The organism is Oerskovia enterophila (assembly GCF_044748475.1).
GTDB lineage: Bacteria > Actinomycetota > Actinomycetes > Actinomycetales > Cellulomonadaceae > Oerskovia > Oerskovia enterophila.
In genome coordinates, this window is sequence record NZ_JBIVFZ010000001.1 from 820235 (window position 1) to 877706 (window position 57472).

Consider the following 57472-nt stretch of genomic DNA (forward strand, 5'->3'; position numbering starts at 1 on the left):
GCCCGGGTTGTAGTACGCGTTGACCGTCTGCGGGGTCATGAACCACTCGTCGCGGTCGAGCGGCTTGCCGATCTTGCCGAGCTCGCGGTCCTGGTCGAACGCGTTCGAGCGGCGCACGTTGCCCAGCAGGTCGTCGGCCTCGACCACGAGGGCCGAGTAGTCGCGCCACTTGACCGGGTACCCGATCTTCGGCGTGAAGGCCTCGAGCTTCGCGAGCGCCTTGACCTTGGTCTCCTCCGTCATCCAGTCGAGCCCCAGGATCGACTCGCGGTAGGCCGCGACGAGGTAGGCGACCAGCTCCTCCATGCGGGCCTTGTGGGCCGGCGGGAAGTGCCGCTCGACGTACACCGCACCCACGGCCTCGCCCAGCGCGCCCTCGACGAGCGAGACACCGCGCTTCCAGCGCTCGCGGACCTCCTGCGCCCCGGAGAGCGTACGGCCGTAGAAGTCGAAGTTCGCCTCGACCAGCTCGTCCGTGAGGTACGGCGCGCGCGCCGAGACCAGGTGGTAGACGGCCCACAGCTTCCAGTCCTCGAGCGGCACCGACTGCCACAGCTCGGCGAACCCGGTCGCGAAGCCCGGCTCACGGACCACGAGGTGGTCGAGCGACCCCTCGGGCGCACCCAGGGCCAGGACCCACGCGTGCCAGTCGAAGCCCGGCGCGGACCCGGCGAGCGCGCCCAGCGTCATGGGGTTGTAGGTGAGGTCGGCGTCGCGGTCGCGCACCACGTCCCAGTGGTGGGCCGCGAGCTGGGTCTCGAGCGCGAGCACGCGCTCGGCGGCCTCCGCGGGCGTCGCGCCCCACGTGTCCGCGGTGACGCCCGCGAGCGTCAGCATGCGCGCGACGTGCGGGACGTACTTGGCGCGCACGTCGGCGTACTGCTCCTCGCGGTAGTACGCCTCGTCGGGCAGGCCCAGGCCGCCCTGGTACAGGTACGCGACGTACTGCTCGGGGTCCTTGGCGTCGTTGTCGACCCAGAACCCGAACGCGCCGGCCCCGCCCGTGCGCTGGAGCGCGCCGAGCGCGCCCGTCAGCTCGGCCTGGGTCGTCGCGGCCGCGAGCAGCGCGAGGTCCGGGGCGAGCGGGGTCACGCCGCGCGCCTCGATCGTGCCGGTGTCCATGAAGCTCGCGAAGAGCGCACCGATCTGGGCCTGGACGCCCGTGGCGTCACCGGCCTCGACCGCGGCTGCGGCGTCCTTGATGATCTCGCGGACGTGCTCCTCGGCCTGGTCGTGCAGCGCGCGGAACGAGCCGTCCATCGAGCGGTCGGCGGGGATCTCGTGGGACTCGATCCACCTGCCGTTGACGTGTCGGTACAGGTCGTCCTGCGGGCGGACGGCCGGGTCGATCGCGGACAGGTCGATGCCGGAGGTCACCGTTCGCGCAGTGCCGGCGGCGGTCAGGTCCCCGCCCGCGACGTGTGGTGTGGTCTGTGTCATGCGTCTCAGGTTATGCGAGCGCGAACGCATCCGGGGCGTCCATCGGGGATGATGGGGGCCATGCGCGTTCACATTGCAGCGGACCACGCGGGGTACGAGCTCAAGGCTCACCTCGTCACGCACCTCAAGAGCTCGGGCCACGACGTCGTGGACCACGGCGCCCACGAGTACGACGCCCTCGACGACTACCCGTCGTTCTGCATCGCGGCCGGCGAGGCCGTCGTCGCGGAGCCCGGGAGCCTCGGCGTCGTGATCGGCGGCTCGGGCAACGGCGAGCAGATCGCCGCCAACAAGGTCGACGGCGTGCGCGCCGCCCTGGCCTGGAACCTCGACACCGCGAAGCTGGCCCGTCAGCACAACGACGCCAACGTCATCTCGGTCGGCGGGCGCCAGCACACGGTCGAGGAGGCCACGTCGTTCATCGACGCGTTCCTCGCCGAGCCGTTCAGCGGCGACGCGCGCCACCAGCGTCGCATCGACCAGCTGGCCGCCTACGAGGCTTCGCGCCACCAGGCGTGAGGTCCGGCTTCTCCGTGCCCGGCGTGCGCGGGTTGTCGGCGATTTCCCGCGTGCGCGGGTTGTCGGCGATTTCCCGCGTGCGCGGGCTGTACGGCGCGACCCGTGCCTGAGGGCCACACCGTCCACCGCCTCGCGCGGACGTTCGGCGAGCTCTTCGCGGGCCAGGTCCTGGCGGTCTCGAGCCCGCAGGGTCGGTTCGAGGCGGGCGCGGCGCTGCTCGACGGATCACGTCTGGTCGCCTCGCGCGCCTGGGGCAAGCAGCTCTTCCTGGGCTTCGCCGACGCGTCCGCACGCCCGGGTCGGGGCGGTGCGCCCGCCGTCCCGCCCGACGACGAGCTGCGCTGGCTCCGCGTCCACCTGGGCCTCTACGGGGCCTGGACGTTCGCGGGAGACGGGAGCTCCGCCGTCGTGCACGCGATCGGTGCGCCCCGCAAGCGCATCGGTGAGCGCGACTCGATCCCCGCCGGTCCGCTCGCGTCGCTCGCCCCCCAGGGCGAGGACGGGTGGACCCCGCCGCCGCCCCGCGGGGCCGTGCGCGTGCGGCTGGTCGGCGACCACGCGGTCGCGGACCTGACCGGTCCCACGGCGTGCGAGGTCGTGTCCGCCGACGAGGTGCGCGCGGTCGAGGCGCGTCTCGGACCCGACCCGATCCGCGACGACCCGCCCCCCGCGGGCGGCCCCGACCGTTTCGTGGCGGCCGTGCGACGCTCGCGCACGAGCGTGGGGCAGCTCCTCATGAACCAGGACGTCGTCGCGGGGGTGGGCAACATCTACCGCGCCGAGGCGCTCTTCCGAGCGGGTCTCGACCCGCTCGCCGCGGGCCGCGACGTGCCCGCCGAGACGCTGCGGGAGATCTGGGAGGACCTGGTCGTCCTCATGCGTGAGGGGGCCGCGACGGGCGCGATCGTCACCACCCGCCCGGAGGACCGCCTGCCCGACGGCGCCACGCACCCGCGCCCAGCACATGATCCCGGGGCCCCTCGTCAGCAGGTGCGGCAGAACACCGACGGATCGGCCGGGGCGCTGCCCGCCGACCAGGCGTTCTACGTCTACCACCGCGACGGGCTGCCCTGCCGGGTGTGCGGCACGCCCGTGCTCATGAAGGACCTCGCGGGCCGCAAGCTCTACTGGTGCCCGACGTGCCAGCGGTGACCCGAGGACTCGCCGACCGCTGAGCTGGTCCTCTCCTGGCCGTCGAGTGCATGATCCGGCTGCGACACGCCCGGCGTGTCGCAGCCGAACCAAGCACTCGACGTGGGGTCGGTCAGAACACCCAGCTCGACACGGGCGCCACGGGCCACCCGAACGCCGCGGCGGCGGCTCCCAGCGTGCCCGGCCGGTGCTCGGTGACGAGCCCGGCCGTCGCGAGCGCGGCGAGCGACACCCCGCCCAGGAAGACCGCGCCCAGCTCGCGCACGTCGAGCGACAGGTCGGCCGGGTCGTCGGTGCGCTCGCACGTCGCCTCGCCGAACGCCGTGGCGCGCAGCCGCCAGTGGCCCGAGTTGTCCGGGACGCGCTCGTCGCTCACGTGCAGGACGACGTCGACGTCGCCGGCGTACCGGCGCCCGGCGAGGGCCACGGGGACGTCGAGCACACGGACCCACAGGTTGTCCGCCACGCGCCCGGCCGCGGCGCGCGGGTTGACCAGGAGGTGGGTGATGGCGTCGTCGACCGGGATCATGAACGGCTCGATCTCGGTCGTGAGGTCGAGGTCCGTCAGCACGCCCCACAGGGCCCGGGCGGCAGCGGCGTCGAGCGCGACGACCTCGCCCGTGCTGACCGTGCCGCGCGGGCCCGTGGTCTCCCACGCGACCTTGCGGCGGAAGGTCGCGTAGCCCCGGGGCTCGCCGTCGCGCTCGACGACCACGATGCGCTCGGACTCGCGGCCCCGGCGGAACACGGCCGGGTCCGACCACCACGACTCCTGCAGCTCGGGCGTCTCGCGCGTGACCCAGCCGGGCCGGTTGATCCCCGTGCCGTGACCGCCCGGGTCGGCCCCGGCAGCGCGGTGCAGGGTGTCGACGAGCTCCCCGTGCCGCGCGCGGTCGGCCTTCTCGATGCGGACCGTGTGCTCGTCGGCGCCCGCGACGTCGCGCAGGGCTGCACCCCGGGGGATGGTCAGGCGCAGGTCCTGCGCGGCCTGCCCGTAGCCGAAGCGTCCGTAGATCGGGGCCTCGGCCGCGAAGAGCGCCGAGACCGGCTCGCCCGCGGCCCTGGCCTGCTCGAAGTGGACGTCGATCATGGCGCTGAGGATGCCCCGGCGACGGTGCTGCGGATGCACGCCCACCCAGGTCAGGCCGCTCACCGGCAGCGTCCCGCCCGGCACCGGGAACTGGGAGAACGGGTACGAGGAGTGCATGGCCGCGAGCTCGCTCACGGTCGGGACCGCGCCGTCGAGCGGGACGGCGTCGGCGTCCTGGTGCTCGCTCACCACGCCGAACGTCCGCGACCAGGTCAGGGGCAGCGGGAGCTCGACCTGCTCGTCGAGGTCGACCTCGGAGGGGAAGGCCCACGTGTCCACGTCGAGGAGCGCGCGCTTGTCGGCCTCGGTGAGCGGCGCGATGCGGTAGCCGGCGGGCAGGGGACGGCGGGAGGGGGTGGTCATGCCCTCATCATCAGGGCGTGCGGGGCGAGCGTGCCAGGGGAATTGTCGGGGGGAGCGCCGGGTACGCTCGCCCGGTGGACCACGAGACCGACCCTGCCGACGCCCGCCAGGAGTACGCGGACGCGGTGCTCGCTCTCGTCGCGGCGATCCCGAGCGGGCGGGCCATGACGTACGGCCTCGTCGCGGAGATCGTCGAGGAGTCGCTGGGCCGGGGCGGCCCGCGCCAGGTGGGCCAGGTGCTCGCGCGCTCCGACGGCGACGGCCCCGGCGATACGGACCTGCCGTGGTGGCGCGTGGTCAACGCTGCGGGATCCCCACCGGCCCATCACCTGACGACCGCGCTCGCGAACCTGCGGGCCGAGGGGTGTCCCCTGCGGCCGAGCGGCGAGCGCGTCGACCTGCGCAGGGCGGTCTGGTTTCCCGAGCAGCCTTCCTGAGTGCGGAGCCCCGTGCGAGCGACGCCTGGCGTACCGCGCACGGGGCTCCGGACTCAGGCGGGACCTAGGCCCGGGCGAGCAGCCCCGCGACGGTGCGCACCGCCGTCGGGTCCCCCTGGACCAGGAGGGTCGTGACCGCGGTGCGGCGCCACGCCTCGAGGTCGTGGGCGATCTTGGCCTCGGGCCCCACGAGCGCGATGTCCTCGACCAGGGCGGTCGGGACGGCCGCGACGGCGTCGGCCTTGCGGCCCGCGAGATAGTGCGCCTGGATCTCGTCGCACGCGTCCGAGTAGCCGAGGCGGTCGAGCGCGTCGCGGTGGAAGTTCGCGCCCTTGGCGCCCATGCCGCCCACGTAGAGCGCGATGAAGGGGCGCACCTTGTCGGCGGCCTGCTCGACGTCGTCGGCCACCACGACCGGGACGGTGGCCGAGACCTCGAAGCCGGCTGCGGGGGAGCGCTCGTCCGAGCGCCGGGCGAAGCCCTCGTCGAGCAGGCCGCGGAACAGGGGGTCCATGCGCGGGCTGTAGAACAGGGGCAGCCAGCCGTCCGCGATCTCGGCCGCGAGCGAGATGTTCTTGGGGCCCTCGGCCGCGAGGTGGATGGGGATCTCGGGGCGCAGCGGGTGCACGGTCGAGCGCAGCGCCTTGCCGAGCCCCGTGGTGCCCTCGCCGGTCAGGGGCAGCTGGTAGAACTGGCCGTCGTAGGTGACGGGGCCCTGGCGTGAGATCACGTCGCGCACGATCTCGACGTACTCGCGCGTGCGGGCCAGGGGACGCGGGTAGGGCTGGCCGTACCAGCCCTCGACGACCTGCGGGCCCGAGACGCCGAGCCCGAGGATCGCACGCCCGCCCGAGAGGTGGTCGAGCGTCAGTGCGGCCATCGCGGTCGCGGTGGGGGTGCGGGCGGACATCTGCGCGACCGCGGTCCCGAGCCGGATGCGCGAGGTGTGCGAGCCCCACCACGCGAGCGGCGTGAAGGCGTCCGAGCCGTAGGCCTCGGCGGTCCAGATCGAGTCGACGCCCAGGCGGTCCGCGGCGACGATCGCCTCCTGGATGCCGGGCGGGGGTCCGGCGGACCAGTAGCCGGTGTGGATGCCGATGCGCATGGCGTTCTCCTCGTGTGTTCCTCGGCGCTGAGGTGCGGACGGGTCCGCGGGCTCGACGTGCGTCGAGCGAGGTTCCCAGAACCGGGAGTCCTAGGAACCGCGGCTCAATCTACCGTGCCCGACGCCGGGTACCCGCCACGGCGGTCGGCCTGCGGAGGGTCGTGGTCCGGCCGGGAGCGCCCGGAGGCGAGGCGGCAGAGTGGCCCGTCGCCCCGGACAGCACAGGAGGGGCGGCGCGCGTGGCGCCGCCCCTCCTGTGCTCGGCCTGATGGCCGTCGGTCGTCAGATCACGTACTCGATGAGCAGCGACGGGTCCTCGGCCGGCTCGGCGGGCGGCACGACCGGCTCCGGGACGCGGTTGCGGGCCGGGACCCCCACGGCCACCGACCCCGCGGGCACGTCCTTGACGACCACGGCGTTGGCGCCGACCTGGACGTCGTCGCCGACCCAGACCGGACCGAGGATCTTGGCGCCGGCCCCCACGACCACGCGGTCGCCCAGGGTCGGGTGCCGCTTGCCGCGCTTCATCGAGCGCCCGCCGAGGGTCGACCCGTGGAAGAGCAGCACGTCGTCCCCCACGACCGCGGTCTCACCGATGACCACGCCCATGCCGTGGTCGATGAACAGGCGGCGCCCGATCTTGGCTCCCGGGTGGATCTCCACGCCGGTCGCCGCCCGAGCGACCTGGGCGATGATCCGGGCGGGCAGGCGCAGAGCGGGCTCGCGCCACATGCGGTGCGTGAGGCGGTACGCCCACACCGCGTGCAGGCCCGGGTAGATGAGCGCGACCTCGAAGCCGTTCCGCGCCGCGGGATCGCGGTGCCGAGCGGCCTCGAGGTCCTCCCTGAGGACTCTCAGGAAGCGTCGCAGGGGACTGGGAGGTCTCATCAGTCCAGCAGGTCGGCGTACAGCACGGAGGTCAGGTAGCGCTCGCCGAACGACGGGATGATCACGACGATGAGCTTGCCGGCGTTCTCCGGACGCTCCGCGAGTCGCAGGGCGGCCGCGATCGCGGCGCCGGACGAGATGCCCACGAGCAGGCCCTCCTCCTTGGCGGCGCGACGCGCGTACTCGACCGCGGTCTCGGCGTTGATGTCGATGACCTCGTCGTAGACGCTCGTGTCGAGGATCTCGGGCACGAAGTTCGCGCCGATGCCCTGGATCTTGTGCGGGCCGGGGGCGCCGCCGTTGAGGATCGCGGACTCCTCGGGCTCGACCGCGACGATCTGGACGCTCGGCTTGCGCTCCTTGAGGACCTGACCGACCCCGGTGATGGTGCCACCGGTGCCGATGCCGGCGACCACGATGTCGACCTCGCCGTCCGTGTCGGCCCAGATCTCCTCGGCCGTCGTGGCACGGTGGATCGCGGGGTTGGCCTCGTTGGCGAACTGGCGGGCCAGGATGGCGCCCTCGCGCTCGGCCACGATCTCGTCGGCCTTGTTGACCGCACCCTTCATGCCCTCGGAGCCCGGCGTCAGGATGAGCTCGGCGCCGAACGCGCGCAGCAGCGCGCGACGCTCCTTGGACATGGTCTCGGGCATCGTCAGGACGATGTCGTAGCCGCGTGCCGCGCCGACCATGGCCAGGGCGATGCCCGTGTTGCCCGAGGTCGCCTCGACGACGGTGCCGCCCGGCTTGAGCTCGCCCGAGGCCTCGGCCGCGTCGATGATCGCGACGCCGATGCGGTCCTTGACCGAGTTCGCGGGGTTGTAGAACTCGAGCTTGCCCACGACCGTGGCGCCGAGGCCCTCGGTGAGCTTGTTCAGGCGGACGAGGGGCGTGTTGCCGACGAGCTTCGTGACGTCGTCGTAGATGCGTGCCATGACTTCCTCTTCATCGTTGGTGGCCTGCGGCGAGAGCCGGGACCGAGGGGGATCAGCGGGAGCTGCCTGGGGTGGCACGGGGCTGCGACGGGGCAGGGGACGCGCCACGGGGCCTGTCGTCGGGTGGAGCGTCTCCCGGGGGAGGGGACGCTCTAGCGACAGGTGGGGCACGGACAACAGGACAGGGCGCGCGCGGGGGTGCTCACCGCGGGGGAGGAGCCGGCGTGACGCGTGGTCATGATCGCTCTCCTCGTCCTGTGTCGTCCTTGCCCGCAGTCGCAGCCCGCGCCGTGGTCGGCGAGGTGCCCTGCGGAGTCATGGTGCCTGGCCCGAGGCTATCGGCCCCTGCACCGGGCTGCAACGGTGTCTCATCCCCGACCGGACCCCTCGCGGGTGAAGTCGGGTGGCACGGCTCGCGGGGGAAGACGCGTGGGTCGTCGCACGCACGTGCCAACGCCGTCGGGCGGGCTTTCCTTCCCGTCGCGAGGTGCCGGGCTCGCACCTATCGTCGGGAACGTCCGTGTGCCGTCGCACGGGCGTCGTCACGTGTCGATGAAGGGACCAGCATGGCTGAAGAACTCCCGGGCTCCGTCCTCCCCGTTCCCGACCAGGTCTACCGGGGACCGATCGTCATGGATGCGAGGAAGCTCGACGAGCCGCTCCCGCCGCTCGAGGTCAAGAGGCCGCCCAAGAAGGCACCCAACGTCCTGCTGGTCCTGCTGGACGACGTCGGGTTCGGCGCGTCGAGCGCGTTCGGCGGCCCGGCGAGCACACCGACGGCCGAGCGGCTCGCGGGTGCCGGCCTCAAGTACTCGCGCTTCCACACCACGGCGATCTGCTCGCCGACGCGTGCCGCGATGCTCTCGGGGCGCAACCACCACCAGGTCGGCATGGGGCAGATCACCGAGACCGCGACCCCGTCGCCGGGCTACCGCTCGACGCGCCCCAACTCGTGCGTCCCGCTGCCGGAGATCCTGCGCCAGAGCGGGTACAACACGGCGCAGTTCGGCAAGTGCCACGAGGTCCCGGTGTGGGAGAGCGGCCCCACGGGGCCGTTCGACCACTGGCCCGCGTTCTCCGGCTTCGAGAAGTTCTACGGGTTCATCGGCGGCGAGACCAACCAGTACACGCCGGCCCTCGTCGACGGGGTCTCGTTGATCGAGCCTCCGGACGACCCGGAGTACCACCTCATGCCGGACCTGGCCGACAAGGCGATCGAGTACATCAACCAGCAGAAGGCGCTGACGCCCGACAAGCCGTTCTTCGTGTACTTCGCGCCCGGCGCGACGCACGCCCCGCACCACGTCCCGCAGGACTGGATCGCGAAGTACCGGGGGAAGTTCGACCAGGGTTGGGACGCCGTGCGCGAGGAGACCTTCGCGCGCCAGCAGGCCCTCGGCGTCGTCCCCGCGGACGCGGTCCTCACGCCGCGCCCGGCCGAGATCCCGGCGTGGGACGACATGCCCGCGGAGCGCAAGGGGTTCCTGGCGCACCAGATGGAGGTCTACGCGGCCTTCCTCGAGTACGCGGACCACCACACGGGCCGGGTCGTGGACGCGATCGAGGGGCTCGGCATCCTCGACGACACGCTGGTCCTCTACATCATCGGCGACAACGGGGCCTCGGCCGAGGGGGGCCTCGAGGGCGCGTACATGCTCTCGGCCGCGGCGAACGGGGGAGCGGAGTACGAGACCGCGGAGTTCTGGGCCGAGCACGTCGACAAGATCGGCGGGCCCGAGGCGTACAACCACTACGCGGTGGGCTGGGCGCACGCCATGTGCACGCCGTACCAGTGGACCAAGCAGGTGGCCTCGCACTACGGGGGGACCAGGAACGGGACGATCGTGCACTGGCCCGCGAAGATCGCCGCGCGGGGCGAGGTGCGCCACCAGTGGCACCACGTGATCGACGTCGCGCCCACGATCCTCGAGCTCGCGGGCCTCGCGCAGCCGCACACGGTCAACGGGGTCACGCAGGTCCCCATGCACGGCGTGTCGATGGCCTACTCGTTCGACGCCCCGGACGCCGAGGAGCGTCACCTCACGCAGTACTTCGAGATCATGGGCAACCGGGGGATCTACCACAAGGGCTGGACGGCGCAGACGCGCCACCGCACGCCGTGGATCCTCGTCGGGCAGCCGCCGGACTTCTCGCAGGACGTGTGGGAGCTCTACGACACGACGACGGACTGGACCCAGTCGCGCGACCTCGCGAAGGAGAACCCGGCCAAGCTCGCCGAGCTCCAGCAGCTCTTCCTCATCGAGGCCACGCGCTACAACGTGCTCCCGCTCGACGACCGGGCGGCCGAGCGCATGAACCCGGAGTTCGCGGGTCGTCCGACGCTCGTCCAGGGGGACACCCTGCGCCTGTACCCGGGCATGGTGCGGCTCAACGAGAACGTGGCGATCAACGTCAAGAACCGCTCGTTCTCGGCCACGGCCGAGGTCCTCCTGCCCGACGACGGCGCGGCCGAGGGCGTGCTGCTCGCCCAGGGCGGGCGCACGGGAGGGTGGGCGTTCTTCGTCGAGGACGGCAGGCTCGCCTTCCACTACAACTACTGCGGGCTCCTGCGGGCCACGGTGGTCTCGACGTCGCCCGTCGGTGGCGGCGTGCACCAGGTCCGGGCGGAGTTCGCGTACGACGGCGGGGGCATCGGCAAGGGTGGCGTGGTCACCCTGTACGTCGACGGGCAGGCGGTGGGGGACGGGCGCGTCGAGCGGACCCATCCCATGTACTTCTCGTTCGACGAGGGGCTCGACGTGGGGCTCGACACCGGGATGCCCGTGTACGAGGGGTACCGCACGTCGCGCGGTGAGTTCTCGGGGACGATCCACTGGGCGCAGATCGACCTGGGTGACGACGATCACGGTCACCTGATCGATCCGGAGGACCAGCTGGCCGCAGCCATGCGGCACCAGTAGACGGTCGGGGGACGACGACGGCGGCCCTGGGGTCCAGGGCCGCCGTCGTGGTGCGGAGCGGATGACGGGAATCGAACCCGCGTGATCAGTTTGGAAGACTGAGGCTCTACCATTGAGCTACATCCGCGCAGAAGAGACCGCCGTGGTGGCGAGGTCTGCGGCGCTACCTTAGCAAAGGTCCGGCAGGGTCGTCGCACCCGGGGCGCCCGTGCGGGACCTGCCCGGTGCGGTTGCGGGTCAGGTGAGGCGGAACGTGGCATCGCACGTGCGCGAGGACCCGTACACTTGGCCGTTGCTGGTGGTGGAGCGGTGCGTCTTCCCGAGGGGAGCTGCGCCTCGCCGCCGCCCGTCGCCTCCGGGTGACGTCTTCATCGGGGTGTGGCGCAGGTTGGTAGCGCGTCCGCTTTGGGAGCGGAAGGTCGCAGGTTCAAATCCTGTCACCCCGACGAGCACGAAGGCCCCTGTTCCGCCCACGGAGCAGGGGCCTTCGTCGTCCCTCGGGCAGGGTCGCGCTGGCAGGAACCTGACAGATCAGGCGAATCTGTCTTATGGGATGAGATGCCCAGGCCGCTTTGAGCACTTTGTCCGCCGTGGGCGGCAATAGATCGTTAGCGTTCCTTCCATATCGGTCGTCGTGACCGGTTGCCGCCGAGTCAACGTCGCCGCGGCGAGCCATCCGCGCCCTCGGGCGCACCTGGTATCGAAGCGGAGAACTCCTGTGACAGTGCTGCACGGACAAAGACCTGCCCCGCACCACACCGGTCGCCCACCGGCGACCCACGACCGGTCGGGGCGCCCGCTCGACCCGGCGGACGCCCCGTCGTCGGGACGTGCCCGGTCGAGCGACCAGGCCGCCGTCACGCCGGGCGCCCCGCCCACGACGAGCGGGATGCTCCTCCCGTCCCCGCCGGACGACGACGACGTCTACCAGGACCTCGAACGGCTCCAGCGCTGGGTGCAGCCCGTGGGGATCGTCGCCACGCTCCCGATCCTCGTCGCAGTGTGCCTGTTCGCGGCGCGCTCGCCGTGGCTGTGGGGTCTCTACCTGACCGTCGGGCTGACCCTCGCGAGCATCACGCTGTGGCTGCTGACCGGGACGGCGCGCGGCCGGGTCACGCGTGCCTCGCACGAGCAGAAGGTCGCCGGGTGGACGCCGTCGACCCACCCGAGCATCGACGTCTACCTGCCCGTGTGCGGGGAGGACCTCCGGGTCCTGGACAACACCTTCGGGCACGTCGCCCGGCTCGACTGGCCCGGCGAGGTCGAGGTGTGGGTCCTCGACGACGGGGCCGACCCCGAGGTCGAGGCGCTCGCGGCCCGGCACGGCTTCCGCTACCGGGTGCGCCCCGACCGCGGCCACCTCAAGAAGGCCGGGAACCTCCGGTCGGCCTACCAGGTCACGACGGGAGAGGTGATCGTGATCTTCGACGCCGACTTCTGCCCCCGCACCGACTTCCTGCACCACCTGGTCCCGTACCTCGACGACCCGACCGTGGGCATCGTCCAGAGCCCGCAGGACTTCGACACGGACGAGCGCATGGGGTGGCTGCAGCGCACCGCGGGCGCGACGCAGGAGATCTTCTACCGCTGGGTCCAGCCCTCGCGCGACCGCTACGGCGCGACCGTGTGCTGCGGGACCAACGCGCTCTACCGGCGCTCGGCCCTCGACACGGTCGGGGGATTCCCGGAGATCGACCACAGCGAGGACATGTACACGGGCATCGCCCTGCTGCGCACCGGGTTCGTGACCCGGTTCGTCCCCGTGCGCCTCGCCCGCGGCCTGTGCCCCGACGAGCTCGCACCGTTCCTCACCCAGCAGTACCGGTGGGCCAACGGCTCGGTGGCCCTGGTCGCGGACGGCCGCGAGGCCACGCTGGGTCTGGACAGTCGGCAGCGGCTCGCCGTCTGGGCGGGGTTCGTCTACTACTCCGAGACGGCCCTGTTCGCGCTCAACCTGTACGTCCCCGCGATCGTCATGTGCTTCTGGTTCCCCGAGCAGGTCAGTCCGACGAGCTTCCTGGTCTTCCTCCCGAGCCTGTGGGTCCTGCTCGTGCTCTACCCGGCGGTCCACCGCACCCGGTGGCGCCCGGAGGTGCTGCGGGTCCAGCTCGCCCAGAGCTTCAGCCACCTCGTGGTGCTCGGGCACGCGCTCGTCGGGCGCAGCGCGGGCTGGGTCCCGACGGGCGGCAAGGGCTCGTCGAGCGTGCTCGCCCGCACGATCGCGCGGGTCATGGTCGTCACCCTCGGCCTCGGGACCCTCGCCTGGGGTGTCGGCGTGGTGCTCGGGGCCGCGGCCCACGGCCTGGACCGGTACTGGGCCATGGTCGTGCTCGCGGGCTTCTACGCGTACGTCACGGTCCCCCTGGTCGTGGCCGGCCTGCGCGTCCTGGCGCCGCGCGGCCCGGGCCGGTCGGCTGCGGGCCCGAGCAGCCCAACGCTGGGTTCGCGCGTTCTCGTCGTGGCCGAGCCCGCAGGGGCCCGGGCGTGAGCGCGCGCTCCGGAGGCGGTCTCCGCTGGCCCGCCGTCACGGCGCTCACGACGGCGATCGCGTTCGTGGGGCTCCTCGCGTCGGGCGTCTTCGACCCCATGATCGGGGCCTTGTGAGCGCGCGGACCGGGCGTGACCGGCCCGGGTTCCGCGGCGACGTCGAGGGGCTGCGAGGGCTCGCCGTCGTGCTCGTCCTGCTGTTCCACGCGAGCGTCCCGGGCGTGCCCGGGGGCTACGTGGGCGTCGACCTCTTCTTCGTCGTCTCGGGCTTCCTCATCACGGGGCTCCTGCTGCGCGAGCTGACGTCCACGGGACGGATCGGCCTGCACGCGTTCTTCGCGGGCCGCGCGCGCCGCATCCTGCCCGCGGCGAGCGTGGTGCTCGTCGGCACGGCCGTCGCGGCGTGGTGGGTGCTCCCTCCGCTGCGAGCGCGCGACACCATGATCGACGTCCTCGCGAGCGCGCTGCAGGTCGCCAACCTGCGGTTCATCGCGCAGGAGACCGACTACATGGCGGCCGCGTCGGCTCCCAGCCCCGTGCTGCACTACTGGTCCCTCGCGGTCGAGGAGCAGTTCTACGTCGTGCTCCCGCTGCTGCTCGCGCTGACGGGGGTCCTCGCGGCGCGCGCGCGTCGTCGCCCCCTGCCCGCCGCGGTGTGGGTGCTCGCGGTGGCCACGGTCGCCTCGTTCGTCGTCTCGCTGGTCCTGACCGCGAGCGACCCTGCGGTCGCCTACATGTCGCCGCTCACGCGGGCCTGGCAGTTCGGGGTGGGAGGCCTCCTGGCGGCGGCGCTGCTCGGCAGGCCCGACGGCGCCGCACCGCTCTCGCACGCGAGCCTCGCCCCGGCGCGTGGTCGCCGGGGGCTCCGGCGCGCGACGTGGACGCTGGTCGGTTGGGCCGGGTGCGCGGCGATCGGGTGGTCGGCCGTCGTCTACGACGAGGCCACGGCGTTCCCCGGGCTGGCAGCGCTCCTGCCGGCCCTCGGGACGGTCGCGATCCTCGCCGCGGCGGCGGACGTCCGGGTGGTTCCCGGGACCGTGGGGCACGTGCTGGCGCTGGCGCCCGTGCGGTTCGTCGGGCGGCTCTCGTTCGCCTGGTACCTCGTGCACTGGCCGGTGCTCGTCCTCGCCGACGCCGCGTGGGGGCCGCTCGGATGGCCGCAGCGCGTGGTCCTGACCCTCGGCGCGGGCGGCCTCGCGTGGCTCGTGCTCCGGTGCGTCGAGGCCCCGCTCCGGCACTCCCCGGCCGTGGTGCTCCGGCCCTCGGCGAGCTATTCGGTGGGGTTCACCGGGGTCGTGCTGGCACTGACCGCGAGCCTGGGTGCCGGGTCGGCGGTCTACGGGGCGCTCGCGGACGAGGACGTCGCGGCGGCGGACGTCGCGCTCGACGAGATCTTCGATCCTGCCTCGCTCGCACGCACCGGGGGACCGGTGTCGCCAGGGCTCACGCGCGCGGCGCTCGACGCCCCGCCCGCCGAGACGCCGTGCCTGGGCTCGCTGAGCCTGAGCGCGACCGACTGGCCGGACGAGTGCGTCGTCGGACCGGCCGGCGGGCCCGAGGTCGTGCTGTTCGGCGACTCGAAGGCGTTCCAGTGGAGCGGGGCGCTGCGTGACATCGCCCTGGACCAGGGCTGGCACCTGACGATCGTGACCAAGGGAGGCTGCACGCCCGCTGCGCTGCCGCAGGCTCTGCTCGAGGAGTCGCAGCACTGCGAGAGCTGGCGCGACGCACAGGTCGCCCGGATCGCCGCGCACGCCGAGGTGGTGATCCTGGGGTCGAGCGCCGCGTACTTCCTTGACGAGCAGGCGGCCGACCTGCGGCTCGACGCCTGGCGTTCGACGTTCGACCGGTTCGCCGAGCACGACGTGCCCGTCGTGTACCTGCGAGACACCCCGACGCCCGTCTTCGACGTCCCGAGCTGCGTGTCCGGGGCGATCGACGACTGGGACGAGTGCGCGTTCGCCCGGGCCGACGGACTGCCGCCCGACCCGCTGCTGGTCGACCTCGCGCTGGGCGACGTGCCCGGGGTCGAGGCCGTCGACGTCTCCGGGGTCGTCTGCTCGACCGAGCGATGCCCGGCCGTGCTCGGCGGGCTGCTCCTCTACCGCGACGGCAGCCACCTGACGGCCACGGCCGCCGGCGTGCTGCGTCCCGAGCTCGAGCGCGCGCTGCTCGCGACGTCGGCGCTCGGGGGCTGACCGGCCGGGAGGGGGACCGCGCGAGGGCGCGGCCGGGAGCGCAGGAGCCGGGCCGGGGGCCTCCCCAGCCCGGCTCCGGCGCCCCGTCGGTCCTCCCGGGCTGGGGCCTGGTGTGCCGGGAGGGCTCGGTGCGGACGGGTGCCGGCACCGGTGCCCGCACCCGCGCCACCGCCACCGCTTCCGGCGAACCGACGCCCACGAGGTGTGGCGTACCATGGACGGGTTGTCCGTGCGCCCTTCCGGTCGGAGCCCTTCGAGGCTCCTGCCCGCACCGCTCGAGGCGACGCGATCGACCAGGCGCCAGCGCCTGCCCCGATCGATGAACGTTCGAACAGGTCCCGCTGCAACCGGCGGGACATGCACGCACCCCGTTGCCGCACGTCGGCTCCCCGATCAGTTGGAGATCATCGAAGTGAAGAGCGCCGTCGAGACCCTGGACCCCACCAAGGTCAAGTTGACCGTCGAGGTGGAGTACGACGAGCTCAAGCCGAGCATCGACCACGCCTACAAGCACATCGCGGAGCAGGTGAACGTCCCCGGTTTCCGCAAGGGCAAGATCCCCGCGCGCATCATCGACCAGCGCGTCGGTCGTGCTGCCGTGCTCGAGCACGCCATCAACGACGGCCTCTCCGGCTTCTACCGCCAGGCCGTCAACGAGTCGGGCATCCGCCCGCTCGGCCAGCCCGACGTCGAGGTCACCGAGGTGCCGCTCGACGCCGAGGGCTCGCTGCACTTCACGGCCACGGTCGAGGTCCGCCCGGAGATCGAGATCCCCGCGCTCGACTCCGTGAAGCTCACGGTCGAGGCCGCCGAGGTCTCCGCCGACGACATCGCGGAGCGCCTCGACGCGCTGCGCGAGCGTTTCGGCACGCTGGTCGGCGTCGACCGCCCCGCGGCCGAGGGCGACTTCGTCGTCATCGACCTCAAGGCCGTCATCGGCGACGAGGAGATCGACTCGGTCTCCGGCATCAGCTACCAGATCGGCTCGGGCAACATGCTCGAGGGCCTCGACGAGGCGCTCACGGGCCTCTCGGCCGGCGAGACCACGACCTTCAAGGCGCCGCTCGCGGGTGGCGACCACGAGGGCAAGGAGTCCGAGGTCACCGTCACGGCCACCTCGGTCAAGCAGCGTGACCTCCCCGAGGCCGACGACGAGTTCGCCGAGCTCGCGTCCGAGTTCGACACGATCGAGGAGCTCAAGGCGGACCTGCGCGAGCAGGTCGCGAGCATCAAGACCTCGAACCAGGCCGTCGAGGCGCGTGACGCCCTCGTCAAGCACCTCGTCGAGAACACCGAGATCCCCGTGCCCCAGGGCGCGGTCGAGGCCGAGGTGCACCGCCACCTCGAGTCCGAGGGTCGTCTCGAGGACGACGCGCACCGTGCCGAGGTCGTGGTCGACGCGACCAACGCGCTCAAGAACCAGATCCTCCTCGACACGCTCGCCGAGCAGCTGAAGATCAAGGTCGCCCAGAACGAGCTCCTGGACTACCTCGTCAACGCCTCGCGCCAGTACGGCATGGACCCGAACGAGTTCATCCAGTCGCTCGACCAGGGCGGCCAGATCCCCGCCATGGTCGGCGAGGTCGCGCGCTCCAAGTCGCTCGCCGTGGCACTGCGCCAGGTCGAGGTCAAGGACTCCGAGGGCAACGTCGTGGACCTGAGCGAGTTCATCGGCTCGGACGAGGAGGACGCGGCCGCTGACGCCGCTGCCGCCGCCGCGGGCGAGGACGTCACCGGCATCACGGACGAAGAGGGCATCGAGGTCGTCTCCGAGGACGAGGCAGCAGCCGACAAGGCCTGATCTCCCTGAGGACCGGCTCGACGAGCTGCCCGACGACGGCCCCCACCTCCGCGCGGAGGTGGGGGCCGTCGCGCATGGTCGGGTCGGCGACGGCACGGGGTGAGGGCTCGCTCCAGTGCCCGACGAGACCCGCGGGGTCGCCCGGGCGAGGGTCGCCTAACGGGCCCGGGAACGCCTGGTGAGCGGCGCCGTCGGGCAGCGGGGGCGCCCTTCCTGCGCCGACAGCGAAAACCCCGGATATCGGGACGGTTTCCGCTCCCTGCCCGCGTTAGGGTCACAGCAACGGTGACTCCGTCGACGACGGACAGCCGACCAGCCGCGACGTTCGAGCGTCGCGAGCGACGAGGGAACGACGAAGGAGATGGACGTGAGCGATCAGTTTCCGGTGGCACGAGCCGAGGGGCCGGGACTCGGCCTGAACGACTCCATCTACAACCGGCTGCTCAAGGAGCGCATCATCTGGCTGGGCTCGGAGGTGCGCGACGAGAACGCGAACGCCATCTGTGCCCAGATGATGCTGCTCGCGGCCGAGGACCCTGAGAAGGACATCTGGCTCTACATCAACTCGCCCGGCGGGTCGATCACGGCCGGCATGGCGATCTACGACACCATGCAGTACATCCAGCCCGACGTCGCGACCATCGCGATGGGCATGGCGGCCTCGATGGGGCAGTTCCTGCTCTCCTCGGGCACCAAGGGCAAGCGCTACGCGACGCCCCACGCCCGCGTCATGATGCACCAGCCCTCGGGCGGCATCGGCGGCACGGCGACCGACGTGCGCATCAACGCGCAGCTCATCATGCACATGAAGAAGGTCCTCTCGGAGCTGACGGCCGAGCAGACGGGCCAGCCCCTCGAGAAGATCCTCAAGGACAACGACCGCGACAGCTGGTTCACGGCTCCCGAGGCCCTCGAGTACGGCTTCATCGACCACGTCGTGACGAACGCTTCGTCGGTCACGGGTGGCGGCGGCACGACGAGCAGCTGAGCTCGCCGACAACCCGCCCACACGTCCACGACCCCACCCGAGGAGACACCTTGAGCTACTCAGCCAGCCAGGAATCGCAGTACATCTCGACCGCTCAGCGCCTCGCGGGCGCCGGAGCAGGCGGCGGCATCGCGCTCCCGCACGGCGCACCGTCCTCGCGCTACGTGCTCCCGCAGTTCGAGGAGCGCACGGCCTACGGCTTCAAGCGCCAGGACCCCTACACCAAGCTGTTCGAGGACCGCATCATCTTCCTGGGTGTCCAGGTCGACGACGCCTCGGCCGACGACGTCATGGCGCAGCTCCTGGTCCTGGAGAGCCAGGACCCCGACCGCGACATCATCCTCTACATCAACTCGCCCGGTGGGTCGTTCACGGCCATGACGGCGCTGTACGACACCATGCAGTACATCAAGCCGCAGATCCAGACCGTGTGCCTGGGACAGGCGGCCTCGGCCGCTGCGGTGCTGCTCGCGGCGGGCCAGCCCGGCAAGCGCCTCGCGCTCCCCAACGCCCGCGTGCTGATCCACCAGCCCGCGATGGAGGGCGGCGGCTACGCGCAGGCCTCGGACATCGAGATCCACGCGAACGAGCTCATCCGCATGCGCGAGTGGCTCGAGGACACGCTGGCCATGCACTCGGGTCGCGACGTCGAGCAGGTCCGTGAGGACATCGAGCGCGACAAGATCCTCACGGCCAAGCAGGCCCTGGAGTACGGCCTGGTCGACCAGGTCCTGGAGAGCCGCAAGCCGGTCATCCAGAACAAGCCCTGATCGGGACAATTCCTCCCGACCCACCGGGGTGCCCGGCTGACAACGGGCCCCCGGTGGTGTGCAATGGGGTGTAGGTCGGCAGGTGCCGTCCGGACCGCCGGGTCATCGACACCGGCGGAGCAGCAAGACCGAGGCTAGGAGGCTCGTAGTGGCTCGGATCGGAGATGGTGCGGACCTGCTGAAGTGTTCCTTCTGCGGTAAGTCCCAGAAGCAGGTCAAGAAGCTCATCGCGGGTCCCGGCGTGTACATCTGCGACGAGTGCATCGAGCTCTGCAACGAGATCATCGAGGAAGAGCTGTCGGAAGCGGCCGAGCTGGGGCTCGTCGAGCTCCCCAAGCCGCGCGAGATCTTCGACTTCCTCGAGCAGTACATCATCGGCCAGGACGCCGCCAAGCGAGCGCTGGCCGTCGCCGTGTACAACCACTACAAGCGGATCCAGGCAGGCGAGACGGCCCGTCCGTCGGACGACTCCCAGGTGGAGATCGCCAAGTCCAACATCCTGCTGATCGGCCCCACGGGGACCGGCAAGACCTACCTCGCCCAGACGCTCGCGAAGATGCTCAACGTGCCCTTCGCGATCGCGGACGCCACGGCGCTCACCGAGGCCGGCTACGTCGGCGAGGACGTGGAGAACATCCTCCTCAAGCTCATCCAGGCCGCCGACTACGACGTCAAGAAGGCCGAGACGGGCATCATCTACATCGACGAGGTCGACAAGGTCGCCCGCAAGTCGGAGAACCCCTCGATCACGCGCGACGTGTCGGGAGAGGGCGTCCAGCAGGCCCTGCTGAAGATCATCGAGGGCACCACGGCCTCGGTGCCGCCCCAGGGCGGGCGCAAGCACCCGCACCAGGAGTTCATCCAGATCGACACGACGAACGTCCTGTTCATCGTGGCCGGCGCGTTCGCCGGGCTCGACGAGATCGTCGCGACCCGCTCGCGCAAACGCGGCGTCGGGTTCGGCGCCCCCATGGACACGCACGAGGAAGCGGACCTCTTCGCCGAGGTCCGTCCCGAGGACCTGCAGAAGTACGGGCTCATCCCGGAGTTCATCGGTCGACTGCCCATCATCACGTCGGTCGCCAAGCTCGACACCGACGCCCTGGTACGCATCCTGACCGAGCCGCGCAACGCCCTGGTCAAGCAGTACCAGCGCATGTTCCAGATCGACGGCGTCGAGCTCGAGTTCGAGGACGACGCGATCGCGGCCATCGCGGACCAGGCCCTCCTCCGGGGGACCGGTGCCCGTGGGCTGCGCGCGATCATGGAAGAGGTCCTCCAGCAGGTCATGTTCGACGTCCCGAGCCGTGACGACGTCGAGCGCGTGGTCATCACGCGTGAGGCCGTGCTGGACAACGTGAACCCCACGCTGATCCCGCGCACGGCGATCAAGCGGGCCCCGCGCGAGCGGAGCGCCTAGCCGGCGCCGCACTCCTGACGCACGACGAAGGGCCCGGACCTCACGGTCCGGGCCCTTCGTCGTGCGTCAGGGGCCGTCGTCAGGCCTCGACCGACACCTGCGACCCGTACAGGTCGTCGATCGTGGTCGAGAAGTCCTTGAGGACCAGTCCGCGCTTGACCTTGAGCGACGGGGTCAGGTACCCGTTGTGCTCGGTGAAGTCGGTCGTGAGCACCTGGATCTTGCGGATCGACTCGGCCCGCGAGACGGCCTCGTTGGCGCGGGTCACGGCGCGGTCGAGGGCCGCGAGGACCGTGGGGTCCGCGGCGGCGGTCGCGACGTCCATGGACGGCAGGCCGTGCGTCGAGAGCCACCCCGGGAGCATCTCGGGGTCGAGCGTGACCAGGGCGCCGATGAACGGACGCTGGTCGCCGACCACGACGACCTGGCTCACGAGCGGGTGGGCGCGCAGGCGGTCCTCGAGCTGGGCCGGGGCGACGTTCTTGCCGCCCGCGGTCACGATGATCTCCTTCTTGCGCCCCGTGATCCGCAGGTAGCCGTCCGTGTCGATCGAGGCGAGGTCGCCCGTACGGAACCAGCCGTCCTGGAGCACCTCGGCGGTCAGGTCGGGCTGGTTGTGGTAGCCGCGGAAGACGTGGTCGCCCCGGACGAGCAGCTCGCCGTCGGGGTCGACCTTGATCGCGGTGCCGGGGAACGCCGGGCCCACCGTGCCGATCTTGAGCAGGCCGGGCAGGTTCACCGCGGTCGGTGCCGTGGTCTCGGTGAGGCCGTAGCCCTCGAGGATCGTCAGGCCGACCCCGCGGAAGAAGTGGCCCAGGCGCTCGCCGAGCGGGGCCCCGCCCGAGATCGAGTGCGTGAGGTCGCCGCCCAGCGCGGCGCGCATCGTGGCGAACACCAGTCGGTCGGCCACCGCGTGCTGAGCCTTGAGCACGACCGAGGGGCCGGAGGGCTTGTCCAGGGCGCGCGAGTACGTGATGGCGACCTTCGCGGCCCAGTGGAAGATGCGGCGCTTGGCGCCCGCGCCGGCCTTCTGCTCGGCCGCGTTGTAGACCTTCTCGAACACGCGGGGGACCGCGAGGAGGAATGTCGGCTTGTACGTGCCCAGGTCCGGTACGAGCTGCTTGATGTCCGCCGAGTGCGCGAGGACCGCGGTGGGCGACGCGATGCACACGACCTGGATGAAGCGCGCGAACACGTGCGCCAGGGGCAGGAACAGGAGCGTGCGGGCGTCGGGCGTCGCGACGATCTCGCCGAGGCCCTGGACCCCGTTGCGGGCGAGGTGCACGAAGTTCAGGTGCGTGAGCTCGACACCCTTGGGGCGTCCCGTGGCCCCCGAGGTGTAGATGATGGTCGCGAGGTCGTCGCGGCCCGTGGCCGCGCGGCGCGCGTCGATCTCGGTGCGCTCGACCGTGGAACCGGCGGCCTGCAGGTCGGCGACCGCGCCGTCGTCGAGCACCAGGACGTCCCGGAGGAGCGGGAGCCGCTCGCGGACGCTCGCCACGACCTGCGCGTGCGCGGACGTCTCGACCACGACGAGGCTCACCTCGGAGTCCGACAGGATCCACTCGACCTGGTCGGCCGAGGACGTCTCGTAGACCGGGATGGGGACGGCGCCCGCGGCCCAGATCGCGAAGTCGAGCAGCGTCCACTCGTAGCGGGTGCGCGACATGATCGCGACGCGGTCTCCCGCGGCGACACCGCGCGCGACCAGGCCGCGGGCGACCGCGATCACCTCGTCGTCGAAGGCGCGGGCCGTGACGGGCTGCCAGGGGCCGCCCTGCGTGAGGCGTCGCTCGATCACCGCGTCGTCACCGGACCGCTCCGCGCGGTCGGTGAGAAGGGTGCTGATGCTGCTGGTGGCCGGTACCTCGACGAGGCTCGGCGACGCGAATTCGGTCATGTCTACTCTCCGGTGAGTGGTGGGGCAAGGACCGACTTTACTGTGTACTCGGCGTCTCATGTTCTTCCGGCCGTGCTCCGGCGGGCTCGCAGGTGCCTAGGATCGACGGATGACCGAGCCCCACGCCGACGGCACCCAGGTGCCGTCCGTGCCCCCCGAGATCCTCACCCTCCGCCAGAGCATCGACAACATCGACGCTGCGCTGGTCCACCTCCTCGCCGAGCGCTTCAAGTTCACCCGCCGCGTGGGCGAGCTCAAGGCCCAGGGTGGGCTCCCGCCCGCGGACCCCGCAAGGGACCAGCAGCAGATCGACCGCCTGACCGGCATCGCCGAGGCCTCGGGACTCGACCCGGCGTTCGCCGAGCAGTTCCGCGAGTTCATCGTGAGCGAGGTCATCCGCCACCACCGCAGCATCGCCGAGGCGCACCAGGGCGAGGCGCCCGTGCTCGACACGTACTCCTGAGGCTCCGTGAAGGTTCCTGAGGCGTCCTGAGGCACGCGTCGGACGGGGTGCGCCTGTCGGCTGCGCGCCACCGGGGGCGTGGCCGCAGCCCCTGCCCGGGCGCGACCGCAGCCCCTGCCCGGTCCCGGGCGACGAAGCCGCGCCCCCGGTGGCGGTCGCCGTGCCCGTGCACCAGGCTGGTGAGGACATCGGGGCGGTCGGCCTCCGACCGTCCCTCCGACGATGGATGTCTAGAGGTGCCTGCATGAAGATCGACTGGCTCAAGCCCCTGCTCGGCCACCCCGGCCCCTTCGCGACCGTCTACCTCGACGCGACGCGTTCCAACGAGGCGGGTGATCGCGAGGTCGAGAACCGGTGGAAGGGCGTGCGCCGGGCCCTCGCGAACGCGGGAGCGCCGGCAAGCATCATCGACGAGCTCGAGGAGTCCGTCACCCTGCCCACGAGGATGCCCGGACCGCACGGCCGCGTCCTCATCGCCGACGAGGAGGGGGTCCTCGTCGACCGCGTGCTGAAGGACCCGCCCGCCGTGACCAAGGGGCTCTGGGGCCCCGTCCCCGCGCTGCTGCAGGCCGCCCGGGCGGCCGACGAGTCCGTGGACTACGTCCGCGTCGTGGTCGACCGCCAGGGGGCGGACATCACCTGGTCGGTCGCCGGCGGGCACCTGCCCTACGGCGACGCCGAGTCCGTCGAGGGCGGGCACGACGTCATCAACAAGGTCCGTACCGGTGGTCTCTCGCACAAGCGCATCGAGACACGCGCCGAGGACTCGTGGGACCGCAACGCCGAGGCCGTCGCGACCGAGCTCGACCGGCAGGTCCTCGAGCACCGCCCCGAGCTGATCCTCATCACGGGCGACGTCCGGGCGGTCCCGCTCGTGCGCGCCGCCCTCAACAAGGCCACCGACGAGCTCGTGGTCGAGGTCGCGGGCGGCGGTCGCGGGCCCGGCATCAACGAGGCGGCGTTCGAGGCCAAGGTCGCGGACGCGCTCGCGAGCTTCCGCGAGCGGCGCCGTGAGTCCGTGCTCGCGGAGTTCCGCCAGGAGCAGGGTCGCGAGGCCGCCGCGGTGACCTCGCTCGAGGACGTGGTCGCCGTCCTGTCGCGCGGACAGGTCAAGGAGCTCATCCTGGCCGACGAGTACGGCCAGGACACCGAGCTCGACGGGCGCACGCTGTGGATCGGGCCGAGCCCGCTGCACATCGGCTCCGCGCGCTCGGACATCACGGACCTGGGCGTGAGCGAGGGGATCGAGGAGCTGCCCGCGACGGTGGCGCTGGTCCGCGCGGCGATCGGCCAGGACGCTGGGCTCACGTTCTCACCCGACGGCAGCGTCGACCTCATCGAGGGCGTCGGGGCCACGCTGCGGTGGAACGACGACGGGACGCCCAACGAGGTCGCCGCGACCATGTCGGGCGACGACAAGAGGCTCCGGGGAGAGATCGTGTGACCTCGGTCTGACGGACGACGCAGGGCCCCGACCACACGTGCGGTCGGGGCCCTGCGTCATGCCGCTCGGCGGCGTCAGCCGCGGTTGCGCACCTCGGGCTCACCGAGCTCCGAGTGCACGACGACGATCCCGCCCTGGACGGCCGGGTCGCCCTGGCCCTCGCTCGCCTCGACGACGTCGAACGACCCGGTCACGCGGCCGGCGCCGCGGATGTCGACCTCGGCCGCCCGGACCGACGCGACGAGCTCCGCGGGGACGGCCAGCGTCACGGCGAGGATCGGGGTGCGCATCGAGACCTTGGCCTCCGACTTGACCTTGCGCAGCGCGGCCAACGCGTGACCGGCGCCCACGAGGACGACGGGGACGCCACCCCTTGTCGCGGGAAGGAGCTCGGCCGTCGTGGGCCACGGTGCGCGGTGCACCGAGCCCTTGCGCCACCACGACCACACCTCTTCGGTGGCGAACGGCAGGTACGGCGCGAACAGACGCAGCAGGGTGTCGAGAGCCAGGGCGAGCGCGACGCGAGCAGACTGCGTCTCGGGCGTGACGTCGTCGGGCCCGGCTCCGGCGCCGTAGGCGCGGTCCTTGACGAGCTCGAGGTAGTCGTCGCAGAACGTCCAGAAGAACGTCTCCGAGAGCTCCAGGGCACGCGTGTGGTCGTAGTCCTCGAGAGCGTCGGTTGCACGGGCCACCACCTCGACGAGGCTCGCGATCATCGAGCGGTCGATCGGCTCGGTCACGAGGGCCGGGTCGAGCGTGATCTCGCTGCCGCCGAACGACAGCGCGAACTTGGACGCGTTGAGGACCTTGATCGCGAGGCGGCGGCCGATCTTCATCTGGCCGACCTCGAACGCCGCGTCGGTGCCGAGGCGGGCCGAGGCGGCCCAGTAGCGGACCGCGTCCGAGCCGTGCTCCTCGAGCAGGCCCATGGGCGTCACCACGTTGCCCTTGGACTTGGACATCTTCTTGCGGTCGGGGTCCAGGATCCAGCCCGAGATCGCGGCGTTGGTCCACGGGAGCGAGCCGTGCTCGAGGTGCGAGCGGACCACCGTGGAGAAGAGCCACGTGCGGATGATGTCCTGGCCCTGGGGGCGCAGGTCCATGGGGAAGACGCGCTCGAACAGATCCGGGTCCGACTCCCAGCCGCCCGCGATCTGCGGGGTCAGCGACGAGGTGGCCCAGGTGTCCATGACGTCGGGCTCGCCCACGAACCCACCGGGCACGCCCCGCTGCTCGGCCGTGTAGCCGGCCGGGACGTCCGAGGACGGGTCGATCGGCAGGAGCGCCTCGTCGGGGACGATCGGGTGCTCGTAGTCGGTCTCGCCCGACTCCAGGACCGGGTACCACAGCGGGATGGCGACACCGAAGAAGCGCTGGCGCGAGACGAGCCAGTCGCCGTTGAGGCCACCCACCCAGTTCTCGTAGCGCACCTGCATGAACTCGGGGTGGAACTTGAGCTCACGCCCGCGCTCGAGCAGCTCCTCGCGCAGCGGCACGTCGCGCCCGCCGTTGCGGATGTACCACTGGCGCGAGGTGACGATCTCGAGGGGCTTGTCGCCCTTCTCGAAGAAGTTCGCCTTGCGCTGGGTCGCGACGGGCTCGCCGTCCAGGTCGCCGGTCTCGCGCAGCGCGTCGACCACGGCCGTGCGGGCCGAGAAGGTCGTCTTGCCCGCGATCTCCTCGAACAGCGCGACCGCGCGCTCGGACGTCAGCCACGCCGGCGTCTCGCGCGTGATGCGCCCGTCGCGGTTGATGATCGAGCGCGTGGGAAGCTGCAGCTCGCGCCACCACTGGACGTCGGTCAGGTCGCCGAACGTGCAGCACATCGCGATGCCCGCGCCCTTGTCCATCTGCGCGGCGGGGTGCGCCAGGACGGGCACCTCGACGTCGAACAGGGGGGACGTGACCGTGGTGCCGAACAGGCCCTGGTAGCGCTCGTCGTCAGGGTGCGCGATGAGCGCGACGCAGGCCGCGAGCAGCTCGGGGCGCGTGGTCTCGATGTAGACCTTCTCGCCGCCGGCGGCGTGGAACGCGACCTTGTGGAAGTGGCCCGGGTAGTCGCGCGCCTCGAGCTCGGCCTGCGCGACGGCCGTCTGGAACGTGACGTCCCACAGGCCCGGGGCCTCGGACTGGTACGCCTCGCCGCGCGAGAGGTTCCGCAGGAACGCCTTCTGCGCCACGATGCGTGCCGGCACGCCGATGGTCTGGTAGTGGTGCGACCAGTCGACCGACAGGCCCAGGCGGCGCCACAGCTCCTCGAACTGGACCTCGTCCTCGGCCGTCAGGCGCTCGCACAGCTCGACGAAGTTGCGCCGCGAGACGGGCTGCTGGTCGGCGGCCTTGACGCTCTTGCCCTCGGCTCCCTGGAGCGGGGGCTCGTAGCCCTCGACGTAGGGCAACGTCGGGTCGCAGCGCACGCCGTAGTAGTTCTGCACACGGCGCTCGGTCGGCAGGCCGTTGTCGTCCCAGCCCATGGGGTAGAAGACCTCGCGGCCGCGCATGCGCTGGAAGCGCGCGACGACGTCGGTGTGCGTGTACGAGAACACATGACCCACGTGCAGCGAGCCCGAGACCGTGGGCGGCGGGGTGTCGATCGAGTAGACCTGCTCGCGGGTCTTGGAGCGGTCGAACGAGTAGGTGCCCTGGTCCTTCCAGGCGGCGTCGAACTTGGCCTCGAGGCCGTCGAGGCTCACCTTGTCCGGTACCTCTCCGACCACGGCACGGATGACCTCGGTGCCCTCGACGGGGGCGGGTGCGGTGGTGGGAGGGGTGGCGGGTGCGGGCGTGGTGCCCTCGGCGGGTGAGCTCATGGTCGACATTCTCCCAGATCCGGCGGCATGGGCCGACGGCATCTCGGCGCCCGGTACGCCCCCGACGCGCTCCGGGCGTGTGCCCGGCGTGCGGCCGGTTCAGCCGCGGGCGAGCAGTGCCGCCACGAGGATCGCGACGGTCGCCGCGACCGGGTACAGCAGCAGGATCCGCACCACCCAGCGGTCGTCGCCCCGGTGGGGAGGCGGCATGGGGCTCGGAGGCTCGTGCGCCGCCTCGGTGGCACTCCGTCCGTTCCCGTCGTGCAGGACGCTCGAGAGCGTCGCGACCAGGCGCAGGAGCCACTCCCACGTCGCCGGGTCGAGGGTGACCAGGGGGCTTCGGCTGTACACGTAGAAGCGGTCCTCGACGATCTCGGCCGACACGGGCGCCCCGAGCAGGGGCACGACGACCTCGACGGACAGGATCTGCCGGGCCACGTCCTGCGCGGCCCGGGGCCCGAGGACGCGGACGTGCTCGTCGAGCCCGCTCCCGAGCGTGAGGTCGAGCGAGCGCAGCGGGCGGCGCGGGGCCAGGGTCCCGCGTGCGCCTCGGGTGCGGCGTCGTTCGAGGACGATGTGCGGGTGCGTGCGGTCCAACGGGAACGCCAGGTAGTCCCACGAGTGGCTCCCGCCGCGCGTGCTGTTCTCCTGGGAGGTGTAGCTGCCGATCTCCACCGGGTACGGGCCCCGTGTGCGCAGGACGTCACGGACGACGCCGTCGACCCCGATCCGGAAGATCGAGCCGGGCCGGTCCAGGTCCGTGGTCTCGGGCGTGAAGTCGAGCCCGTTCGCCGCGGCGAAGCGGCTCAGCCGGTAGGACCGCTCGCGCCGTTGCGCGGTCCCTCGGCGCACGCCCACGACGAGGAGCGCGCAGACGCCCACGGCCGCGGGCACGGTGAGCCACGGGACGAGGGCGAACGAGGGGGTCACGTCCAGGGCGTCGTACACCCACTGCGTGATCAAGGTGAGGACGACGCCGATCGTGACCGCCACGAGCGAGAGCGCGAAGGCGCCCAGCACCACTCCGAGGAGGGTCCCGACCACCACGACCGCGGCCGAGCGGCGAGCGGGTCCGTGGGAGCGGTCCGCGAGGACTGCGGAGCGGTCCACGGGTTCCACGAGTGCGCGCGCGTCGAGGGGCCGCTGTCCTGCGGAGGGCGTGATCACCCGGCGACGATAGCCGAGGTGACCTCTGACGGGTGCGGGAAGGGCCGAAGGTCCCTGGTCCGCAAGGTCATCTACTCGTAACCTTCCAGCAAAGACATGGGCGCGTGTGGGTGTGCCCCGTCTCTCCGCCGCCTTCGTGCGAGGCCCGACCCTGGAGTAGCAATGACACTGACCGACAGCGTGGCCGTGCACGGCACCGGCGCCCTTCCCGCCAGCATCCCCGCAGGCATGGTCCTTCCCCCCGCTGTCCAGGCCGCCCTGGATGCGTGCGCGAACATCATCGTCCCCTCCTCCCGCGAGGAGCTCTACCAGCTCTCGCTCGGCCCCCAGGGCGGGCCGCGGTTCACGGTCGAGTACGACGTGTTCGGCACGCTCGTCCCCGAGGCCGAGGTCGTGCGGTGCAAGAACGGCATCGCGGTGAACTACCCCGAGGACTACATGCGCCGTCGTGACCCGGACTGCATGCGCATCGCCGACGACCTGCCGACCGACAAGCCGCGCTACCGCGACGTGTTCGACGCCGAGTTCGACGCCGTCAAGGCCGAGACGCTCGACTGGCTCGCCGGTCAGGACCTCGTCGTCGTGCCCTTCAAGGCAGGTGGCCTCACGCACGGCTACCCGTCGCTCGCGATCTGCCCGGTCAACTCGGCCTTCTTCGCCCTGACCCTGGTCGACCTGCAGGGCTGGGTCACGTTCGACGAGCTGGGCCCGTTCGAGCCGCGCTCGATCCTCTACGTCGCCCCGCCGTTCCGGCACACCCACTTCGAGGGCCGCCAGGTCGTGGTCCACGACCGCTCCGAGACGCTGCACGAAGTCTTCGCGTACAACCTGTACCCGGGCCCGAGCGCCAAGAAGGGCGTGTTCTCCGTCCTGCTCGACGTCGGCGAGCAGGAGGGATGGGTCACCGCGCACGCGTCCTCGGTCCGGGTCACGACCCCCTACGAGAACGAGACCGTGATCATGCACGAGGGCGCCTCGGGCGGCGGCAAGTCAGAGATGTGCCAGGAGATCCGCCGCCAGGAGGACGGGCGCATCCTGCTGGGCACCAACGTCGTGACCGACGAGCCCTACGTCATCAACCTCGGCGAGACGAGCGCCCTGGACCCCGTGACGGACGACATGACCCTGTGCCACGTCGACCTGCAGACGGGCGACGGGCGCCTGGTGGTCGCCGACGCCGAGGACGGGTGGTTCGTACGCGTCGACAACCTCACGGGCTACGGCCAGGACGCCCACCTCGAGCGGGCCTGCATCCACCCCGACCAGCCGCTCGTCTTCTTCAACATCGATGGCGTACCGGACGCCACCGTGCTGCCCTGGGAGCACACGCTCGACTCGACGGGCAAGCGCTGCCCCAACCCCCGCGTGGTCGTGCCCCGCCACCTCCTGACCGACGTCACGGGCGCCGAGGAGGTCGACGTGCGGACCTTCGGTGCCCGGATGCCGGCCTGCACCCGCGACACCCCGACCTACGGGATCATGGGCATGATGCACATCGTGCCGCCGTCGCTCGCATGGATCTGGCGGCTCATCGCCCCGCGCGGGGACAAGAACCCCTCGATCGGTGAGTCCAAGACCGCGACCGACAAGCTGGCCCACGGCGGCATGGTCGCCGAGGGCGTCGGCTCGTACTGGCCCTTCTCGACGGGCACCAAGGTCGCGGCCGCGAACCTGCTGCTGCGCCAGCTCGTCGACATGGACCGGACCCGCTACGTGCTCACGCCCAACCAGCACATCGGCGCGTACAAGGTCGACTTCGCGGCCGAGTGGCTCACGCGCGAGTACCTCGCCCGTCGCGGCGGCGGCAAGATCCGCACCGAGGAGCTGACGCCCTCGCGCTGCCCCCTGTTCGGCTACACGCTCCAGGAGATGAAGATCGACGGGCAGCTCGTCCGCCCGACGTTCCTCCGACCCGAGATGCAGTCCCAGGTGGGGGTCGAGGCCTACGACGAGGGGGCCAGGATCATCACGGACTTCTTCAAGAGCGAGCTGCAGCAGTTCCTCACCGACGACCTGGACCCCCTGGGGCGCCAGATCATCGAGGTGTGCCTGCGCGACGGCTCGGTCGAGGAGTACGCCGCGCTCACGCCGCTGTTCACGTGAGCAGCACCGGCTGAGACGAGGACGGCCGCCCGGTCCGCACGACCGGGTGGCCGTCCTGCGGCAAGTACCAGGTACCCCTGCGGCAAGTACCCGGTACCGACGCGAGAGGGCCGGGCGCCCGTACTAAGGTCGGTCCATGGACTTGACGATCGGCTACGCCGCGATGCTCGAGCAGTTCCACCCGACCGAGGTGATCGCCCTCTCCGAGTATGCGGAGAGCAAGGGCTTCTCCGGCGTCATGGCCGCTGACCACTTCCAGCCCTGGGTCCCCGCGCAGGGGCACTCGGCGTTCGTGTGGAACGTCCTGTCGGCCCTCGGCGAGCGCACGCGCGGAGACCTGGGTCCGGGCGTCACAGCGCCCACGTTCCGCTGGCACCCCGCGATGGTCGCGCAGGCCTCGGCGACCCTCGCCGCGATGTACCCGGGACGCCACTGGCTGGGCCTGGGCTCGGGCGAGGCGCTCAACGAGCACGTCACCGCGCAGTACTGGCCGGAGGCCCCCGAGCGCATCAACCGCATGTTCGAGGCCATCGACATCATCAAGAAGCTCTTCGCCGCATCGCTCGCGGGCAAGGACACCAAGCACTCGGGGCAGTTCTACAAGCACGAGTCCACGCGGCTGTGGACCATGCCCGAGGTCGCCCCGGAGATCCTCGTCGCGACCGCGGGGCCCGTCACGGCCAAGCGCGCGGGCAAGCACGCCGACGGGCTCATCACGGTGGGCGCACCGCTCGAGAAGATCTCGATGCTCTTCGGCAAGTTCGACGACGGCGTCCGCGAGTCCGGCCGTGACCCGCAGACCATGCCCAAGGTCCTCCAGCTCCACATGTCGTGGGCCGAGACCGACGAGGAGGCGCTCGCGAACGCCATGACCGAGTGGCCCAACGGCGGCATGAAGTTCCCCAAGGCAGACATCCGCTCGCCGTTCGACTTCGAGCAGATGGCCAAGCTCGTGCGTCCCGAGGACTTCGAGGGACGCCTCGTCATCTCGTCCGACCCGGACGTGCACCGCGCCTACATCCAGAAGTTCGTCGACCTGGGCTTCGACCGCATCTACCTGCACAACGTGGGCCGCAACCAGCGCGAGTGGATCGACACGTTCTCGCGCGACGTCCTGCCGAAGCTCGTCCGGTGACGGGCCCGTCCGTCCCGCTGCCCGACGGCGGAGCCCGCCCCGAGCGGGAGACGTCGCCCGAGGCGGGGCACGCCGAGGGCGACGAGACCCGCTTCACGGTCGCGGCGCCGCCGGGCATCGGGGAGATCTCGCCCGGTGACGACTTGGCGCGCATCGTGGGCGACGCGCTCGACCGCGAGGGCGGGCTGCGCGACGGCGACGTCGTGGTCGTGACGAGCAAGGTCGTGTCAAAGGCCGAGGGGCGCGTGGTCGCTGCCGCCGACCGCGAGCAGGCCATCACCGAGGAGACCGTGCGCGTCGTGGCCACCCGGCCGTCGCCCGGGGGCGTGCTGCGGATCGTCGAGAATCGGCTCGGCCTCGTCATGGCCGCGGCGGGAGTCGACGCGTCCAACACCCCCGAGGGCACCGTGCTGCTGCTGCCCGTCGACCCGGACGCCTCGGCCCGCGCGCTGCGGGCGGCGCTCGCGGAACGCTTCGGGGTGCGGGTCGGGGTCATCGTGTCCGACACGGCCGGGCGCGCGTGGCGCGAGGGGCTCACGGACCTGGCGATCGGCGTCGCCGGGGTGGTCGCGCTCGACGACCTGCGGGGCGGCGTCGACTCCCACGGGCGCGAGCTGTCCGTGACCGTGACGGCCGTCGCGGACCAGGTCGCCGCGGCCTCCGAGCTCGTCCGCGGCAAGGCTGCGGGCCGACCCGTGGCCGTCGTGCGCGGGCTCGGGCGGTTCGTGACCGACGAGGACGGGCCGGGCGCGCGCGTGCTCGTGCGGGACTCGGAGACCGACATGTTCCGTGAGGGTTCTGCCGAGGCGTACGCGCGGGGCGTGAGCGCGGGGCGTGCCGACCCGGCCGGGGCCGCTGCGATCGAGCCCGGCGATGCCGAGCGGGCCGCTCGCGAGGCCGGGTACGCCGACGGATACCGCGAAGGGTTCGCCGAGGGGTTCCGCGAGGGGACGGGCACTCCGCAGCAGGGGTGAGCGCGTCGTCGGTGGCCAGGGTGGCCCGGGTGCCGAGAACGAGGTTGCGGTCGTTCTGAGGGGTGTGGCGACCGCAAGGTCGTGGTCGACTGGACGGAAGGTCGTGCTCGATGACTGCTGAGGGTGGGCCGGTGGCGCGGCAGGAGCCGGGAGCGGGCCTGAGCCGGCTCGTACGGGACCTCGCGTTCTCCGGCGACCTGGCCGATGAGCACGCCCGCTGGGCGCTCTACGACCAGGCGCTCGGGCGGGGCCTGCACGACCTGGTGGCCGCTGCCGTCGCCGAGGACGACGACCAGGTCATGGCGAGCGGGGTGGTCGTCGCCGCTCTCGAGCGTGTCCCGTCGGTAGACAGGGCACGCTGGGTGGCCCTCACGAGCGACTGGGCGGTGGCCGACTTCGTGGCCCGGCGGGCCGCGGAGCTGGAGATCCTCGAGTCGGTGTCGGGCGTCGTCCCCGCGTCGGACGAGGGGCTCCGACGGGCGGCCGAAGGGCTGGACGTCGACGCCTGGTCCGACTGGCTCCAGCTGCGCGCGGCGAGCTCCGCGACGCGTGCCGACGTCCTGGACGCCCTCGCCGCGAGCGGTCGGACCCGACGGATCCGGCACGTCGCGGCAACGACCCGCGGCCGCGCGGGCGGTGCTGGCTGAGCGTGTTTCGACCTTCTGGTCCGACGGTCCGCGATCGCTCAGGGGACCGGGTGCCGAAAACGAGGTTGTGGTCGTTCTGAGGGGTCTGGCGACCGCAAGGTCGTGGTCGGCTGAACGGAAGGTCGTGCTTGGCAGGGGGCACCGGCTCCGGACGTCCAGCAGAGAATCTGCTGGGCGGATCGGCCGGACGCTCGCTATCGTTCCTGGATGCTGCCTGCCTCCTGGATCCCGCACCGCCGGCCGGACGACCGTGACCACATCGGGTGGATCCGGCCCGACGGCGATGCCTGGGTCGCCGTCTCGTTGCTGGGGCACGACCTCACCGGCCCGGTCGACTGGCTCGACGCCGAGGAGGCCCTCGACAGCACCGGACTGTCCTGGCTCGCCGACGTCTGGGTGCTCGACGGCGACGGGCCCGAACCGGTCCGCGTCCGGCTCGTCGAGGTCACGCCCGAGCGCGTCGTGGTCCAGACCGACGACTTCGGAGCGATCGACGCTCCCGTCGTCCGGCACGAGCTGCCGTGGCCGGCGCCGGCACGGCTGCGGCCGCGACGCGCGAGCGACCCCGACGGGAGGATCGTGTTCGGGTCGGCGTGAGCGGCCCGGTTCAGTCCATCGTGGTGACGCCCTCGTAGAGGCCCAACCGGTTCCCGTCGAGGTCCTCGAAGACCGCCCACCAGCTCGTCGGGCTGATCTGCGACCTGCCCATGAGCACCTTGCCGCCGAGGGCCTCGACCTGGGCCAGCGACTCCTCGATCGAGTCGACCTCGACGTAGCTCCGCGGGCTCGTGAACCCTTCCTCGCGCGGAGCGAGGCCGCCGCCGCTGATCTGGTTGGGGGCCCGCCACATGGGGTAGCCCTCGAAACCGGGGGCCTCGGCGATGTCCCAGCCGAACAGCCCGCTGTAGAACGTTCGGGCGCGGTCGGTGTCGCCGACCGGGATGTCGATGTGCGTGATGTCACCGTGAGCCATGAGGTCCTCCCTGGGAACGGGCACGGGGCCGTGCCCTCTTCTCACGCTACGCGCGGGGTGGCGTGAAGGCTCTCGCAGGGACACCGGGAAGTCGACGTCCCAGGTGCCTGCGGCCCTGCTGCTCAGACCGCCTCGAAGTCGGCAGTGACCGCTGCCGTGACCACGATGTCGTCGGGCCGCATCTCGAACGCCTGCGCGCCGCCGGCGGGCGGCGGAGCGCCGCGCATGCCCGTCCCGATCCCGCCGCCGCCCCCGGAGACGTGGGGCCGCAGCCCGTCCTCGAACAGGGCGAGGAGCCGGACGTCGCCGTACCCGAGAGCGTCGGCGTAGGCGCGGGCGCGCTCGACCGAGTCCCGCGCGGCGTCGGCGCGCACGTCGCGCTGCAGGCCGTCGCGTCGGGCGTCCGTGAGTGCCCAGGTGATGCCGTTGACCGCCACACCCTCGATCGCGGCGACCTCTGCCGCCCACGCGGCGAGGGCTGCGAAGTCCTGGAACTTCACCTGCACGTCGGCGCCCGCGCGGAACCGCCGCACCTTGACCTGGTCGACGTTCGGGCTCGGCTTGACCCACTCGTCGAAAGCCCACGCGAGGACGGCCTGGGAGCCCCACCAGGTCGCGGCACCGCCGGCGACATGAGCCTTCGCACGGTCGACGACGTCCGCGTGCACGCGGGCCGCGTGCGCGAGGACGGAGGCCCGGTTCTCACCGCGGAACTGCACGGTCAGGCGGATGGTCCCGCGCTCGGCGGGCTGGTGCCGGGTCGCGTGACCCTGGACGGAGAAGACAGGCATGCGAGCGAACATACACCGCGTCGCAGGCGTCCCCGGGTGGCGTGCCGGAACGTCAGCCCTTGGCCGCGCGCTCCGCCTTCGCGGCGGCCTTGGCCGCCTTCTTGGTCTCGCGCACCTGGTCGAGCGAGTGCTGGTCGACGACGTCGGCGATCGAGCGCCGCGCCCCGTCCTCGCCGTAGGCTCCCGCCGCCTCGCGCCACCCCTCGGGCTGGACGCCGTACTGCTTGCCGAGGAGCGCGAGGAAGATCTTCGCCTTCTGCTCCCCGAAGCCGGGCAGCGCCTTGAGCCGCTTGAGGACGAGCGGGCCGTCCGGGGCTCCGCCGTCGGGCCCGGGGTCGGTCCACAGGCGGGTGACGTCGCCGTCGTACTGCTCGTCGACGACCTGGGCGACGGCCTGCACGCGACCTGCCATGGACCCCGGGTAACGGTGGATCGCCGGGGGAGTGGCGGCCATCGCGGCGAACGCCTCGGGTTCGGCGGAGGCGATGCGGTGCACGTCGAACGCGCCCATGCGCTGGGAGATCTTGAGCGGCCCGGCGAACGCGGACTCCATGGTGACCTGCTGGTCGAGGAGCATCCCGATGAGCAGGGCGAACGGGTCGGTGGACAGCAGCGCGTCGGCTTCCGGGTCGCCGGTGAACCACAGGTCGTGTGCCATGTCCCCATCATGGCAGCCGGGTCGCGCGGACGCCGTCGCGCGGGGCTGCTGCTCAGCGGGGCGGCCCCACCCGTCCGTCGAGGAGCTCGTCCACGCGCAGTCCCCGCAGGGCGACCCTGATCGCGCCCGGCACGAGCCGGAGACCGGCGTCGCCGTGCAACCGTCGCAGGTCGTCGACGACGTAGCCGCGCCCACCTCGTGTCAGCCCGAACAGCCCGGCCGCCTCGACGTTCCTGAGCCAGTCGACGTCCGATCCATAGGTCAGCGCGATGATCACGCGGACCTCGCGCGGGGACGTGGCCGACGGGGGTTCGCGGAACGCCAGGACGGGGGTCGTGAACGGCCGTCCGCTGCGCCGCCCGCGATGGTGCACCGTCGCGAACGGCGGCACGCGCGACGACACGCGGAGCACGAGCGGGTTGACGTACCGCTTGTTGGTCCGGGTGACCAGGTGCGGGATGGGCATGTCAGCCATGGTGCGCGCGCGGGCGAGGTGCGGCCACCGCACGGTGCCCGACGGCGAGCCGCTCGTCGAGCACGAGGTTGCGTGCACCCGAGCACGAGGTTGCGGTCGTCAAGCCCGCCATATCGACCGCAACCTCGTTCTCGGCACCCGAGGCCCCCCGGCGCCGCAGCGAGGCGGACCGTCAGGCCGCCCCTGACCCCGCCCCCACCCGCTCCCTGTGCGCCGTCGGGCTCATGCCCCGCACGCGCGTGAACGCGGCGCTCAGGGCGAACGGCGTCCCGTACCCGACCTGCCGCGCCACCGAGCCGACGGTCGCCCCCGGCTCCAGCAGCAGGTCGGCCGCGAGCGTCAGGCGCCACCCGGTGAGGTAGCCCATGGGCGGCTCGCCCACGAGCTCGGTGAAACGGCGCGAGAACGCGGCCCGTGACAGCCCGACGGTCCGCGCGAGCGACTCGACCGTCCAGGCCCTGGCCGGGTCGTGGTGCATGAGACGCAACGCGTGCCCGACCACAGGGTCGGCGTCCGCGCGGTACCACCCCGGGGCCTCGCCGCGGTCGAGCCAGGCGCGCAGCGCACCGATGAGCAGGATGTCGAGCAACCGGTCGAGCACGGCCTCCTGACCGGGCCGGTCCTGCGAGACCTCGCGCGCGAGCAGCGAGACGAGGTCGGCGTCGAGGTCCCCGCGGCGCAGCACGACGAGCGGGGGCAGGACGCTCAGCAGCCGGCCGCCCACCTCGCCGTCGAGCGGGTAGGTCCCGGTCAGCAGCACGGTCGGCCCGTCGGGGTCGTTGCCCCAGGTCCGGACGCCGAGGTCGACGAGGGGAGACGGGGCGTCGCCGATCGCCCGGCAGGCCCCGACGGCGTCGCTCACCATCTGCGGCGCCGTCCCGGGGGAGTCGGCCACGGTGTAGTGGCGGGGCCCGCGCACGAGCGCGACGTCGCCCTCGTCGAGGTACACCTCGAGAGACGGCTCGTCGGGCCGTGGACCGGCGTCCATCCCGAGCCAGGCCGACCCGCGCACGACGGGCACGAGCGTCAGGGGAGCCTCGTCCTCGATGCGCATCGACCACGGGGGCGCGAGGAGCGAGCGCAGCAGGAAGGCGCCCCGTGCACGGGGCCCGTCGAGGAGTCCGGCGACAGCGTCCATGTCCCGACCGTACGCCGCCCACGTCTCCGACGGAAGACGAACGGACATGCGGTCGAGCCGTTCAGCCATGGAACGTCTCGACGTTGACCGGTTGACTCGAACCACAGCACCGGACGACCGATCACAGGAGACCGACATGACCGCGAACCAGCCGCACCCCACCACCTCGACGGGCGACGTCGGTCGCCCAGCCCTCGTCGCCGTCGTCGGCGCGACAGGCAAGACCGGTCGCCGCGTCGCGGCCCGCCTCGCCGCACGGGGCATCGCCGTCCGCCCTGTCTCGCGGAGCACCGAGACCAGGCTCGACTGGGACGACGCCGCGACCTGGGCGCCGGCGCTCGCGGGAGCCGACGCCGCGTACGTCGCGGTCGCGCCGGACCTCGCGGCGCCGGGCATCCCCGAGGTCGTCGCCGGCTTCGCCCGGGTCGCGGCGCGCGTGGGCGTGCAGCGCCTCGTGCTGCTCTCGGGTCGCGGTGAGCCCGAGGCGCAGCGTGCCGAGGAGCTCGTCGCCCAGGCGTTCCCCGCGCGCACGGTCGTGCGCTGCGCGTGGTTCGCGCAGAACTTCAGCGAGAGCTTCCTGCTGGACCCCGTGCTCGACGGCGTGCTCCCGCTCCCCGTCGACACCGTGGTCGAGCCGTTCGTCGACCTCGAGGACGTGGCGGACGTCGCGGTCGCGGCGCTCACCGAGGACGGGCACGCGGGCCGGGTCTACGAGCTCACGGGTCCGCGGCTGCTGACCTTCGGCGAGGCGCTCGCGGAGGTCGGGGCGGCGAGCGGCCGGGACGTCAGGCTCGTGACCGTCACGGGTGACGAGTTCGCGGCGGGCCTGACCGCCGCGGGCGTCCCTGCTGACGCCGTCGATCTCACGCGCTACCTCTTCGAAGAGGTCCTCGACGGACGCAACGAGCACCTGACGCACGGGGTGCGGGAGGCTCTCGGGCGCGAGCCGCACGACTTCACGGAGTTCGCGCGTCGCGAGGCCGCGGCCTGGGCGCCGGTCTCCTCGCCGGTGTCCGCACCGGCCGCCCTGGACGAGGTGCACTGATGGACGCGCTCGGGGTCCTCGGGTGGGCGGTCGTGGCAGCGGCGGTCGGGTGCGGACTGGTCGGGGGAGTGCTCTTCGCGTTCTCGACCTTCGTCATGGCGGGCCTGCGCTCGGTCGCGCCCGACGTCGGTGCCGCAGCGATGGCCGCGATCAACCGTCACGCGACCAGGGCTCCGTTCGGGTCCCTCCTGCTCGTGACGACCGGGCTCGTGGTGGTCCTCGGCGTCGCGGCTGCCACGCGGCTGGACGAGGCGGGCGCGGGGCTCGTCCTGGCCGGGGCCGTCGTCTACCTCGTCGGTGGCATCGGGGTCACGGCCGCGGTCAACGTGCCGCTCAACGACCGGCTCGAGGCCGCGGACGCTGCGGTCTCGACCTCGGGCGCACGGTCGGGTGAAGCCTCACCCTCAGGTGGAGGGTCGGCTGGGACGAGGGTTCGTCCCGCCAGCCCGACGGCGGAGCGAGACCGGGTCTGGGCGGTCTTCCTCGGGCGGTGGGTCGCCTGGAACCACGTGCGGACCCTGGCGTGCGCGGTGGCCGCCCTGCTGCTGACCCTGGGACTGGTGACGCGACTCGCGGGGTGAGCGGCGCCGTCGGGCCCCGGACGAACGGTGAGTGCGGAGTTCTTGTGAGACACGGCCGGCGAGTCGCGCAAGAACTCCGCACTCAGCGCACCGGAGGAGGGCGCAGCCCGGAATAGCCGTCCCCGCGCCGGGGTTGCCCCGGTATGAGCGCAGAGAGCTGGGGCGAGGAAGCCGTCATCCGCAAGGTCCTCGCGGACACCGAGACGTGGGCCGTGGTCGGGCTGTCGAACAACTCGGCCCGCGCCGCGTACGGGGTGGCCCGGCTGCTCCAGCGTCAGGGCAAGCGCATCGTGCCGGTCCACCCGGCGGCCGAGACCGTGCACGGCGAGCAGGGCTACGCCTCGCTCGCCGAGATCCCGTTCCCGGTCGACGTCGTGGACGTGTTCGTGCGCTCCGACCTCGCCGGGGACGTGGCGGACCAGGCCGTCGAGATCGGTGCGCGGGCCGTCTGGTTCCAGCTCGACGTCGTCGACGAGGACGCGTTCGCGCGGGTCCGCGACGCCGGGCTCGACATGGTCATGGACCGCTGCCCCGCGATCGAGTGGCCTCGCCTGGGGCCTGCCGTCCCGGCACAGGGCTGAGGCCGACGTGACCGCGATCGACACGACGACCACGCTGGGTGCGCGCGCCGCCGAACGGCTCGAGGCCGACCTCGTCGTCTGGCTCACGACGGTCGACCCCACCGGGACCCCGCAGCCGACGCCGGTGTGGCAGATCCGCAGCGGGGACGACGTCGTGATCCTCAGCGAGCCGCGCAAGGCCAAGCTGCGCAACGCCGCCGCCAACCCGCGCGCCGCGCTGCACCTCAACTCGACGCCTGCAGGGTGGGACGTGCAGGTGCTCACGGGCCGGCTCGTCCTGGACCCGGCCGGCCTGAGCGCCGAGGAGCGCACGCGCTACGACACCAAGTACCGGTCGCCGATCGCCGGCCTCGGGATGAGTCCCGAGGAGTTCCACGCCGCGTACTCCGAGGTGCTGCGCTTCACGCCCGAACGGCTGCGCGGGTTCTAGGGCCCGGTGCAGCTCGGGGCGCCGCGATACAACTGGGATCGAGGCCGGGCGCACCAGCCCTGGTCTGCCCTCGCCCCCGCTCGGCGACGCAACAGGCCGTCTTCAGTCCCCGAACACCAGCACCGGGCGACCCGTCCGCGGATGGGGCAGCACGTCGCACCGCACGCCGTACACGGGCTCGATCACGTCGGGGACCAGCACGTCCCGCACCGGACCCGCCGCGACGACGCGCCCGCCCGACAGGACCACGACGTGGTCGCACGAGGCAGCCGCGAGGTTGAGGTCGTGCAGGGCTGCGAGGACCGTCACGCCGTCCGCGGCGAGCTTGCGCAGCACGGTCATGGCCGCGAGCTGGGCAGCGATGTCGAGGTGGTTCGTGGGCTCGTCGAGGAGCAGCAGCGCGGGGTCCTGGGCGAGGGCGCGCGCCATGTGCACGCGTTGGCGCTCGCCTCCCGACAGCGTGGCGAGCGACCGTTCGGCGAGGTCCTCGACCCCGGCCCGCACCAGGGCCTCGTGGGCCACGGCGCGGTCCGCGTCGGTGTCGCCTGCGAGGAGCGAGCGGTGGGGGATCCTCCCGAGCAGCACGGCGTCGAGCACCGAGAGGGGCAGGTCGGTCGACGCGTCCTGCTCGACGAGGGCCAGCCTGCGCGCCCGGCGACGGCGCGGCATGCGCAGCAGGTCGTCTCCGTCGAACCGGACCTCGCCCGCGTCGGGCACCTGCGTGGCCGCGATCGTGCGCAGCAGCGTCGACTTCCCGGACCCGTTGGGGCCCAGCAGCCCGCTCACCGCTCCCGGGGGAGCCGTGCAGTCCACGCCGTCGAGGATCAGCCTCGACCCGGCCGACCACGAGACGCGCGAGGCATCGAGCCCGTGGGCCGCTCGCTCGGGAGGTGGCGGGCTGGCGGCGCGCGCGCCGGCGTCCGGCGCGCCGTCACGCGAGATCGATGATCCACCGCGGTCGTGCGCCTCCCCGTGCGCCTCCGCGCGCCCGGTGCCCGCCATGCCCATCGTTCTCGGCTCCGTCACAGCGCCCGCCTCCCTCGCCACAGGATGATCGCGAAGACGGGCGCGCCGATCGCGGCCGTCAGGATGCCCACGGGCAGCTCGCGCGGGGCGAAGATGGTGCGGGCGAGCGTGTCGGCCCACACGAGGAACGAGCCGCCGAGCAGGGCCGCGAGGGGCAGCAGCACGCGGTGCCGCGCCCCGGTCAGGAGCCGGACGGCGTGCGGCAGGATCAGCCCGACGAACCCGATCGCTCCCGAGACCGAGACCAAGGCTCCCGTGAGCAGCGCGACCCCCACGAGCAGGAGCCACCGGGTCCGGTTCACCGCGATGCCGAGGCCCGCGGCCGCGGTGTCGCCGAACGTGAAGGCGTCGAGCACCGACCCGGTCGACGCGAGCAGCGTCCCCAGGACGAGCACGGCCCCGCCCGCGATCGCCACGGACGTCCACGTGGCCCCCGCGACCGACCCCATGAGCCACGACAGGATCTCGCGGTAGGAGTCACCGGTCGCGGACCAGAAGATGATGAACGACGTCGCCGCGGCCGCGAGCTGGCTCACCGCGAGACCTGCGAGCACGGTCCGCGTGGGGGTGATGGCCCCGAGCGAGCCCGCGAGCGCGAGGGCCGCGACCAGGGCCACGACCGCCCCGCCGAACGCCGCGACGGGCAGCAGGACGCTCACGCCGAGGACCAGGACGAGGACCGCGCCCAGCGAGGCGCCCGACGAGAGCCCGAGCAGGTACGGGTCGGCGAGCGGGTTGCGCGTGAGGGACTGCATGACGGCGCCGCAGATCGCGAGCCCTGCTCCCACGGCGGCGGCGGTCAGGACGCGTGGCAGCCGGAGCTGCCACACCATGCCGTCCTGCAGCAGGGGGAGCGGTTCGAGGCCGAGCGCCCCGCCGAGCCCGAGGTGCGTCGCGATCGAGCGCCACACGTCGCCCCACGTGAGGTCCGCGGGGCCGATCGTCACGGCGACCACGACGCTCACGACGAGCGCGACCGAGGCCCCGGCGAGCCACCACGGGGTGGCTCGCCGGAGCCTTGGAGTGCGGCGCGCAGAGCGGTGCACGATGGCGCGCGCTCCCGACGGGTCGGCGCTTGTCACGGGCACGAGGCTTCTCACCGGTGGGGATCTCCTCAGGGGATGGTCAGCGCGGAGAGCTGTGCGCTGAGGTCCTTGACGGCGTCGACGTTGCGCACGCCCGCCTCGGTCGCGGGGAACGGCACGGTCAGGAAGCGGTCGCCCTGCACGGCCGTGAGGTTGGCCGTGGCCGGGTTGGCCTTGAGCGCGTCGATCTTCGACTGCGCAGTGTTCCAGGCCGAGTCGACGAGCACGATCACGTCGGGGTCGGCCGCGATGATCTCCTCGAACGAGAACGGCGTCCAGGTGTCCTGGACCGAGGCCGCGATGTTCTCGACGCCGACGGCGTCCATGATCATCTGCGGCGCACCGATCCCGGCACCCACGTAGGGGATGTCGGAGCCCGAGGAGTACCACAGCGCCGTGAGCCCGCGGTCGTCGGGCTCGAGGGCGTCGAGCTCGGCGCGCTGGGCCGACACCAGGTCCGCCGCGGTCCCGGCGACGTCGAAGATCTGACCGGCCTCGGTGATCTCGGCGAACACGTCGTCGAACGTGAGCGGGTCCGGCTTGTACGCCTCGTCCTTGCACGCCGAGGGCGAGACGTAGGTCTGGACGCCGAGCTGCTGGAAGGTCGCCCGGTCTCCGGCCCCTTCGGCCGTCAGGTTGGACTCCCACCCCGCGTACACGAGGTCCGGCTCGAGCGTGAGCACGGCCTCGGCTCCCGGGACCTTCTCGGCCATCGGGGTCACGACCGCGGGCACCGCGGCGGCGGCGTCGGCCCACTGGTCGGGCACGGGGCCGTCGGGGAACGCGGTCCCCACGATCCGGTCGCCCAGGCCGAGCGCGAGCATCATCTCGGTCGTGCTCGACTTGATGGTCACGACCTGGCGCGGGGCGCCGGCGAACGTGACCTCGAACCCGCAGTTGTCGAGCGTCAGGGGGTAGGTCGTCGAGGCAGCGGCAGGTGACGCGACCGGGGGTGTGGTCGCTCCCTCCGTCGCGAGGCTCCCCGCGTCCGAGCACGCGGCGAGGGTGAGGGACACGCCCAGGGCGAGCGCCGCCGTCGGGCCGGCGGAGCGGATGCGACGGGGGGACGTGCGGACGCGAGGGCGAGCGGACGAGGACAGCACGGGACTCCATGTCGGGGAGGTCGCCGGCTCGGCCGGTGCAGGGCACGGCGGCGCGGCGAGATGCGAGAGGGAAGGGCGCCACAATCCGCGACGAGGATCCGCGGCCCAAGCACGGGCCGCTGCGGCGAGCCAAGCAGGGCTCGCGATCCGCCTCCCAGCCTAGTAGGTCGGACGCGCACGAACCACGCACCCGATGCCGCGGCCTCGCGGACACGCCTCGCGGACCTACAGTGGGCGCATGAGCCCGACGACGGAGCCCGGCCCTCCCGGTACGTCCGGTCGCGCGCAGCACGAGACAGGCCGGGGCGCGGACCCGTCCCGGTGGTGGGCCCCGCTGCTGGGCGTCGCCTCGGCCCTCGGGGCCTTCGCGGTGGCCGAGCTGGTCGCGCTGGTCGTGGGCTCGGGGTCGAGCCCCGTGCTCGTCGTGGGGGCGGGCGTCGTGGACCGGGTCCCGCCGTGGCTCAAGGACTTCGCGGTCGAGACCTTCGGCACCGCCGACAAGACCGTGCTGATCCTCGGGATCGTCGTGGTGCTGGCGCTCGCGGCCGTCGCGGCGGGGATCCTCGAGACGAGGCGACCGCCGTGGGGGACGGTCCTGCTCGTGGCGGTCGGGGCCGTGGGGGTCGCAGCGGCCGTGACGCGGCCCGACGCGACCACCCTGTGGGCGCTGCCGACCGTGGTGGGCGTCGGCGTCGGGATCATGCTCCTGCGGACAGGGGCCGCGCGCCTGCGGGCGTGGCGGTCCTCGGCCCTCGCGGCCGAGGCCCGGGCGACGGTGCCGGCGGTTCCGGGCGAGGCGCCCGAGACCCCGCTCTCGGCACGACGGCAGCGCGAGACGCTCGACCGTCGGTCCTTCCTCGTCTTCGCGGGCCTGACGACCGTGACCGCGCTCGTGGTCGGCGGCGCGGCGCGCGTGCTGTCCGCGGGGTCGCGGGCCCTGACCGCCGTGCGGGACGCGATCCGGCTCCCCGCCCCGACCGGTCCCGCGGTCGTGGTCCCCGCCGGGGCGGACCTCGACGTGCCGGGCATCACGCCTTACGTGACGCCCAACGACGAGTTCTACCGCATCGACACGGCCCTGCGCGTGCCCGAGGTGGACCCGGACGACTGGCGGCTGCGCGTCGTCGGGCTCGTCGAGGAGGAGGTCGAGATCTCGTTCGCCGAGCTGCTCGCGCTGCCCCTGGTCGAGCACGCCACGACGCTGACGTGCGTGTCCAACGAGGTCGGCGGGGACCTGGTCGGCAACGCGGTGTGGCTCGGGTACCCGCTGCGCGACCTGCTGGCCCGCGCCCGCCCGCACGCGGACGCGGACATGGTGCTCTCACGCAGTGCGGACGGCTGGACCGCGAGCACGCCGCTCGAGGTGCTCACGGACCCGGGCCGCGAGTCGTTGCTCGCGGTCGGCATGAACGGCGAGCCGCTGCCGCTCGCGCACGGCTTCCCGGTGCGCATGGTCGTGCCGGGGCTGTACGGGTACGTCTCGGCGACCAAGTGGGTCGTCGAGCTCAAGGTCACGCGCTTCGCCGACGACGTCGCGTACTGGTCGACGCGCGGCTGGTCCGAGCGCGGGCCGATCAAGATGTCGTCGCGCATCGACGTGCCCCGCGCGGGGGCGACGGTGTCGCCGGACGCGGCCGGCGACGTGGTCGTGGCGGGCGTCGCGTGGTCCCAGCACTCGGGCGTCGCGGGCGTCGAGGTGCGCGTCGACGAGGGGGAGTGGGAGCCCGCCGAGCTCGCGGAGACCGTCTCGGCCGACACGTGGCGGCAGTGGACGTGGACCTGGAGCGGGCCCGGCGCGGGGGAGCACCGCCTCGCGGTGCGGGCGACCGACGCGGACGGGACCGTCCAGACCTCGACCCAGGCGCCGCCCGCGCCCGACGGGTCGAGCGGCTGGGACACGGTCGAGGTGCGCGTGGCGTAGGCCCCGCGCAGGGGGCGTCCCACGATGCGGGCACCCGGCCCGACGGCGCCGACCTCGCCTCGCCGGCGTGGCAAGGTAGGGACGTGACGACCTCGCAGACCCCGACCCAGCCCACCTCCTCGACCTCAGCGGCCTCCGGCGCGGACGCACCGACCCGGCGGGCCGTGGTCACCGGCGCCTCGTCGGGCATCGGCGCCGCGACCGTGCGCCACCTGCGTGCCGCAGGGTGGGACGTCGTCGCGTTCGCGCGCCGCGCCGACCTGCTCGACGCGCTCGCGGCCCGGACCGGCGCGCACCCCGTGGTCGGCGACGTCACGAGCGACGACGACGTCGCGCACCTCGTGCGCGAGGCCGAGGCCCGCGGGCCGGTCCACGCGGTGCTCAACATCGCGGGCTTCGCGAGCGGCACGGACCCGATCGACGCGAGCGACCTGGACCGCTGGCGGGCCATGTTCGAGACCAACGTGCTGGGCACCGTGCGCGTGACCAAGGCGTTCCTGCCCGCGATCCGCCGTGCGGGCTTCGGGACGGTCCTGGTCCTGACCTCGACCGCGGGGCACGACGCGTACAGCGGCGGGTCGGGATACGTCGCGACCAAGCACGCCGAGGCCGCGGTCGCGGACACGCTGCGCCTCGAGCTCAACGGCGAACCCATCCGGGTCCTGGAGATCGCGCCCGGCATGGTCCGCACCGAAGGGTTCTCGCTGACCCGGTTCGACGGCGACCAGGCCAGGGCCGACGCGGTCTACGACGGTGTCGAGGCGCCGCTGACCGCCGACGACGTGGCCGACGTCGTGACCTTCGCCGTGACCCGGCCCCAGCACGTCGCGATCGACACCCTTGTCCTGCGTCCCGTCGCGCAGTCCTCGACCACGTTGCTGGCCCGCGGACCGCTCGTGACGCGCGGGTGACGGACAGGGGACGCACCCCGGCCCGGGGCGGGGCGCTGCCCGGGCTGGGCTGAGCCCAGTTCGCGGCTGAGCGCCGGGCCGAGACGCGCTTGTCGGCGCGGGCGCGGGCTGGCATGATGGCGCCCGTGACCCCCGCCGCGCACCCCCTGAGCACCCGAGTGCTCGCCGTGCGCCCGCGGCCGGTCCGCACGTCGAGCTGTTGTTGAGGGCTCGCTGACGCTCCAGCAGCGTGCGACCTGGTGTCAGCGAGCAGTGCCACGCCCCTCCCTCTGAAGAGAGGGCGTGATGGTCACCGATCAGTTCTCCGGTCCTGGTCGGTCTGCCCTCGTGAGCACCCGCCTCGACACCAGGACTCCCCATGAACGCCATCGCACTGATCGCCCACCCGTTCGACACCGCCGGGGGCATCGATCCCCTCGGCCGCCTCGTCGCCCAGGACCCGTGGTTCGCCGCCGCTTCGCGGGGTGGCGCGCCGTCCGCGTCGCACGGCCCGACGGCGCAGCCCGCCCAGGGCGCCGCCCTCACCATCGAGTGGCTCGTCGCGCGCGACATCGACACCTACCGTGCCCGCCGTCGGGCCTCCTCGCGCGGTCGGTCGGTCGCGGGGCGCTGAGCGGCCCGGCCGTCGTGCGACGGCGGGTGCGTCGTCGGGTGCGTCAGGCCGAAGCCACGGCGTAGGTGACGCGTACCAGCCCGTCGTCGGCCGTCGTGTGGACTCCGCGGACGGTCAGGCGCACGTCCCGGTCGAGCGCCCCGAACAGGCGCTTGCCCGTGCCGAGGAGCAGCGGTGCGACGGACAGGGTGAGCTCGTCGACCAGGCCGGCGGCGAGGAACGACTGGATCGTGCGACCGCCGTCGACGTAGACGCGTCCCGGGCCCTTGCGGTCGAGGAGCTGACGCACGTCCTCGACCGAGGGTGCGACCTGGATGCGTGGGTCGTCCGTGCGAAGGGTCGTGCTCAGCACGACGACGTCCTTGCCGTCGAAGGCCCACTCGTCGAAGCCGAGCACCGTCTCGTAGGTGGACCTTCCCATGACCACGGTGTCGACGGTCGGGAAGAACGTCTCCCACACGAGCGCCGGCGTGGTCGACGCAGGAGCGACGTGATCCTGGAGCGCCGGAGCGGTGAGCCAGTCGAGGCTGCCGTCGGGGCGTGCGATGAAACCGTCCAGGCTGACGCCGATGAAGACGCATCCGGTCCACTCGCGGGTCGTCGTCATGTCCATACCTCCATGAGCTGGTCGAGGGTGTCGGTCGGCGGAGAGGGGCGCAGGTCGACCCCGCGTCGATAGAGCGATCCGTGGAGTGCGTCGAGGAGCAGCAGCGCGCCCCGCGGTGGATCCGCGAGCCGCGGGAGCCGCATCGCCGACAGGAGCTGCCCGAGGTACCTCGCTTGCTTGTCCCACCCCTCGCTCAGCAGGGAGATCGACTCGGGCGTCCGCAGGTCCGCGAGGAGCTCCTCGAGGGCGAAGATCGCTGCGCCCGCCGACGGGGCCTCGAACTCCGCGGAGACGTAGGCGCGCAGCTCCTCTTCCGGCTCCTGCCCCGTGGGTGAGGACGGGACGAGATCGATCCATCGGCGAGCGAGGGCATGGAGCAGGTCGGCCTTGGAGCCGAACCGCTTGATCAGTCCGGCAGGGCTGATCCCCGCGGCCGGGGCGACCTCCTGCAGCGTCCACGTCCCCGACGTGCGTCGGGACGAGAGCGCGCGGTCGATGCGGTCGAGCAGGTCTTCGTCGTTCACGGTCCGCGGGCGCGTCATGGCAGTTAGTAAATCATGATTCACTAATCATCGTCGCCCCGGCGCGGCCCGCGGGCTCGTGTCCGGTCAGACCAGGGCGCGGACCTCGGCGTACCCGTCGGCCAGGACCGAGGGGGCCGGCACCCCGCCACCGAAGACCCGCGTGGCACCCGGGGCGTCCGACCACGCGCGCCATCCCGGTGTCCCCTCGAGCACGAGCGAGACGGCTGCACCGTGGAGCTCGCTCGCCAGGGCCTGGGGCGGGTTGTCGCCCGCGATGAAGTCCACCTTCTCGGTGTCGAGGCAGTCGAACCAGAACGGCACGTCGAGGCAGTGGGCGGCCCACCCGAGCTTCGGCGACGCCCACGAGAAGCGGTACACCCAGGTGGGGTGGGCGGCTCGGGCCTCGGCGACCCGGACGATCGGCGCGCGGAACATGCTGTCGGTCATGAAGCGGCCGAGCACGGCCGCCGTGCCCTTGCGGCGCTGCGGCCGGTTGGCGGCGAGGTAGGCCTTGCGCCGGTCACGGTCGGTGAGCAGCCTGCCCAGGACGAGCGAGGCCGGTACGAAGCGCAGCTTGTTCTTCTGGGCGTCGGTCGCCATGGTGAACTCGTCGTCCGTGGCGCCGAGCACGAGCGGCTTGTCGCCGCCCACGCCGCTGCGCAGCGAGTCGAGCGTCGGGCGGGTGATGAGGTCGCCGTCGATCATCGGACCCCAGGGCAGTCCGTCCTGGAGCATCGCGGCGACGCCTGCCATCGGGTCGAGGTCGTCCGGGTTGGTCGCCGCGTCCTGCAGCTCCAGGACGCGGGTCTCCGGCAGGGACGCGAACCCGTCCCGCCTCGCCTCGACCCCGGCAAGACGCGCGAGCGTCTCGGCGAACGTCCTCGCCCGGGCCTCGGTGACGTCGGCGACGGCGCCCGAGAGGCACCACGCCGACCGGAACAGGTGCTGTGCTGCCGGCATGCCGAGCAGCGTCAGCACCGCGCCGCCGCCCGCGGACTGGCCGGCGATCGTGACGCGCGCAGGATCGCCGCCGAACGCCGCGACGTTGCGCTGCACCCAGTCCAGGGCGAGCAGCCAGTCGCGCACGCCACGGTTGGACGGCGCGCCCTCGATGTACCCGAACCCGTCGAAGCCGAGCCGGTAGGAGATCGAGACGGTCACGACGCCGTCGCGGTTGAACGCGCGCCCGTCGTACCAGGGGCTCGCCGGCGAGCCGGCCGTGTAGCCGCCGCCGTGGATGTAGACGAGAACGGGCAGGGCAGCGTCGGGCGCACCGGGTGAGGGCGTGTAGACGTTGACGTTGAGGGTCGAGTCGCCGGGGATCGAGGGCTCGGGGATCAGCGTGATCTCGGCGAGCTGCTTGCGCTGCGGGGTCGGGCCGAGCTCCGCTGCGTCGCGGACCCCGTCCCAGGGAGCGACGGGCACGGGCGCCTCGAACCGGAGGGGCCCGACGGGGGCCTCGGCGAAGGGGACGCCGAGGAAGGCCGCGGACCCCTCGCGCCAGATCCCACGGACCTGGCCCGAGTCGATCGTGACGACGGGGCGTTCCAGGGTGGGGTCGACCGACTCGGTGACGGTCTCGGGGGTGCTCATGCGGTGGTGCTCCGTTCGGAGGGGAAGACCCCGAGGGACACGAGCAGCCGCTCGATCTCGGAGGCCATGTCGATGGTGGGGTCCTGCAGCCAGAGGGTCTGCAGGCCGTCGGCGACGGCGGTGATGACGAGGCCCAGCGAGGCCGTGTCGACGTCGGCGGGGTACTGCCCGGCGAGCTTGCCCTCCTCGACGAGTCCCGTGAACATCGCCTGCATGCCCGCCCGGCGCTCGGCGAAGAAGGCGTGGGCCGGGTGCGCGTGGTCGCTCGCCTCGGCGTTGAGGCGCGTGTACAGCTCGACGAGCCCGGGGACCTCGGCGTTGTGCCGCATGACCTGCAGGAACACCCGGAAGGGGTCGAGCCTGGACTCCGTGCGGTAGGTCTCCAGATCGATCTCGTCGCGCTTGCGCAGGATCGCGGTGAACAGCTCGTCCTTGCTGTCGAAGTAGTGCAGCAGACCCGCCTGGCTGAGGCCGGCCGCGTCGGCGAGCTCCTTGACCGATGCCCCCCGGTATCCCTCGCGGGCGATGACCTCGAGCGCCGTCGAGAGGATCTCCTCCCGCTTGGCGATGCCCTTCGCGTATGAACCTCGCTGTGCCATGCGTCGACCCTAGACCGGAGACCCTTGCACTTCAATACCGAGTGCCATACTGTTTTGGCGACGCTCAAGGATGAGCGCCTGTCCGACGAAGGATCCGCCATGACACTGCCGTCCGATTCACCGTCCACCGCTCCGGTCTCGGCCCCGACGCCCACCCCTGCGCCGGCGTTCGCTGTCGACACGTCCGTTGCCGCCGAGGAGTTCATCGAGGAGGCGTCCGGCCAGGACGACCCGCCCCCGCTCGTCCGGGGCACCCCTCGGCGCCTGCTCGGGTGGATCGTCCCGGCCAACTTCTCGGTCTTCATGATCTGGGGCGCCGTGGGCGGGCTCCTGATGCCTCTCCAGGTGCAGCTCCTGGGTGAGGAGGACAAGGTCGCGAACCTGGCCGTGGTCGGGACGTTCGGCGCCCTGGCCGCACTGCTCGCACAGCCCGTCGCGGGTCAGATCTCGGACCGCACGCGCAGCAGGTTCGGCAGGCGCGCCCCGTGGCTCGTCCTCGGTGCCCTCGTCGGTGGCCTCGGCCTGCTGGCCATGGGCTTCGCGAGCTCGCTCGTCGGCATCGTCATCGGCTGGATGATCGTCCAGATCGCCTACAACTTCGCGCAAGGCCCCCTCAGCGCGATCATGCCGGACCGCGTCCCCCGTACCCTGCGCGGCACCTTTGCCGCGCTCTCCGGGCTGGGGCTGATGCTCGGAGCCCTCGGCGGATCGATCCTGGGTGCGCAGTTCGCGGACTCGATCCAGCTCGGCTACCTGGTCTTCGCGGGCTTCACCCTGATCGTGCTGACCCTGTTCGTCGTGTTCAACCCCGACCACTCCAGCAAGGACCTGGCCAAGGAGCCGTTCGACATCGGCGAGTTCCTGCGCACCTTCTGGGTCAGCCCGCGCAAGCACCCCGACTTCTTCTGGGCCTTCACCGGACGCCTGCTCCTGTACACGGGGTACTTCGCCGTGACCGGCTACCAGCTGTTCATCCTGCAGGACTACATCGGTCTCGGTCAGGCCGGGGCGGTCGCCGCCGTGCCGTTGTTCAGCGTCATCAGCCTCGCGGGCGTGCTCGTCGCGACGCTCGTCTCCGGACCGCTGTCCGACCGGTTCCAGCGCCGCAAGGTGTTCGTCTTCCTCTCGTCGGCGCTCGTCGGCCTGGCGCTCCTCATCCCCATGTTCGTGCCGAGCTTCGCGGGCTGGGCCGTCTTCACGTTCGTCTCGGGCCTCGGCTTCGGCATGTTCCAGGCCGTCGACACGGCGCTCATGAGCGAGGTGCTGCCGTCGGCGAAGTCGTTCGCCAAGGACCTCGGCGTCGTCAACATCGCCGCGACCCTGCCGCAGACGCTCGCCCCCGCGTTCGCCGGCATGATCATCCTGAGCTTCGGCGGGTACCTCGCACTGTTCCCGGTCGGGATCGTCCTGAGCATTCTCGGCGCCTGCGCGGTCTGGCCGATCAAGGCGGTGCACTGATGGTCGCCGACACGTCGCTGCCGCAGCCGCAGGAGGCGACCGACGCCGTCGTCCCCGCACCACGGACGCGTCGCCCGCTGGCGATGCTGGCCTGGTCGCTGGGCCTGGTCGCCGCGTTCGCGCTCATGGGTCTGCTCGTCGGGCTGAACCCGGCGGCGCCCTTCACGCAGCCGCTCGACGACTGGTGGCGTGCGCTCATCGGCGTGTCCGCGGACGGGAGCATCCACACCTCGGCCGTCCCGATGTTCTTCCAGCACCTGGGAGAAGGCCCGGGCGCGCTCGTGGGGGTCGTCCTGGTCCCCGCGGTGCTCGCGATCGTCGGGCGCTGGCGCTCCGGGCTCTTCTTCCTCACGGTCACGCTGGTCGGCCCGGGGCTCTTCTCCCAGGGGATGAAGAACCTCGTGGACCGCCCGCGTCCCGCCGTCGACGAGACGCTCGGGCTGTTCGGGCCGCTGTTCCGGGTCGACCACGGGTCGTTCCCCTCGGGGCACGCCGTCATGGCCGGCGCGCTCGTCGTCGGCATCGCGGCCCTGATCCCGGCCACGCGGCGCACCGCGCGCACGCTCTGGTGGACCGTCGGCGGCCTGATCCTGCTCGGCATGGTGTGGCAGCGCACGCTCATCAACGCGCACTGGTTCTCCGACACGGTCTTCGGACTCGTCGCGGGCATCGCCGGCGCACTCCTCATGTGGTGGGCGTTCTGGCCCCTGATCCAGCGCGACCACGGGCGCCCCGTGTGGTTCTGCCACCTCGGGCGCCGCCACCAGCCCTCCCCAGCCTGAACCGCGATCGAGAGACAAGGACGAGCACATGACCGACATCGACATCACCAACCAGGGGGCAGCGACGGCGTCCGTCGCCGACCTGACGCTCGAGGAGAAGGCGTCGCTGACCAGCGGCGCGAGCTTCTGGTGGACCAAGGGGGTCGAGCGTGCGGGCATCCCGTCCGTCATGCTCACCGACGGCCCGCACGGTCTGCGCAAGCAGCGCGGCAGCGCCGACCACCTCGGGATCGGCGACAGCGTCCCGGCGACGTGCTTCCCGCCCGCGGTCGGGCTCGGTTCGTCGTGGGACACCGCGCTCGCGCACCGCGTCGGCGAGGCGCTGGGCGTGGAGTCCTCGATCGAGGACGTCGCGGTCATCCTCGGCCCGGGCGTCAACATCAAGCGCTCGCCGCTGTGCGGCCGAAACTTCGAGTACTTCTCGGAGGACCCGGTCGTCTCCGGCGTGATGGCCGCCGCGCTCGTGCGGGGCACGCAGTCGATGGGGGTCGGCACGTCGCTCAAGCACTTCGCGGCCAACAACCAGGAGCACGACCGCATGCGCTCGTCGAGCGACGTCGACCCGCGTCCGCTGCGCGAGATCTACCTGCGAGGCTTCCAGCGCGTGGTCGAGGACGCCCAGCCGTACACCGTGATGTGCTCCTACAACCGCGTCAACGGCGTCTTCGCGTCCGAGGACCCGTTCCTGCTGACCCGGGTGCTGCGCGACGAGTGGGGATTCGAGGGGCTCGTGGTCTCGGACTGGGGCGCGGTCAACGACAGGGTCTCGGCGCTCGCGGCGGGCCTGGACCTGGAGATGCCGTCCTCGGGCGGAGCGACCGACGCGCAGATCGTCGACGCGGTGCGCGCCGGCTCGCTCGACGAGAGCGTCGTGGACGCCTCGGCCGCGCGGGTCGCGCACCTCGCGACGCGCTGGCAGGGCACGCCGCGCGTCGCCGGCCCGCTGGACGTCGACGCGCACCACGCGCTCGCGCGGGAGGTGGCCGGGCGGTCGATCGTCCTGCTGAAGAACGACGGGGGACTGCTCCCGCTCCGGGCGGAGCGCTCGGTGGCACTCATCGGGGCCTTCGTCGACCAGCCCCGGTACCAGGGGGCCGGGTCCTCGATGATCAACCCGACCCGGATCGACTCGGTGGCCCGCGAGGTCGCGATCAAGGTCGGTGAGGACCTCGTCTCCCAGGGGCGGGGCTTCACGCTCGACGGCTCGGGCGACGCGGCAGCGCTGCGGGCCGAGGCCGTCGCCCTCGCGGCAGAGAACGACGTCGCCGTGGTCTTCCTCGGCCTCCCGGCGGCCGCAGAGTCCGAGGGCTACGACCGCGAGCACATCGACCTGCCGGCCGTGCAGCTCGAGCTCCTCGACGCGGTGCTCGAGGTCAACCCCGACACCGTGGTCGTCCTGTCCAACGGCAGCGTCGTCGCGCTCCCGTTCGCGGACGACGTCTCGGCGATCCTCGAGGGCTGGCTGCTCGGCCAGGCCGGGGGCGGCGCGATCGCCGACGTGCTCTGCGGCGACGTCAACCCGTCGGCCAAGCTCACCGAGACGATCCCGGTGCGCCTGGAGGACAGCCCGGCGTTCCTCAACTTCCCCGGCGAGGACGGTCGCGTCCGCTACGGCGAGGGCCTGTTCGTCGGCTACCGCTGGTACGACGCGCGCAAGATCGAGGTGACCTTCCCGTTCGGGCACGGCCTGTCCTACACGACGTTCGGGTACGGGGACGCGGCGGCTTCCGTGGGCGCCGACGGCGACGTCGAGGTGCGTGTCACGGTGACCAACACGGGGGACCGCGCGGGCCGCGAGGTCGTGCAGGTCTACACGGGGCTGGCCTCGGCGGACGTGCAGCGTCCCGAGCGCGAGCTCAAGGCGTTCGCGCTGGTCGAGCTCGAGGCGGGCGAGAGCCGTGAGGTCGTCCTCACGGTCCGTCGTGCCGACCTCGCGTACTGGCACGTCCGCACGGACCGCTGGGTGGTCGAGGGCGGCGAGTACACGGTCGACGTCGCGGCGTCGAGCCGCGACCTGCGCTCGTCCACGACCGTCGAGGTGGCCGGCGACACGCTCGTCCTGCCGCTCACGCGCGAGTCCTCGCTGGCCGAGGTGTTCGCGCACCCGGTCGCGGGGCCGATCGTGCAGCAGGCCATGGCGCAGATGGCCTCGGCCATGGAGGGTGCCGCATCGATCATGCCCGAGGGCGTCGACATGGCGAAGATGATGGGCTCGTTCCCGATCGGGCGCATCGGCATGATCGCGGGCGACAGCCTCGGCCCCGAGCAGGTCGACCAGCTCCTCGCGATGGCCAACGGCGCCGGAGCCTGAGCCGTCCGACGAGGGGGAGGCCCCGGCACCGCACGGTGCCGGGGCCTCCTGTGCCTGCTGGCCCGCCTGCGTGCCTGCTGGCCCGCCGCCCGACCGACCGGCCGCCCGACCGACCGGCCGCCCGACCGCCGGGCCGACCGCCCGACCGCCCGACCGCCCGACCGCCGTCCGGTCGGCTCGGGCGCGACCGGCAGGTGGCGCGTTACCATGGGGTCCACAGGCATCGACCCGGCCATCACCGGTGAGCCTCCGGAAGAACGGGCCCCGTCCGCGGGGCCTCAGTAGAACCGGACGGGTAGGCCCGTCACAGCCGTGTCGAGCGGTCGCCGCTCGGGCTCCTCAGGTGCCCGACGACGGCAAGCGGGGTGGTACCGCGGCTCGCCTTCTCCCTCGGGAACCAGGGAGGGGTGGTCGTCCTCGCACGAGCACGTCCCGGACCACCGCCTGCCACTCACGATGGAGCCACTGAGCCATGGCCTACCCGCTGCACCGCACCGACGACACCGCCCCTGACGGTCAGGGCCACCAGATCCCCGCCAGCCCCCACCTGCCCTCGCTCGAGCGCGGCGTGCTGTCGTACTGGTCCAAGGACGACACGTTCCGTGCGTCGATCGAGCACCGTGAGGCGGGCCAGGACGGCGACAACGAGTTCGTCTTCTACGACGGCCCTCCCTTCGCGAACGGTCTGCCGCACTACGGCCACCTCCTGACGGGCTACGCCAAGGACGTCGTGCCGCGCTACATGACCATGCGGGGCAAGCGCGTCGAGCGCCGCTTCGGATGGGACACGCACGGTCTGCCGGCCGAGCTCGAGGCCGAGCGCGTGCTGGGCATCACCGACAAGTCCCAGATCGAGGCCATGGGCATCGCCGCGTTCAACGACGCCTGCCGCGAGTCCGTGCTCAAGTACACGGACGAGTGGAAGGAGTACGTGACGCGCCAGGCGCGCTGGGTCGACTTCGACAACGACTACAAGACGCTCGACATCACCTTCATGGAGTCGGTGATCTGGGCGTTCAAGCGCCTGTACGACAAGGGCCTCGCGTACGAGGGCTACCGCGTGCTGCCGTACTGCTGGCGCGACGAGACGCCGCTGTCGAACCACGAGCTGCGCATGGACGACGACGTGTACCAGTCGCGCCAGGACCCGGCCCTCACGGTCGGGTTCCGGCTCTCCGGCGAGGACGTCGACGGCGTCGCCTCGCCCGCCGCGGGAGCGCTCGTCCTCGTCTGGACCACGACGCCCTGGACGCTCCCCTCGAACCTGGCGGTCGCCGTCGGGCCGGACGTGGACTACGTCGTGGTGCGCGCCGGGGCCGGCTCGGCAGTGGCCGGCGACAAGGTCGTGCTCGCCGCCGCGCGACTGGGCGCCTACGTCAAGGAGCTCGGGGAGGACGCCGAGGTCCTGGCGACCGTCAAGGGCGCCGACCTCGCCGGGCTGCGCTACACGCCGGCCTTCGACTACTTCACGGACCGCTCGGCCGAGGGCTGGCCCACCGCGCACCAGGTGCTCGTGGCCGACTTCGTGACGACCGAGGACGGCACCGGTGTCGTCCACCTGGCTCCGGCCTTCGGTGAGGACGACATGGCCGTGTGCGACGCCGCGGGGATCGTGCCCGTCGTGCCGGTCGACGCCCGTGGGCGCTTCACCAACGCGGTCCCGGACTACGCGGGCGAGCAGGTGTTCGACGCCAACCCCAAGGTCATCAAGGACCTCAAGGATGGCACGGGCCCGCTCGCGCGCGTCGCGGCCGCCTCGCGCGCGGTCGTGCTGCGCCACGAGACCTACCAGCACTCCTACCCGCACTGCTGGCGCTGCCGGAACCCCCTGATCTACAAGGCGGTCTCGAGCTGGTTCGTGCGCGTGACCGAGTTCCGCGACCGCATGGTCGAGCTCAACCAGGACATCACCTGGACGCCCGAGCACATCCGTGACGGCCAGTTCGGCAAGTGGCTCGCGGGTGCTCGCGACTGGTCCATCTCGCGCAACCGCTACTGGGGCACGCCCATCCCCGTGTGGGTCTCGGACGACGCGAACTACCCGCGCATCGACGTCTACGGCTCGATCGCCGAGCTCGAGGCCGACTTCGGCGTGCCCGTCACGGACCTGCACCGGCCCTTCATCGACGACCTGACGCGCCCCAACCCGGACGACCCGACCGGGAAGTCCGTCATGCGCCGCATCCCCGACGTCCTGGACGTCTGGTTCGACTCGGGCTCCATGCCGTTCGCGCAGGTGCACTACCCGTTCGAGAACGCGGACTGGTTCGAGCACCACTACCCGGGCGACTTCATCGTCGAGTACATCGGCCAGACCCGCGGCTGGTTCTACACGCTGCACGTCCTGGCCACGGCCCTGTTCGACCGCCCGGCGTTCCGTTCGGCCGTCTCGCACGGGATCGTGCTCGGCTCGGACGGGCGCAAGATGAGCAAGTCGCTGCGCAACTACCCGGACGTCTCCGAGGTCCTGGACCGGGACGGCTCCGACGCGATGCGCTGGTTCCTCATGAGCTCGCCCATCCTGCGCGGCGGGAACCTCATCGTCACCGAGGAGGGCATCCGCGACTCGGTGCGCCAGGTGCTGCTGCCGCTGTGGAGCACGTACTACTTCTTCACGCTCTACTCGAACAACGCGAACGGCGGTGCGGGATACACCGCGCAGCGCGTGGCACCGGAGCGCGTCGCGGACCTCCCGGCCCTCGACCGCTACCTGCTGGCGCGCACGCACGACCTGGTCGCGACCGCCACGACCCAGCTCGACGCGTACGACATCGCGGGGGCGTGCGAGACCGTGCGCGAGCACCTCGACCTGCTGACCAACTGGTACGTCCGCACGCAGCGCGACCGCTTCTGGGACGAGGACAAGGACGCGTTCGACACGCTCTGGACGGCCCTCGAGGTCCTCACGCGCGTCATGGCGCCGCTCGCGCCCATGCTCTCCGAGGAGGTCTGGCGCGGGCTCACGGGTGGGCGCAGCGTGCACCTGGCCGACTGGCCGAGCGTGGCGGCGCACGAGACGACCGACGGCACGGGCGACTCGCTCGTGGGCGTCCTGGTCGCCGACGACGCGCTCGTCTCCTCGATGGACCTGGTCCGTTCGGTGGCCTCCC

Annotated in this window: 48 protein-coding genes and 2 tRNA genes (2 of these 50 cut by a window edge); 29 read left to right on the plus strand and 21 right to left on the minus strand. The window is 72.3% G+C overall.

Going from position 1 to position 57472, the window contains the following annotated elements; translation table 11 throughout:
- Positions 1-1440 carry the 5' portion of a M13 family metallopeptidase gene (locus tag ACIPWA_RS03595; RefSeq protein ID WP_400288164.1) on the minus strand. 615 nt of this gene lie to the left of the window's left edge, so only the first 1440 of its 2055 coding nucleotides appear in the window; the start codon lies at positions 1438-1440; the stop codon falls past the left edge of the window.
- A 60-nt stretch (positions 1441-1500) separates the two neighbouring features.
- On the opposite strand from ACIPWA_RS03595, the gene ACIPWA_RS03600 reads away from it, so the two are divergent.
- Together ACIPWA_RS03600 and ACIPWA_RS03605 are read left to right on the plus strand one after the other, a co-directional pair.
- Entirely contained in the window at positions 1501-1959 is a 459-nt protein-coding gene (locus ACIPWA_RS03600) for a ribose-5-phosphate isomerase (protein WP_056648578.1), read from the plus strand.
- A gap of 102 nt (positions 1960-2061) precedes the next feature.
- Positions 2062-3111 carry an Fpg/Nei family DNA glycosylase gene (locus tag ACIPWA_RS03605; protein ID WP_400288166.1) on the plus strand — a complete coding sequence of 350 codons (1050 nt, stop codon included), beginning with the start codon at positions 2062-2064 and terminating at the stop codon, positions 3109-3111.
- A 112-nt stretch (positions 3112-3223) separates the two neighbouring features.
- Here the strand turns inward: ACIPWA_RS03605 and ACIPWA_RS03610 are convergent, their stop codons facing one another.
- Positions 3224-4564, minus strand: a complete 1341-nt coding sequence (locus ACIPWA_RS03610; RefSeq protein ID WP_400288168.1) for a GNAT family N-acetyltransferase — start codon at positions 4562-4564, stop codon at positions 3224-3226.
- A gap of 74 nt (positions 4565-4638) precedes the next feature.
- Between ACIPWA_RS03610 and ACIPWA_RS03615 the strand changes: the two genes are divergently transcribed.
- Positions 4639-5001: an MGMT family protein gene (locus tag ACIPWA_RS03615; RefSeq protein ID WP_400288170.1), complete on the plus strand. Its 363-nt coding sequence runs from the start codon at positions 4639-4641 to the stop codon at positions 4999-5001.
- Between the two features lie 64 nt (positions 5002-5065).
- Here the strand turns inward: ACIPWA_RS03615 and ACIPWA_RS03620 are convergent, their stop codons facing one another.
- From ACIPWA_RS03620 to cysK, 3 genes are all read right to left on the minus strand, one after another.
- Positions 5066-6106, minus strand: coding sequence for an LLM class F420-dependent oxidoreductase (locus ACIPWA_RS03620; RefSeq protein WP_400288172.1), 1041 nt, complete (start codon positions 6104-6106; stop codon positions 5066-5068).
- Between the two features lie 282 nt (positions 6107-6388).
- Entirely contained in the window at positions 6389-6994 is a 606-nt protein-coding gene (gene epsC / locus ACIPWA_RS03625; RefSeq protein WP_068625755.1) for a serine O-acetyltransferase EpsC, read from the minus strand.
- Positions 6994-7929: a cysteine synthase A gene (cysK, locus tag ACIPWA_RS03630; RefSeq protein ID WP_056648589.1), complete on the minus strand. Its 936-nt coding sequence runs from the start codon at positions 7927-7929 to the stop codon at positions 6994-6996. Before cysK ends, epsC begins: the two co-directional genes overlap by 1 nt.
- Positions 7930-8495: 566 nt before the next feature.
- Between cysK and ACIPWA_RS03635 the strand changes: the two genes are divergently transcribed.
- Positions 8496-10850, plus strand: a complete 2355-nt coding sequence (locus ACIPWA_RS03635; protein ID WP_400288175.1) for an arylsulfatase — start codon at positions 8496-8498, stop codon at positions 10848-10850.
- A gap of 56 nt (positions 10851-10906) precedes the next feature.
- Here the strand turns inward: ACIPWA_RS03635 and ACIPWA_RS03640 are convergent.
- Positions 10907-10977 (minus strand) — tRNA-Gly (locus tag ACIPWA_RS03640).
- Positions 10978-11222: 245 nt separating this feature from the next.
- Between ACIPWA_RS03640 and ACIPWA_RS03645 the strand changes: the two genes are divergently transcribed.
- From ACIPWA_RS03645 to clpX, 7 genes are all read left to right on the plus strand, one after another.
- A tRNA-Pro gene (locus tag ACIPWA_RS03645) sits at positions 11223-11296 on the plus strand.
- 443 nt (positions 11297-11739) lie between these two features.
- The gene (locus ACIPWA_RS03650) at positions 11740-13338 is read left to right on the plus strand and encodes a glycosyltransferase family 2 protein (protein WP_400288176.1); all 1599 of its coding nucleotides are present in this window, start codon (positions 11740-11742) and stop codon (positions 13336-13338) included.
- A gap of 112 nt (positions 13339-13450) precedes the next feature.
- Positions 13451-15535, plus strand: coding sequence for an acyltransferase family protein (locus ACIPWA_RS03655; protein ID WP_400288178.1), 2085 nt, complete (start codon positions 13451-13453; stop codon positions 15533-15535).
- Positions 15536-15947: 412 nt separating this feature from the next.
- Entirely contained in the window at positions 15948-17336 is a 1389-nt protein-coding gene (tig, locus tag ACIPWA_RS03660) for a trigger factor (protein ID WP_056648987.1), read from the plus strand.
- Between the two features lie 361 nt (positions 17337-17697).
- Positions 17698-18324 carry an ATP-dependent Clp protease proteolytic subunit gene (locus tag ACIPWA_RS03665; protein ID WP_056648593.1) on the plus strand — a complete coding sequence of 209 codons (627 nt, stop codon included), beginning with the start codon at positions 17698-17700 and terminating at the stop codon, positions 18322-18324.
- A 50-nt stretch (positions 18325-18374) separates the two neighbouring features.
- Entirely contained in the window at positions 18375-19094 is a 720-nt protein-coding gene (locus tag ACIPWA_RS03670; protein WP_082608699.1) for an ATP-dependent Clp protease proteolytic subunit, read from the plus strand.
- A 148-nt stretch (positions 19095-19242) separates the two neighbouring features.
- Positions 19243-20514, plus strand: coding sequence for an ATP-dependent Clp protease ATP-binding subunit ClpX (gene clpX / locus ACIPWA_RS03675; RefSeq protein ID WP_056648595.1), 1272 nt, complete (start codon positions 19243-19245; stop codon positions 20512-20514).
- Positions 20515-20593: 79 nt separating this feature from the next.
- On the opposite strand, the gene ACIPWA_RS03680 is transcribed toward clpX, so the two are convergent.
- The gene (locus ACIPWA_RS03680; protein ID WP_400288182.1) at positions 20594-22414 is read right to left on the minus strand and encodes an AMP-dependent synthetase/ligase; all 1821 of its coding nucleotides are present in this window, start codon (positions 22412-22414) and stop codon (positions 20594-20596) included.
- Positions 22415-22523: 109 nt separating this feature from the next.
- Here ACIPWA_RS03680 and ACIPWA_RS03685 point away from each other — a divergent pair, with 109 nt between their 5' ends.
- The gene (locus ACIPWA_RS03685; protein WP_068625750.1) at positions 22524-22877 is read left to right on the plus strand and encodes a chorismate mutase; all 354 of its coding nucleotides are present in this window, start codon (positions 22524-22526) and stop codon (positions 22875-22877) included.
- Positions 22878-23121: 244 nt separating this feature from the next.
- Positions 23122-24321, plus strand: coding sequence for a baeRF2 domain-containing protein (locus ACIPWA_RS03690; RefSeq protein WP_056648600.1), 1200 nt, complete (start codon positions 23122-23124; stop codon positions 24319-24321).
- A gap of 74 nt (positions 24322-24395) precedes the next feature.
- Here the strand turns inward: ACIPWA_RS03690 and valS are convergent, their stop codons facing one another.
- Both valS and ACIPWA_RS03700 read right to left on the minus strand, forming a co-directional pair.
- Positions 24396-27131: a valine--tRNA ligase gene (gene valS / locus ACIPWA_RS03695; RefSeq protein WP_082848913.1), complete on the minus strand. Its 2736-nt coding sequence runs from the start codon at positions 27129-27131 to the stop codon at positions 24396-24398.
- A 99-nt stretch (positions 27132-27230) separates the two neighbouring features.
- The gene (locus ACIPWA_RS03700; protein WP_400288185.1) at positions 27231-28298 is read right to left on the minus strand and encodes a hypothetical protein; all 1068 of its coding nucleotides are present in this window, start codon (positions 28296-28298) and stop codon (positions 27231-27233) included.
- Positions 28299-28526: 228 nt separating this feature from the next.
- Between ACIPWA_RS03700 and ACIPWA_RS03705 the strand changes: the two genes are divergently transcribed.
- From ACIPWA_RS03705 to ACIPWA_RS03725, 5 genes are all read left to right on the plus strand, one after another.
- Complete coding sequence (locus ACIPWA_RS03705; protein WP_400288476.1) at positions 28527-30401, plus strand: DUF4914 family protein; 1875 nt, start codon at positions 28527-28529, stop codon at positions 30399-30401.
- Positions 30402-30537: 136 nt separating this feature from the next.
- Positions 30538-31536, plus strand: a complete 999-nt coding sequence (locus tag ACIPWA_RS03710) for a TIGR03557 family F420-dependent LLM class oxidoreductase (protein ID WP_056762146.1) — start codon at positions 30538-30540, stop codon at positions 31534-31536.
- The gene (locus ACIPWA_RS03715; protein ID WP_400288188.1) at positions 31533-32510 is read left to right on the plus strand and encodes a coenzyme F420-0:L-glutamate ligase; all 978 of its coding nucleotides are present in this window, start codon (positions 31533-31535) and stop codon (positions 32508-32510) included. Before ACIPWA_RS03710 ends, ACIPWA_RS03715 begins: the two co-directional genes overlap by 4 nt.
- 110 nt (positions 32511-32620) lie before the next feature.
- Entirely contained in the window at positions 32621-33157 is a 537-nt protein-coding gene (locus ACIPWA_RS03720) for a hypothetical protein (protein ID WP_400288190.1), read from the plus strand.
- A gap of 207 nt (positions 33158-33364) precedes the next feature.
- Entirely contained in the window at positions 33365-33754 is a 390-nt protein-coding gene (locus tag ACIPWA_RS03725) for a hypothetical protein (RefSeq protein ID WP_400288192.1), read from the plus strand.
- 10 nt (positions 33755-33764) lie between these two features.
- Here the strand turns inward: ACIPWA_RS03725 and ACIPWA_RS03730 are convergent, their stop codons facing one another.
- The 5 genes from ACIPWA_RS03730 to ACIPWA_RS03750 all read right to left on the minus strand — a co-directional run bounded on the left by ACIPWA_RS03730 (position 33765) and on the right by ACIPWA_RS03750 (position 37192).
- Entirely contained in the window at positions 33765-34130 is a 366-nt protein-coding gene (locus tag ACIPWA_RS03730; protein WP_056648612.1) for a VOC family protein, read from the minus strand.
- Between the two features lie 122 nt (positions 34131-34252).
- Positions 34253-34921, minus strand: coding sequence for an SIMPL domain-containing protein (locus ACIPWA_RS03735; RefSeq protein WP_162259122.1), 669 nt, complete (start codon positions 34919-34921; stop codon positions 34253-34255).
- Positions 34922-34973: 52 nt separating this feature from the next.
- Positions 34974-35579, minus strand: a complete 606-nt coding sequence (locus tag ACIPWA_RS03740) for an HhH-GPD-type base excision DNA repair protein (RefSeq protein ID WP_400288194.1) — start codon at positions 35577-35579, stop codon at positions 34974-34976.
- A gap of 52 nt (positions 35580-35631) precedes the next feature.
- Positions 35632-36045 carry a PNPOx family protein gene (locus ACIPWA_RS03745; protein WP_400288196.1) on the minus strand — a complete coding sequence of 138 codons (414 nt, stop codon included), beginning with the start codon at positions 36043-36045 and terminating at the stop codon, positions 35632-35634.
- A gap of 181 nt (positions 36046-36226) precedes the next feature.
- On the minus strand, positions 36227-37192 hold the full coding sequence (locus ACIPWA_RS03750) for an AraC family transcriptional regulator (RefSeq protein WP_400288197.1): 966 nt from the start codon (positions 37190-37192) through the stop codon (positions 36227-36229).
- Between the two features lie 136 nt (positions 37193-37328).
- On the opposite strand from ACIPWA_RS03750, the gene ACIPWA_RS03755 reads away from it, so the two are divergent.
- The 4 genes from ACIPWA_RS03755 (at position 37329) to ACIPWA_RS03770 (ending at position 39829) form a co-directional block, all read left to right on the plus strand.
- On the plus strand, positions 37329-38237 hold the full coding sequence (locus ACIPWA_RS03755; protein WP_400288199.1) for a Rossmann-fold NAD(P)-binding domain-containing protein: 909 nt from the start codon (positions 37329-37331) through the stop codon (positions 38235-38237).
- The gene (locus ACIPWA_RS03760) at positions 38237-38818 is read left to right on the plus strand and encodes an anthrone oxygenase family protein (protein WP_400288200.1); all 582 of its coding nucleotides are present in this window, start codon (positions 38237-38239) and stop codon (positions 38816-38818) included. Before ACIPWA_RS03755 ends, ACIPWA_RS03760 begins: the two co-directional genes overlap by 1 nt.
- A gap of 143 nt (positions 38819-38961) precedes the next feature.
- Complete coding sequence (locus ACIPWA_RS03765; RefSeq protein ID WP_056648627.1) at positions 38962-39399, plus strand: CoA-binding protein; 438 nt, start codon at positions 38962-38964, stop codon at positions 39397-39399.
- A 7-nt stretch (positions 39400-39406) separates the two neighbouring features.
- Positions 39407-39829: a TIGR03667 family PPOX class F420-dependent oxidoreductase gene (locus tag ACIPWA_RS03770; protein WP_400288203.1), complete on the plus strand. Its 423-nt coding sequence runs from the start codon at positions 39407-39409 to the stop codon at positions 39827-39829.
- Positions 39830-39931: 102 nt separating this feature from the next.
- Here the strand turns inward: ACIPWA_RS03770 and ACIPWA_RS03775 are convergent, their stop codons facing one another.
- From ACIPWA_RS03775 to ACIPWA_RS03785, 3 genes are read right to left on the minus strand one after another with little or no spacing between them, the layout of a single operon-like run.
- A complete protein-coding gene (locus tag ACIPWA_RS03775; RefSeq protein WP_400288205.1) occupies positions 39932-40855 on the minus strand; it encodes a putative F420-0 ABC transporter ATP-binding protein in 924 nt (307 codons plus the stop codon).
- Positions 40852-41937 carry a putative F420-0 ABC transporter permease subunit gene (locus ACIPWA_RS03780; RefSeq protein ID WP_369800566.1) on the minus strand — a complete coding sequence of 362 codons (1086 nt, stop codon included), beginning with the start codon at positions 41935-41937 and terminating at the stop codon, positions 40852-40854. The genes ACIPWA_RS03775 and ACIPWA_RS03780 overlap by 4 nt, the downstream gene beginning before the upstream one ends.
- A 32-nt stretch (positions 41938-41969) precedes the next feature.
- Entirely contained in the window at positions 41970-43040 is a 1071-nt protein-coding gene (locus ACIPWA_RS03785; RefSeq protein WP_400288478.1) for a putative F420-0 ABC transporter substrate-binding protein, read from the minus strand.
- A gap of 241 nt (positions 43041-43281) precedes the next feature.
- Here ACIPWA_RS03785 and ACIPWA_RS03790 point away from each other — a divergent pair, with 241 nt between their 5' ends.
- The 3 genes from ACIPWA_RS03790 (at position 43282) to ACIPWA_RS03800 (ending at position 46488) form a co-directional block, all read left to right on the plus strand.
- Positions 43282-44964 (plus strand): molybdopterin-dependent oxidoreductase, encoded by a 1683-nt coding sequence (locus ACIPWA_RS03790; RefSeq protein ID WP_400288207.1) that lies wholly within the window; start codon positions 43282-43284, stop codon positions 44962-44964.
- An 83-nt stretch (positions 44965-45047) separates the two neighbouring features.
- The gene (locus ACIPWA_RS03795; RefSeq protein WP_400288209.1) at positions 45048-45875 is read left to right on the plus strand and encodes an SDR family oxidoreductase; all 828 of its coding nucleotides are present in this window, start codon (positions 45048-45050) and stop codon (positions 45873-45875) included.
- A gap of 358 nt (positions 45876-46233) precedes the next feature.
- The gene (locus ACIPWA_RS03800) at positions 46234-46488 is read left to right on the plus strand and encodes a hypothetical protein (RefSeq protein WP_068625634.1); all 255 of its coding nucleotides are present in this window, start codon (positions 46234-46236) and stop codon (positions 46486-46488) included.
- Positions 46489-46531: 43 nt separating this feature from the next.
- On the opposite strand, the gene ACIPWA_RS03805 is transcribed toward ACIPWA_RS03800, so the two are convergent.
- The 4 genes from ACIPWA_RS03805 to ACIPWA_RS03820 all read right to left on the minus strand — a co-directional run bounded on the left by ACIPWA_RS03805 (position 46532) and on the right by ACIPWA_RS03820 (position 49811).
- Complete coding sequence (locus ACIPWA_RS03805; RefSeq protein WP_400288212.1) at positions 46532-47095, minus strand: dihydrofolate reductase family protein; 564 nt, start codon at positions 47093-47095, stop codon at positions 46532-46534.
- Positions 47092-47637, minus strand: coding sequence for a TetR/AcrR family transcriptional regulator (locus tag ACIPWA_RS03810; RefSeq protein WP_400288214.1), 546 nt, complete (start codon positions 47635-47637; stop codon positions 47092-47094). Before ACIPWA_RS03810 ends, ACIPWA_RS03805 begins: the two co-directional genes overlap by 4 nt.
- 66 nt (positions 47638-47703) lie before the next feature.
- Positions 47704-49212 carry a carboxylesterase/lipase family protein gene (locus ACIPWA_RS03815; RefSeq protein WP_400288216.1) on the minus strand — a complete coding sequence of 503 codons (1509 nt, stop codon included), beginning with the start codon at positions 49210-49212 and terminating at the stop codon, positions 47704-47706.
- Positions 49209-49811 (minus strand): TetR/AcrR family transcriptional regulator, encoded by a 603-nt coding sequence (locus tag ACIPWA_RS03820; RefSeq protein WP_400288218.1) that lies wholly within the window; start codon positions 49809-49811, stop codon positions 49209-49211. Before ACIPWA_RS03820 ends, ACIPWA_RS03815 begins: the two co-directional genes overlap by 4 nt.
- 99 nt (positions 49812-49910) lie before the next feature.
- On the opposite strand from ACIPWA_RS03820, the gene ACIPWA_RS03825 reads away from it, so the two are divergent.
- From ACIPWA_RS03825 to ileS, 4 genes are all read left to right on the plus strand, one after another.
- On the plus strand, positions 49911-51269 hold the full coding sequence (locus ACIPWA_RS03825) for an MFS transporter (protein ID WP_400288220.1): 1359 nt from the start codon (positions 49911-49913) through the stop codon (positions 51267-51269).
- Positions 51269-52051, plus strand: coding sequence for a phosphatase PAP2 family protein (locus ACIPWA_RS03830; RefSeq protein ID WP_400288221.1), 783 nt, complete (start codon positions 51269-51271; stop codon positions 52049-52051). Before ACIPWA_RS03825 ends, ACIPWA_RS03830 begins: the two co-directional genes overlap by 1 nt.
- 28 nt (positions 52052-52079) lie before the next feature.
- Positions 52080-54362, plus strand: a complete 2283-nt coding sequence (locus ACIPWA_RS03835; protein WP_400288223.1) for a glycoside hydrolase family 3 C-terminal domain-containing protein — start codon at positions 52080-52082, stop codon at positions 54360-54362.
- A 472-nt stretch (positions 54363-54834) separates the two neighbouring features.
- A protein-coding gene (gene ileS, locus ACIPWA_RS03840; RefSeq protein ID WP_400288225.1) for an isoleucine--tRNA ligase crosses the window boundary here: on the plus strand, positions 54835-57472 show its 5' portion. Its footprint extends 734 nt past the window's final position; the window shows 2638 of its 3372 coding nt (coding positions 1-2638); the start codon lies at positions 54835-54837; its stop codon lies off the right edge, out of view.

Bases quoted from the DNA above. Each gene is read 5' to 3' on its own strand.
- ACIPWA_RS03600 (WP_056648578.1), top strand. From the start codon at position 1,501: ATGCGCGTTCACATTGCAGCGGACCACGCGGGGTACGAGCTCAAGGCT.
- ACIPWA_RS03610 (WP_400288168.1), bottom strand. From the start codon at position 4,564: ATGACCACCCCCTCCCGCCGTCCCCTGCCCGCCGGCTACCGCATCGCG.
- ACIPWA_RS03620 (WP_400288172.1), bottom strand. From the start codon at position 6,106: ATGCGCATCGGCATCCACACCGGCTACTGGTCCGCCGGACCCCCGCCC.
- epsC (WP_068625755.1), bottom strand. From the start codon at position 6,994: ATGAGACCTCCCAGTCCCCTGCGACGCTTCCTGAGAGTCCTCAGGGAG.
- cysK (WP_056648589.1), bottom strand. From the start codon at position 7,929: ATGGCACGCATCTACGACGACGTCACGAAGCTCGTCGGCAACACGCCC.
- ACIPWA_RS03635 (WP_400288175.1), top strand. From the start codon at position 8,496: ATGGCTGAAGAACTCCCGGGCTCCGTCCTCCCCGTTCCCGACCAGGTC.
- ACIPWA_RS03650 (WP_400288176.1), top strand. From the start codon at position 11,740: ATGCTCCTCCCGTCCCCGCCGGACGACGACGACGTCTACCAGGACCTC.
- ACIPWA_RS03665 (WP_056648593.1), top strand. From the start codon at position 17,698: ATGGACGTGAGCGATCAGTTTCCGGTGGCACGAGCCGAGGGGCCGGGA.
- ACIPWA_RS03680 (WP_400288182.1), bottom strand. From the start codon at position 22,414: ATGACCGAATTCGCGTCGCCGAGCCTCGTCGAGGTACCGGCCACCAGC.
- ACIPWA_RS03685 (WP_068625750.1), top strand. From the start codon at position 22,524: ATGACCGAGCCCCACGCCGACGGCACCCAGGTGCCGTCCGTGCCCCCC.
- ACIPWA_RS03690 (WP_056648600.1), top strand. From the start codon at position 23,122: ATGAAGATCGACTGGCTCAAGCCCCTGCTCGGCCACCCCGGCCCCTTC.
- valS (WP_082848913.1), bottom strand. From the start codon at position 27,131: ATGAGCTCACCCGCCGAGGGCACCACGCCCGCACCCGCCACCCCTCCC.
- ACIPWA_RS03705 (WP_400288476.1), top strand. From the start codon at position 28,527: ATGGTCCTTCCCCCCGCTGTCCAGGCCGCCCTGGATGCGTGCGCGAAC.
- ACIPWA_RS03710 (WP_056762146.1), top strand. From the start codon at position 30,538: ATGGACTTGACGATCGGCTACGCCGCGATGCTCGAGCAGTTCCACCCG.
- ACIPWA_RS03720 (WP_400288190.1), top strand. From the start codon at position 32,621: ATGACTGCTGAGGGTGGGCCGGTGGCGCGGCAGGAGCCGGGAGCGGGC.
- ACIPWA_RS03725 (WP_400288192.1), top strand. From the start codon at position 33,365: ATGCTGCCTGCCTCCTGGATCCCGCACCGCCGGCCGGACGACCGTGAC.
- ACIPWA_RS03730 (WP_056648612.1), bottom strand. From the start codon at position 34,130: ATGGCTCACGGTGACATCACGCACATCGACATCCCGGTCGGCGACACC.
- ACIPWA_RS03735 (WP_162259122.1), bottom strand. From the start codon at position 34,921: ATGCCTGTCTTCTCCGTCCAGGGTCACGCGACCCGGCACCAGCCCGCC.
- ACIPWA_RS03740 (WP_400288194.1), bottom strand. From the start codon at position 35,579: ATGGCACACGACCTGTGGTTCACCGGCGACCCGGAAGCCGACGCGCTG.
- ACIPWA_RS03745 (WP_400288196.1), bottom strand. From the start codon at position 36,045: ATGCCCATCCCGCACCTGGTCACCCGGACCAACAAGCGGTACGTCAAC.
- ACIPWA_RS03750 (WP_400288197.1), bottom strand. From the start codon at position 37,192: ATGGACGCTGTCGCCGGACTCCTCGACGGGCCCCGTGCACGGGGCGCC.
- ACIPWA_RS03755 (WP_400288199.1), top strand. From the start codon at position 37,329: ATGACCGCGAACCAGCCGCACCCCACCACCTCGACGGGCGACGTCGGT.
- ACIPWA_RS03760 (WP_400288200.1), top strand. From the start codon at position 38,237: ATGGACGCGCTCGGGGTCCTCGGGTGGGCGGTCGTGGCAGCGGCGGTC.
- ACIPWA_RS03765 (WP_056648627.1), top strand. From the start codon at position 38,962: ATGAGCGCAGAGAGCTGGGGCGAGGAAGCCGTCATCCGCAAGGTCCTC.
- ACIPWA_RS03790 (WP_400288207.1), top strand. From the start codon at position 43,282: ATGAGCCCGACGACGGAGCCCGGCCCTCCCGGTACGTCCGGTCGCGCG.
- ACIPWA_RS03800 (WP_068625634.1), top strand. From the start codon at position 46,234: ATGAACGCCATCGCACTGATCGCCCACCCGTTCGACACCGCCGGGGGC.
- ACIPWA_RS03805 (WP_400288212.1), bottom strand. From the start codon at position 47,095: ATGACGACGACCCGCGAGTGGACCGGATGCGTCTTCATCGGCGTCAGC.
- ACIPWA_RS03810 (WP_400288214.1), bottom strand. From the start codon at position 47,637: ATGACGCGCCCGCGGACCGTGAACGACGAAGACCTGCTCGACCGCATC.
- ACIPWA_RS03815 (WP_400288216.1), bottom strand. From the start codon at position 49,212: ATGAGCACCCCCGAGACCGTCACCGAGTCGGTCGACCCCACCCTGGAA.
- ACIPWA_RS03820 (WP_400288218.1), bottom strand. From the start codon at position 49,811: ATGGCACAGCGAGGTTCATACGCGAAGGGCATCGCCAAGCGGGAGGAG.
- ACIPWA_RS03825 (WP_400288220.1), top strand. From the start codon at position 49,911: ATGACACTGCCGTCCGATTCACCGTCCACCGCTCCGGTCTCGGCCCCG.
- ACIPWA_RS03830 (WP_400288221.1), top strand. From the start codon at position 51,269: ATGGTCGCCGACACGTCGCTGCCGCAGCCGCAGGAGGCGACCGACGCC.
- ACIPWA_RS03835 (WP_400288223.1), top strand. From the start codon at position 52,080: ATGACCGACATCGACATCACCAACCAGGGGGCAGCGACGGCGTCCGTC.